At 54.0% G+C, this 55,295-nt stretch carries 55 protein-coding genes, 2 pseudogenes and 1 riboswitch (1 of these 58 cut by a window edge); of the genes and pseudogenes, 13 read left to right on the forward strand and 44 right to left on the reverse strand.

Annotated features, from left to right (window positions below; all coding sequences use genetic code 11):
- From AC27IT_RS05060 to AC27IT_RS05090, 7 genes are all read right to left on the reverse strand, one after another.
- Positions 1-603 carry the 5' end (the start) of a hypothetical protein gene (locus tag AC27IT_RS05060; RefSeq protein WP_431809300.1) on the reverse strand. It extends 624 nt beyond the left edge of the window, so only the first 603 of its 1,227 coding nucleotides appear in the window; its start codon is at positions 601-603; its stop codon lies off the left edge, out of view.
- Positions 604-875: 272 nt separating this feature from the next.
- A complete protein-coding gene (locus tag AC27IT_RS05065) occupies positions 876-1,823 on the reverse strand; it encodes a metal ABC transporter substrate-binding protein (protein ID WP_431809301.1) in 948 nt (315 codons plus the stop codon).
- Between the two features lie 12 nt (positions 1,824-1,835).
- Positions 1,836-2,696, reverse strand: a complete 861-nt coding sequence (locus AC27IT_RS05070) for a metal ABC transporter permease (RefSeq protein ID WP_005829610.1) — start codon at positions 2,694-2,696, stop codon at positions 1,836-1,838.
- Positions 2,696-3,439, reverse strand: a complete 744-nt coding sequence (locus AC27IT_RS05075; protein ID WP_005829612.1) for a metal ABC transporter ATP-binding protein — start codon at positions 3,437-3,439, stop codon at positions 2,696-2,698. The genes AC27IT_RS05070 and AC27IT_RS05075 overlap by 1 nt, the downstream gene beginning before the upstream one ends.
- 361 nt (positions 3,440-3,800) lie before the next feature.
- Complete coding sequence (locus AC27IT_RS05080; RefSeq protein WP_005829614.1) at positions 3,801-5,240, reverse strand: NAD-dependent succinate-semialdehyde dehydrogenase; 1,440 nt, start codon at positions 5,238-5,240, stop codon at positions 3,801-3,803.
- Positions 5,237-6,619, reverse strand: a complete 1,383-nt coding sequence (locus AC27IT_RS05085) for a hypothetical protein (protein WP_007778771.1) — start codon at positions 6,617-6,619, stop codon at positions 5,237-5,239. Before AC27IT_RS05085 ends, AC27IT_RS05080 begins: the two co-directional genes overlap by 4 nt.
- A gap of 14 nt (positions 6,620-6,633) precedes the next feature.
- The gene (locus AC27IT_RS05090) at positions 6,634-7,779 is read right to left on the reverse strand and encodes an iron-containing alcohol dehydrogenase (protein ID WP_005829618.1); all 1,146 of its coding nucleotides are present in this window, start codon (positions 7,777-7,779) and stop codon (positions 6,634-6,636) included.
- Between the two features lie 458 nt (positions 7,780-8,237).
- A riboswitch (glycine riboswitch) is annotated at positions 8,238-8,338 on the forward strand.
- 308 nt (positions 8,339-8,646) lie between these two features.
- Here AC27IT_RS05090 and AC27IT_RS05095 point away from each other — a divergent pair.
- On the forward strand, positions 8,647-10,017 hold the full coding sequence (locus tag AC27IT_RS05095) for an amino acid permease (protein ID WP_005829620.1): 1,371 nt from the start codon (positions 8,647-8,649) through the stop codon (positions 10,015-10,017).
- A gap of 95 nt (positions 10,018-10,112) precedes the next feature.
- Here the strand turns inward: AC27IT_RS05095 and AC27IT_RS05100 are convergent, their stop codons facing one another.
- Together AC27IT_RS05100 and AC27IT_RS05105 are read right to left on the reverse strand one after the other, a co-directional pair.
- Complete coding sequence (locus AC27IT_RS05100) at positions 10,113-11,714, reverse strand: sigma-54 interaction domain-containing protein (protein ID WP_005829622.1); 1,602 nt, start codon at positions 11,712-11,714, stop codon at positions 10,113-10,115.
- 55 nt (positions 11,715-11,769) lie between these two features.
- Positions 11,770-12,096, reverse strand: a complete 327-nt coding sequence (locus AC27IT_RS05105) for a hypothetical protein (protein ID WP_283858879.1) — start codon at positions 12,094-12,096, stop codon at positions 11,770-11,772.
- A 105-nt stretch (positions 12,097-12,201) separates the two neighbouring features.
- On the opposite strand from AC27IT_RS05105, the gene AC27IT_RS05110 reads away from it, so the two are divergent.
- The 3 genes from AC27IT_RS05110 (at position 12,202) to AC27IT_RS05120 (ending at position 16,975) form a co-directional block, all read left to right on the forward strand.
- Positions 12,202-15,144, forward strand: coding sequence for a response regulator (locus AC27IT_RS05110; RefSeq protein WP_487091644.1), 2,943 nt, complete (start codon positions 12,202-12,204; stop codon positions 15,142-15,144).
- A 146-nt stretch (positions 15,145-15,290) separates the two neighbouring features.
- Entirely contained in the window at positions 15,291-16,010 is a 720-nt protein-coding gene (locus AC27IT_RS05115; RefSeq protein WP_005829628.1) for a response regulator transcription factor, read from the forward strand.
- Between the two features lie 134 nt (positions 16,011-16,144).
- Positions 16,145-16,975, forward strand: coding sequence for a putative bifunctional diguanylate cyclase/phosphodiesterase (locus AC27IT_RS05120; protein ID WP_007778755.1), 831 nt, complete (start codon positions 16,145-16,147; stop codon positions 16,973-16,975).
- An 18-nt stretch (positions 16,976-16,993) separates the two neighbouring features.
- Here AC27IT_RS05120 and AC27IT_RS05125 read toward each other — a convergent pair whose 3' ends face one another.
- The 10 genes and pseudogenes from AC27IT_RS05125 to AC27IT_RS05170 form a co-directional block, all read right to left on the reverse strand.
- A complete protein-coding gene (locus AC27IT_RS05125; protein ID WP_327944482.1) occupies positions 16,994-17,362 on the reverse strand; it encodes a MerR family DNA-binding transcriptional regulator in 369 nt (122 codons plus the stop codon).
- A gap of 55 nt (positions 17,363-17,417) precedes the next feature.
- Positions 17,418-18,617: a WG repeat-containing protein gene (locus tag AC27IT_RS05130; protein WP_005829634.1), complete on the reverse strand. Its 1,200-nt coding sequence runs from the start codon at positions 18,615-18,617 to the stop codon at positions 17,418-17,420.
- Between the two features lie 505 nt (positions 18,618-19,122).
- Positions 19,123-19,725, reverse strand: a complete 603-nt coding sequence (locus AC27IT_RS05135; RefSeq protein ID WP_005829636.1) for an MSMEG_1061 family FMN-dependent PPOX-type flavoprotein — start codon at positions 19,723-19,725, stop codon at positions 19,123-19,125.
- Between the two features lie 282 nt (positions 19,726-20,007).
- Positions 20,008-21,888: a molecular chaperone HtpG gene (htpG, locus tag AC27IT_RS05140; protein ID WP_005829638.1), complete on the reverse strand. Its 1,881-nt coding sequence runs from the start codon at positions 21,886-21,888 to the stop codon at positions 20,008-20,010.
- A 237-nt stretch (positions 21,889-22,125) separates the two neighbouring features.
- Positions 22,126-22,431, reverse strand: a pseudogene (locus AC27IT_RS05145) (MerR family transcriptional regulator); the annotation flags it as partial.
- A gap of 254 nt (positions 22,432-22,685) precedes the next feature.
- A pseudogene (locus AC27IT_RS05150) lies at positions 22,686-22,847 on the reverse strand (alpha-isopropylmalate synthase regulatory domain-containing protein); the annotation flags it as partial.
- 10 nt (positions 22,848-22,857) lie between these two features.
- Positions 22,858-23,628: an alpha/beta hydrolase gene (locus AC27IT_RS05155; RefSeq protein ID WP_007778740.1), complete on the reverse strand. Its 771-nt coding sequence runs from the start codon at positions 23,626-23,628 to the stop codon at positions 22,858-22,860.
- A 165-nt stretch (positions 23,629-23,793) separates the two neighbouring features.
- Positions 23,794-24,213 (reverse strand): VOC family protein, encoded by a 420-nt coding sequence (locus tag AC27IT_RS05160; RefSeq protein ID WP_007778737.1) that lies wholly within the window; start codon positions 24,211-24,213, stop codon positions 23,794-23,796.
- A gap of 195 nt (positions 24,214-24,408) precedes the next feature.
- On the reverse strand, positions 24,409-25,548 hold the full coding sequence (locus AC27IT_RS05165) for an MFS transporter (RefSeq protein ID WP_487091645.1): 1,140 nt from the start codon (positions 25,546-25,548) through the stop codon (positions 24,409-24,411).
- Between the two features lie 155 nt (positions 25,549-25,703).
- Positions 25,704-26,258 (reverse strand): MarR family winged helix-turn-helix transcriptional regulator, encoded by a 555-nt coding sequence (locus tag AC27IT_RS05170; RefSeq protein WP_005829646.1) that lies wholly within the window; start codon positions 26,256-26,258, stop codon positions 25,704-25,706.
- A gap of 324 nt (positions 26,259-26,582) precedes the next feature.
- On the opposite strand from AC27IT_RS05170, the gene AC27IT_RS05175 reads away from it, so the two are divergent.
- Positions 26,583-27,320 (forward strand): cyclase family protein, encoded by a 738-nt coding sequence (locus AC27IT_RS05175; protein ID WP_007778731.1) that lies wholly within the window; start codon positions 26,583-26,585, stop codon positions 27,318-27,320.
- A 186-nt stretch (positions 27,321-27,506) separates the two neighbouring features.
- Here the strand turns inward: AC27IT_RS05175 and AC27IT_RS05180 are convergent, their stop codons facing one another.
- Positions 27,507-28,229 (reverse strand): SDR family oxidoreductase, encoded by a 723-nt coding sequence (locus AC27IT_RS05180; RefSeq protein ID WP_197187305.1) that lies wholly within the window; start codon positions 28,227-28,229, stop codon positions 27,507-27,509.
- A 120-nt stretch (positions 28,230-28,349) separates the two neighbouring features.
- On the opposite strand from AC27IT_RS05180, the gene AC27IT_RS05185 reads away from it, so the two are divergent.
- A complete protein-coding gene (locus AC27IT_RS05185; RefSeq protein ID WP_025843959.1) occupies positions 28,350-28,721 on the forward strand; it encodes a winged helix-turn-helix transcriptional regulator in 372 nt (123 codons plus the stop codon).
- A 13-nt stretch (positions 28,722-28,734) separates the two neighbouring features.
- On the opposite strand, the gene mle is transcribed toward AC27IT_RS05185, so the two are convergent.
- Positions 28,735-29,583: an alpha/beta fold macrolide esterase gene (gene mle / locus AC27IT_RS05190; protein ID WP_487091646.1), complete on the reverse strand. Its 849-nt coding sequence runs from the start codon at positions 29,581-29,583 to the stop codon at positions 28,735-28,737.
- 96 nt (positions 29,584-29,679) lie between these two features.
- On the opposite strand from mle, the gene AC27IT_RS05195 reads away from it, so the two are divergent.
- Entirely contained in the window at positions 29,680-30,039 is a 360-nt protein-coding gene (locus AC27IT_RS05195) for a hypothetical protein (protein WP_157179498.1), read from the forward strand.
- Between the two features lie 180 nt (positions 30,040-30,219).
- On the opposite strand, the gene AC27IT_RS05200 is transcribed toward AC27IT_RS05195, so the two are convergent.
- Genes AC27IT_RS05200 through AC27IT_RS05220 form a run of 5 tightly spaced genes read right to left on the reverse strand, consistent with a single transcriptional unit; the run spans position 30,220 to position 36,511 of the window.
- Positions 30,220-31,962, reverse strand: coding sequence for an ABC transporter ATP-binding protein (locus AC27IT_RS05200; RefSeq protein ID WP_025843957.1), 1,743 nt, complete (start codon positions 31,960-31,962; stop codon positions 30,220-30,222).
- Complete coding sequence (locus AC27IT_RS05205; RefSeq protein ID WP_005829659.1) at positions 31,962-33,773, reverse strand: ABC transporter ATP-binding protein; 1,812 nt, start codon at positions 33,771-33,773, stop codon at positions 31,962-31,964. The genes AC27IT_RS05200 and AC27IT_RS05205 overlap by 1 nt, the downstream gene beginning before the upstream one ends.
- Positions 33,763-35,235, reverse strand: a complete 1,473-nt coding sequence (locus AC27IT_RS05210; protein ID WP_005829661.1) for an ABC transporter ATP-binding protein — start codon at positions 35,233-35,235, stop codon at positions 33,763-33,765. Before AC27IT_RS05210 ends, AC27IT_RS05205 begins: the two co-directional genes overlap by 11 nt.
- The gene (locus AC27IT_RS05215) at positions 35,232-35,912 is read right to left on the reverse strand and encodes an energy-coupling factor transporter transmembrane component T (RefSeq protein ID WP_487091647.1); all 681 of its coding nucleotides are present in this window, start codon (positions 35,910-35,912) and stop codon (positions 35,232-35,234) included. Before AC27IT_RS05215 ends, AC27IT_RS05210 begins: the two co-directional genes overlap by 4 nt.
- On the reverse strand, positions 35,909-36,511 hold the full coding sequence (locus AC27IT_RS05220; protein WP_007778710.1) for an MptD family putative ECF transporter S component: 603 nt from the start codon (positions 36,509-36,511) through the stop codon (positions 35,909-35,911). Before AC27IT_RS05220 ends, AC27IT_RS05215 begins: the two co-directional genes overlap by 4 nt.
- A gap of 181 nt (positions 36,512-36,692) precedes the next feature.
- On the opposite strand from AC27IT_RS05220, the gene AC27IT_RS05225 reads away from it, so the two are divergent.
- Entirely contained in the window at positions 36,693-37,667 is a 975-nt protein-coding gene (locus AC27IT_RS05225) for a helix-turn-helix domain-containing protein (RefSeq protein ID WP_487091648.1), read from the forward strand.
- Position 37,668: 1 nt separating this feature from the next.
- On the opposite strand, the gene AC27IT_RS05230 is transcribed toward AC27IT_RS05225, so the two are convergent.
- The 7 genes from AC27IT_RS05230 to AC27IT_RS05260 form a co-directional block, all read right to left on the reverse strand.
- Positions 37,669-37,839 (reverse strand): hypothetical protein, encoded by a 171-nt coding sequence (locus tag AC27IT_RS05230; protein ID WP_487091649.1) that lies wholly within the window; start codon positions 37,837-37,839, stop codon positions 37,669-37,671.
- 44 nt (positions 37,840-37,883) lie between these two features.
- The gene (locus AC27IT_RS05235) at positions 37,884-38,264 is read right to left on the reverse strand and encodes a VOC family protein (RefSeq protein ID WP_431809307.1); all 381 of its coding nucleotides are present in this window, start codon (positions 38,262-38,264) and stop codon (positions 37,884-37,886) included.
- Positions 38,261-38,731 carry an SRPBCC family protein gene (locus AC27IT_RS05240; protein ID WP_431809308.1) on the reverse strand — a complete coding sequence of 157 codons (471 nt, stop codon included), beginning with the start codon at positions 38,729-38,731 and terminating at the stop codon, positions 38,261-38,263. The genes AC27IT_RS05235 and AC27IT_RS05240 overlap by 4 nt, the downstream gene beginning before the upstream one ends.
- Before the next feature lie 62 nt (positions 38,732-38,793).
- Positions 38,794-39,381 carry a TetR/AcrR family transcriptional regulator gene (locus tag AC27IT_RS05245; RefSeq protein ID WP_035986050.1) on the reverse strand — a complete coding sequence of 196 codons (588 nt, stop codon included), beginning with the start codon at positions 39,379-39,381 and terminating at the stop codon, positions 38,794-38,796.
- Positions 39,382-39,552: 171 nt separating this feature from the next.
- The gene (locus AC27IT_RS05250; protein ID WP_005829675.1) at positions 39,553-39,711 is read right to left on the reverse strand and encodes a hypothetical protein; all 159 of its coding nucleotides are present in this window, start codon (positions 39,709-39,711) and stop codon (positions 39,553-39,555) included.
- Between the two features lie 12 nt (positions 39,712-39,723).
- Positions 39,724-39,948 (reverse strand): DoxX family protein, encoded by a 225-nt coding sequence (locus AC27IT_RS05255; protein WP_025843953.1) that lies wholly within the window; start codon positions 39,946-39,948, stop codon positions 39,724-39,726.
- 239 nt (positions 39,949-40,187) lie between these two features.
- Complete coding sequence (locus AC27IT_RS05260; RefSeq protein ID WP_005829679.1) at positions 40,188-41,576, reverse strand: TraB/GumN family protein; 1,389 nt, start codon at positions 41,574-41,576, stop codon at positions 40,188-40,190.
- 215 nt (positions 41,577-41,791) lie between these two features.
- Here AC27IT_RS05260 and AC27IT_RS05265 point away from each other — a divergent pair, with 215 nt between their 5' ends.
- The 3 genes from AC27IT_RS05265 (at position 41,792) to AC27IT_RS05275 (ending at position 44,153) form a co-directional block, all read left to right on the forward strand.
- Positions 41,792-42,322 (forward strand): hypothetical protein, encoded by a 531-nt coding sequence (locus AC27IT_RS05265; protein ID WP_005829681.1) that lies wholly within the window; start codon positions 41,792-41,794, stop codon positions 42,320-42,322.
- 219 nt (positions 42,323-42,541) lie between these two features.
- Positions 42,542-43,390: a LysR family transcriptional regulator gene (locus AC27IT_RS05270; protein ID WP_283858876.1), complete on the forward strand. Its 849-nt coding sequence runs from the start codon at positions 42,542-42,544 to the stop codon at positions 43,388-43,390.
- Between the two features lie 145 nt (positions 43,391-43,535).
- Positions 43,536-44,153, forward strand: a complete 618-nt coding sequence (locus AC27IT_RS05275; protein ID WP_487091650.1) for a cysteine hydrolase family protein — start codon at positions 43,536-43,538, stop codon at positions 44,151-44,153.
- Here AC27IT_RS05275 and AC27IT_RS05280 read toward each other — a convergent pair.
- The 10 genes from AC27IT_RS05280 to AC27IT_RS05325 all read right to left on the reverse strand — a co-directional run bounded on the left by AC27IT_RS05280 (position 44,092) and on the right by AC27IT_RS05325 (position 53,554).
- Positions 44,092-45,132 (reverse strand): FecCD family ABC transporter permease, encoded by a 1,041-nt coding sequence (locus AC27IT_RS05280; protein ID WP_283858874.1) that lies wholly within the window; start codon positions 45,130-45,132, stop codon positions 44,092-44,094. The two genes, AC27IT_RS05275 and AC27IT_RS05280, sit on opposite strands and share 62 nt — an antisense overlap.
- Positions 45,129-46,154: a FecCD family ABC transporter permease gene (locus tag AC27IT_RS05285; RefSeq protein ID WP_007778692.1), complete on the reverse strand. Its 1,026-nt coding sequence runs from the start codon at positions 46,152-46,154 to the stop codon at positions 45,129-45,131. Before AC27IT_RS05285 ends, AC27IT_RS05280 begins: the two co-directional genes overlap by 4 nt.
- 86 nt (positions 46,155-46,240) lie before the next feature.
- On the reverse strand, positions 46,241-47,257 hold the full coding sequence (locus AC27IT_RS05290; RefSeq protein WP_007778690.1) for an ABC transporter substrate-binding protein: 1,017 nt from the start codon (positions 47,255-47,257) through the stop codon (positions 46,241-46,243).
- 50 nt (positions 47,258-47,307) lie between these two features.
- Positions 47,308-48,558, reverse strand: a complete 1,251-nt coding sequence (locus AC27IT_RS05295; protein WP_429778263.1) for an MFS transporter — start codon at positions 48,556-48,558, stop codon at positions 47,308-47,310.
- The gene (locus AC27IT_RS05300) at positions 48,555-49,334 is read right to left on the reverse strand and encodes an IucA/IucC family C-terminal-domain containing protein (protein ID WP_487091651.1); all 780 of its coding nucleotides are present in this window, start codon (positions 49,332-49,334) and stop codon (positions 48,555-48,557) included. The genes AC27IT_RS05295 and AC27IT_RS05300 overlap by 4 nt, the downstream gene beginning before the upstream one ends.
- Before the next feature lie 35 nt (positions 49,335-49,369).
- Positions 49,370-51,232, reverse strand: coding sequence for a helix-turn-helix domain-containing protein (locus tag AC27IT_RS05305; protein ID WP_487091652.1), 1,863 nt, complete (start codon positions 51,230-51,232; stop codon positions 49,370-49,372).
- A 257-nt stretch (positions 51,233-51,489) separates the two neighbouring features.
- Positions 51,490-51,726, reverse strand: a complete 237-nt coding sequence (locus AC27IT_RS05310) for a DUF2798 domain-containing protein (protein ID WP_005829700.1) — start codon at positions 51,724-51,726, stop codon at positions 51,490-51,492.
- A gap of 183 nt (positions 51,727-51,909) precedes the next feature.
- Positions 51,910-52,347, reverse strand: coding sequence for an SRPBCC family protein (locus tag AC27IT_RS05315; protein ID WP_005829702.1), 438 nt, complete (start codon positions 52,345-52,347; stop codon positions 51,910-51,912).
- Between the two features lie 327 nt (positions 52,348-52,674).
- Positions 52,675-52,983: a DUF3139 domain-containing protein gene (locus AC27IT_RS05320; protein WP_005829704.1), complete on the reverse strand. Its 309-nt coding sequence runs from the start codon at positions 52,981-52,983 to the stop codon at positions 52,675-52,677.
- Between the two features lie 262 nt (positions 52,984-53,245).
- On the reverse strand, positions 53,246-53,554 hold the full coding sequence (locus tag AC27IT_RS05325; RefSeq protein ID WP_026557697.1) for a DUF3139 domain-containing protein: 309 nt from the start codon (positions 53,552-53,554) through the stop codon (positions 53,246-53,248).
- A 113-nt stretch (positions 53,555-53,667) separates the two neighbouring features.
- Between AC27IT_RS05325 and AC27IT_RS05330 the strand changes: the two genes are divergently transcribed.
- A complete protein-coding gene (locus AC27IT_RS05330; RefSeq protein ID WP_007778682.1) occupies positions 53,668-54,150 on the forward strand; it encodes a C40 family peptidase in 483 nt (160 codons plus the stop codon).
- Positions 54,151-54,339: 189 nt separating this feature from the next.
- Entirely contained in the window at positions 54,340-54,678 is a 339-nt protein-coding gene (locus AC27IT_RS05335) for a hypothetical protein (protein WP_005837207.1), read from the forward strand.
- A gap of 216 nt (positions 54,679-54,894) precedes the next feature.
- On the opposite strand, the gene AC27IT_RS05340 is transcribed toward AC27IT_RS05335, so the two are convergent.
- On the reverse strand, positions 54,895-55,295 hold a 401-nt coding region (locus AC27IT_RS05340; RefSeq protein WP_487091653.1), incomplete at its 5' end, for a transposase.

Here is a 55,295-nt window from a genome sequence, read left to right on the forward strand (position 1 = left end):
ATCTTCATCTTCAGCATATGCAGTAAGTTTTTGACGGCCATTGTTTTCTTTAACTTTTTTCATCTTGATAGTTTTTCGATCTGCTTTCTCTTTGTTTTTCTTCGTTTTTTTACCTTCTCCATCAAAGATGTACGTTTTGCTTGAACTAGGCTCATCATCATTTTTCTTTTTATATTCAAAAATATTTATTTTTGCTTCGTAGTCTTTACTCGCCTTTTTTTCGACAATCGCCTCAAATTTAACTAGATTGTTATTTTCTGCTATTCCTTTGTAGTAATATGCTTTACCATCTTCGAGGACTTTATCGATTTTTCCTTTCAATTCATAGTTTTCTTTTGTGTCTATATTTTTAAGGCTAGCCTCGAAGGATTCTGTATCCACTTTAAACTTTCCAATAAGGTCTTCTCCGTGCGTTTCAAGAACAGTTTCCTCCTGAGTGCTAGTGTCATAATTAATTGTTTCAACGAATACTGTTTTAGAATGGCCCTTTGGTTCAATTTTCAATCTTTCGGCCTTTTCTTTTGCGTTTATCGGTGTGATAGGTGAAGAAAGTGTTGTTAATGCTAGCATGAGTACTGCAACCATTGATATTGTTTTTTTCATAACCTACATCCCTTCCCATTTTTTGTAACAAACAAATTTATATTAACTTCTTTTCATAAAATTGCAAATCAATAATTTGTTTCTAATTGCACATAGGAATCTTATCAGTAAAGAGAGCATTTAGACCAAACCAATTCACTATTCCACAAAGGTATTGCGTGAACAAATACATGTACCGGTAAAGGATAGCCTCCATTAGCATAGGGAAATCAGTTTTTTTCCTCCAACAAAAACACAGTTCCCCACCAGGAGAACTGTGCATGCTTTGCTGTCTATTTTTTTGTCAACCCTTCGTAAATCGTCTTGATGTTCCACTCCATCATCTTGATGTACGTATCGCCGTCCTCGCCTGGCTTGCCGAGCGAGTCGGTGAACACTTTGCCGACGATTGGCACGCCGGTTTCGCGCGAGACCATTTCCATGCTGCGCGGGTCGATGCTCGTTTCGACGAACAGCGCCGGGATTTTTTTCTCGCGGATCAGGTCGACTACCTGGCTGACCTGCTCAGGCGTTCCCTGGTTTTCCGAGTTGATTTCCCAAATGTAGGCGGCGTCGAAATCGTACGCCTCGCAGAAATATTTAAACGCTCCTTCGCTCGTGACGAGGACGCGCTGCTCGCGCGGGATTTGGCCGTATTGCTTGACGGCTTCGTCATGCAGGGCGCGCAGCTTCTCGATGTACGCCGTTGCGTTTTTCTCGTACGTTTCCTTGTGCGCCGGGTCGATTTTGATGAGGGCGTCGCGTGCGTTTTCCGCGTACTTGATGCCGTTGCGAACGTCCAGCCATGCGTGCGGGTCTTCTTCGCTTTCTTTGCCTTTGGTGGTCAAATGCTTGGCGGCTACGCCTTCGCTCAGGCGGAACACGGGTGCATCCGGGCCGGACTTGCCTGCCGTTTGCATCAGCTTTTCAAACCACGAGTTTCCTGCTTCCAGGTTCAGGCCGTTGTAGAACACGGCATCGGCATCCGTTGTTTTTTGCACGTCTGCTGGCAGCGGATCGTATTCGTGCGGGTTGGAGCCGACGGGAGCCAGGCTGTGGATCTCGACGCGATCTCCCCCTACGTTTTTCACGATGTCGTACAAAATCGAGTACGTCGTCACGACTTGCAGTTTGTCGTCGCCGGATTTTCCGGGCTCGGCCGAGTTGTTTTGCGGAGCGCCGCACGCAGCGAGCAGGACGGTTGAGATGAGAAAGACGAGAAACATGTTCCATTTTTTCATGCGAATTCTCCTTTACTTTGAAAGCTCGACTCTTTTTTGCCGGGCTCGAATTGATTTCCAGACAACCCCGTGCTTGCGGGAGAACAGAAAGGCTAGCAGGAACAGCGCGGTTGCCACCATCACAATCGTCGCGCCCGAAGCCAGATTGTAGGTAAAGCTGAAGTACAAACCGACGATGGCGGAGATGACACCGAAGCCGGCAGCCAGGAAAATCATCACCGACAGGCGATCCGTCAACAAGTACGCGGTAGCGGCCGGAGTAATCAGCATGGCGACTACGAGCACGATGCCCACCGTTTGCAGAGACGCTACCGTCACCATCGTCAGCAAGGTCATCAGCAAGTAGTGGATGAGATTGTTGCGCAGACCGTAGGCGGCCGCAATCGTCGGGTCAAACGACGTCAGCAGCAGCTCCTTGAAGAACGCGTAGACGGTCACGATGACGATCAGACCGATGCCGACGGTCACCCACATGTCGGACGGCCGGACGGCGAGCACGTTCCCGAACAGGATGTGGTACAGGTCCGTACTGCTTTTCAGCATCGTAATCATGATGATCCCCAGGGCAAAAGCCGAGGTGAACAAAATGCCGATGGCCGTGTCGTTCTTGATCCGGCTGTTCTGGCTGACGTAGCCGATTCCGACCGCCGTCAGGACGCCAGTGGCGACTGCTCCCAGGAAAAAATTGATCCCGAAAGCATAAGAGAGAGCAACCCCCGGCAAAACCGCGTGGGAGATCGCGTCCCCCATCAGCGACATGCCGCGCAAAATAATGAAGCTGCCGATGACGCCGCAGATGATGCCCACTACTACAGAAGTAAACAAAGCTTTTTGCAAAAATTCATACTGTCCAATTGCTTGTAAAAAATCCATCACGCCGTTACCTCTACCTTCTCGAGAAATTGAAGTTGATGCGCGTATGCTTTCGCCATGACCTCTCGATTCAGGACTTCATCGACTGTTCCGAACTTGATAAGCTCTTTGTTCAAAAGCAGCAGTTGATCGAAGTAAGCATTCGCCTTGCTCAAGTCGTGGTGGACGACCACGATTGTTTTGTCTTGAAGCTGCAACTCCTTCAAAATCCGGATGATCGTCTCCTCGCTGGCGACGTCGATCCCGACAAACGGCTCGTCCAGAAGGAGCAACTCCGGCTTTTGCGCCAGTGCCCGAGCCAAAAAAACGCGCTGCTGCTGCCCGCCGGACAACTCGCCAATCTGCCGCTTCGCGAAGTCCTCCAGGCCGACTTTTCGCAGGCATTCCATCGCCCACGCCTTTTCCTTCTTCTTCGGAAATTTGAACAAGCCGACGCTCGGGTACGTTCCGATGAGGACGGTATCCATCACCGTGATCGGAAACGTCCAGTCGATCTGGCTCCGCTGCGGGACGTAGGCGACCTGCTTCCGGACCTCATTCACTTCCTTGCCGTAAAACCGGACGTCTCCCTTGTCTTTGCCGATCAACCCGAGCATGGCCTTAATCATGGTCGATTTCCCCGCGCCATTCGGCCCGATAATGCCCACCATGCTTCCTTGCTCGACAGCAAAGGTTACGTCCCGCACCACCTCGACTCCAAAGTAGGAGACGTGAAGCTCTCTGACTGACACCGCACTATTCATGAGATTCCCTCCAATTAACCAATCGTTCGTGTACGTTCTCGGTTGTTGTTGACCGTTGCTTCCGCTGGACAATTCTTTATGACTGGCTCATATATGCTTATACACAAAATTGTGGTTGTTAACCAATAATATTCACCCTAGCAAAATAATATGCTTGTGTATAAAAATGTTTCCCTAATGCAAAATTTAAAGGATATTTATCCTGCTGTCAATCCTCATTTTCATTTTCCGCCCAGGAAAACGGGTTTCGCGCCGCCGTTTTCCTGCCCAGAGCCGCCACAGAACCGCGCCAGAATATAGAAAAAGCACAGCCCGCATCTATCGAGCTGTGCTTCTTTTTATTCACTTCGTTCCGCTTTTGTTACACCAGTTGCAGCGAAATATACTTCACTTCCAAATACTCCTCGATGCCGTGGTGGCTGCCTTCGCGGCCAAGCCCGCTTTCCTTCATGCCGCCAAACGGCGCTTGCGCGACAGATGGCGCCCCATCGTTCACCCCGACAATACCGTATTCCAGGCTTTCCGAAAACGTGAACGCCCGCGCCAGCGACTGCGTGAAGACGTATGCCGCCAACCCGTACGGCGTCGCATTCGCCCGCCGGATGACTTCCTCATCGTCGGAAAACGTGCTGACAGGCGCGATCGGCCCGAACGTTTCCTCCTGCATGCACACCATCTCATCGGTTACATCCGAGAGCACGACCGGCTTCATGAAGTAGCCAGTGGCTCCCGCGAGAACCGGGCTGCCGTGGAGCGTCGCCCCTTTGCCCACGGCGTCGTCAATTTGCTGCTGGACTTTTTGTACGGCTCGCTCGTCAATCAACGGCCCGATCTCGACGTCGTCTTCTGTTCCCTGGCCTACGCGCAGCGCGGACACCGCCTCTGTCAGCTTTTGCAGGAACGGCTCTTTCACAGCTTCATGCACATAGATGCGGTTTGCGCAAATGCACGTTTGCCCGGCGTTGCGGAATTTGGACTGGACCAGCCCTTTGACCGCCGCGTCGAGATTCGCGTCCTCTGCCACGATAAACGGCGCCAGGCCGCCAAGCTCCAGGGAAATCTTTTTCACGGTATCGGCCGCTTTGCGCATCAGCAGCTTGCCCACCGGAGTCGACCCGGTGAACGTCAGTTTTTTCACGCGCGCATCGTCCATCCAGACATCGACGACTTCCGCTGCCTGCGAAGTCGTCACGATGTTGATGACGCCTGGCGGAATCCCCGCCTCGTGGGCGCACTCCGCCAAAAGCAGCGCGGTCAACGGCGTCTGTTCGGCTGGCTTCGTCACCGTCGTGCAGCCTGCCGCGAGCGCTGGCGCGATTTTTCGCGCAATCATCGCCGCAGGGAAATTCCACGGCGTGACGGCCGCCACGACACCGACTGGCTGCTTCTGCACGAGAATCCGCTTGGAGGCGGCGGAGGCAGGAATCGTCTCGCCGTAAATCCGCTTTGCTTCCTCGGCGTACCATTTGATGTAGCTGTTCGCGTACTGCACCTCGCCTCGTGCTTCTGCGAGCGGCTTGCCCTGTTCCAGCGTCATGACGTACGCGATCTCGTCCAGGCGGGCTGCGATCGTCTGGTGCCAGCGCTCCAGCAACGCCGCGCGCTCATAGGCGGTCGTTTTCGACCAACTGGGAAAAGCGGCTTGCGCAGCGTCGACCGCCTGCCGCGCTTCTTTCGCGGAAGCGTCCGGCACGCTGCCGATGATTTCCAATGTCGCGGGATTTTGCACCGCGACGCGTGCCGCAAGCGTCACCCACTCTCCGTTCACGTACATGCCTTTGTTCCATTCTTGTTGTCTCACGCTGCCTTTTCCTCCTTTTCATTTGCCGTGAACAATTTCTCTTTTTCACCGCGCAACCAATCTTTTCCATATAATAAGACGCACAGCAAAATTCCAGCGCCAAAAGCCATCGCCGCTCCTTTGATGACGAGAATCGCCCCTACGACACCCGCGATGCCCAGGTCGCGCTGGCTGCGCGCCTGCATCACGCCAATCCGCACGCTGACGTAGCCTTGGACGAGCAGCGTCAGGGCGACGGCGACGCCGAGAATCGGCTGGACCAGACTGACGATCGGCAAAAGCAATAAACCTGTATTCGTACCCCAGCGAAACGATCCCGCACCGCCGAAAAACGAGTCCATCGCTTTTTTGCCTTTTTTGAACCGCTCCACCACTACGACCTGCATCGCGGCCCACATCGGCCCGCACATCGTAATGTCCGGCCCGATCAGGCTCATCAGCATGTTGCGTCCGCCAAAAATCATGTGCGCCCGGTCCGGGTTGTAGTCGACTTTTTCATCGAGCCGCACTTGGTCGGACTCGGACAAAAGCGCTTTCGTCTTCAACACGTCGCCAAAGACGACGAGATACGTTGCGAACACAGCCGGAATCGCCGTAATGAAAAAGGAGAGCGACGGCAAGCCCAGCCCGAAGACGGTGTACTGCGACCAGAGCGTGGCGAAGTCCGGCTGGCTGAAGCCCCATTGAATGTCCGGCCACTTCGCTTCCCCGAACAACGGGGCGACGAACACCGCGAGCAAGATCGCAGGCAAAATCCCGAGGTTGCCGAGCAATGCCCACCCTTTCCCTTTTTGTTTCAACCCTTCAAAATGTTTGGAAAAAACGAGATAAAAGCAAAAGCCGATACAAATGGCAATCGTGTACGGGAACAGGTCGAACTTCCCGCCCTTTTCAAAAATCGAGGTAATCGCGCCAATCCCCGCGCCGAGAATAATCCCCGACTTGATCGCATTCGGCACGAAGTTGACTACCCGCTTCGCTAGTCCGGTGACCCCGAGCAAAATGGATAACAGCCCAAGCGTCAACTGAAAGGCGATCAGCGCGTACACCCGCTCCTGCCCTTCCGGAAACTGCTCGACAAACAGCACAATCAGCGGAATCGCCGGCGTAATCCAGCCGGGAATGACCGGATCGCCCAAGAGGTGGTGGAGCAAATACAAAAAGCCATTCAAAATGACAACGGCCAGTCCCACCTCAAACGGCATGCCCAGATGGTCGGCGAGCAGCGTGATCGCGCCGAGGTCGACGGCGCACATCAACAGTCCTTGCAAATAATCGGGCCATTCAAAGCGATAGTGTACAAACGGCAGCCGGATCTTGAACGGTCCGGCCGGAATGTACGGGGTTTCTTCACCCGCTCTGCGTTGTTTCCACTTCATACGATGTCCCCCTTTTAGTAAGCTGCTCGATAGATGTCTTCGATATCTTTTTTCCGCAAAGCGCGGGGATTGTTTTTCAAAAGGCGGGTTTGCTTCATCGCCTCTTCGGCCATCTCGGCGATCGCGGATTCCGGAATGTTGAACTCGCGCAGCGACTGCGGAATTTCCACGTAACGGCACAGGCGCGTCATCGCTTCAATCGCTTTTTCCGCCGCTTCGTCCAGGTTCAGTCCGGCGACGTTTTCCCCGAGCGCCTGCGCGATCTCCCCGAGCTTTTCCAGGCAGGCGATCTTGTTCGCCCGCATGACGTAAGGCAGCAAGAGCGAATTGCTCACGCCGTGCGCCATGTGGAATCGTCCGCCGAGCGGGTAGGCCAGCGCATGGACAGCGCCTACGCCCGCGTTGCCGAAAGCAAGTCCGGCCATCAGCGACGCGGTAATCATCGCTTCGCGCGACTCGATGTTATCCGGGCACGCGTACGCTTTCGGCAAGTGAACGGCAATCAGTTTCATCGCGCCAATCGCCAGCGCGTCCGTCACCGGGGAGGCGAACTTGGAAATGTAGGCTTCCACCGCATGCACCAACGCGTCCACGCCGCTCGCAGCGGTCACGCTCGGCGGGCACGTAAGCGTCATCACCGGCGAGACGATGGCGACGTCCGGCAGCAGGTAAGGGCTTACAATTCCTTTTTTCACTTGCTCTTTCGTATCCGACAAAATCGAGATATTCGTCACCTCTGAGCCTGTCCCCGCCGTAGTCGGAATCGCGATCAGCGGCAAGCCCGGCTTTTTCACCAGATTCGTGCCAAAATATTGCTCGATGCTGCCCTCGTTCGTCGCCATGACGGAAGCTGCCTTGGCGATGTCGATTGCGCTGCCGCCGCCGACTGCGATCAGGCCGTCGTAGCCCCCTTCGCGGATCATCTGCACACACAAGTCGACGATCTCGATTTCCGGCTCGGGGTTCACGTCCGAGAAGACGCCCGCCTCCATCGGCAAAAGCGCTTCCACCTGCGCGACTACCCCGGCCTGAATGAGAATTTTGTCCGTCACAATCATTGGACGCGCCACTTTCAGACGGGCAACCTCCTCGGGCAGCAGCGCCAGCGAATCCCGCCCTGTGACCAGTTTGTTTGCAGCGGCAAAAGTAGAAATGTTCATGATGTCACTCTCTCCTTTCTGTATGCCGCTACGTGAAAAGCAACTCCCGTGCCAAGCGGAAAAAAGCGGGTGCCAATTTCGCTCCGCCACCTGCGGGAAAAACGACCTTCCCCCCAACAGCGGCAAGCCTTTTCTCACTTTTTTGTCACATTTTCCGCAGCACAGTTTGTTTCGGCCAAAAGCAACCGTTTACATTCGCTGTTTGATTATAATTCAAATCAAACTTGCGCATTTGATTCATTATCAAATCAAAACTCATACCCTTCCCCTTTCGACACATCCGCTCACCTGGCTAGCGGAAAAAACGACGAATGATTGTCGTTTCCTGCTTGTCATCTGGCCTTCCGTCAATCAAAAATGTTTTATGTTTAAAATAATCTGTTAATTAGGAATTTTCATTTGACAACCTTTTTGGAATATTTTACTATCATAAGAACGCACGCGAATATCTGACGCGGATGAATATTGCGGGAGAGACTAAACTCGCCGTTTAGCACCGAAGGAGCAAATCCTGACCGCTCAGGACAAATCTCTCAGGTAAAAGGACAGAGAAAAGTAGGAACCGGTCTATTTTTCCCGTTCCTTTTTTTGTTGCAGAAAATAGGAGTGTTGTGCGTTCACCATGAAACAGCCGTTCCATTTGCCTCGAAAAAAGGAGGGAAAACTGCCGACAAAACCGCAAATTTTCTGCCTCGCTCAAAAATGTAAGCGTTTTTTTCGATGGAAGTAACTTAATGATGTATTTATGCTGGGTCGCTATGTTAAGATATGAATTATAAAGTTTCATAAACTTTTTGAAAGGTCGGCGGTTGGTTTTTTACCAACAGCCGCAAACGAATCAAACGCATGAGAAATGAGGGGGATCACATGCAACAGCAAAATTTGGCGAGGGGCCTGAAAAACAGGCACGTTCAACTCATCGCGATCGGCGGGGCCATCGGAACGGGATTGTTCCTCGGTGCGGGCAAATCCATTCACCTGGCCGGCCCATCCATCCTGTTTGCTTACTTGATTACTGGGATTATTTGCTTTCTGATTATGCGCTCGCTCGGTGAACTTCTCCTTAGCAACCTGAACTATCATTCCTTCGTTGACTTCGTAAAAGACTACCTCGGCAACATGGCCGCGTTCGTCACAGGCTGGACGTACTGGTTTTGTTGGATTTCGATTGCCATGGCCGACTTGACGGCTGTCGGAATGTACACGCAATACTGGTTCCCTGAGGTTCCGCAATGGATGCCGGGATTGATTGCGCTCGTCATCCTGCTCATCATGAACCTGGCAACGGTCAAGCTTTTCGGCGAAATGGAGTTCTGGTTCGCGCTCATCAAAGTCATCGCGATTCTCGCTTTGATCGCCGTCGGAATCTTCATGATTGTCAAAGGCTTCTCGACAAACTCCGGCGCGTCCAGCTTCAGCAACCTGTGGAGCCACGGCGGCATGTTCCCGAACGGCATCAACGGCTTTTTACTCTCCTTCCAGATGGTCGTGTTCGCCTTTGTCGGCATTGAGCTTGTCGGGCTGACTGCCGGGGAGACAGAAGACCCCGAGCGCGTGATTCCAAAAGCGATCAACAACATCCCGATTCGCGTGCTGCTCTTTTACGTCGGCGCTCTGATCGTCATCATGAGCATCTATCCATGGAACGCCATCATCCCGACCGAAAGCCCGTTCGTTCAAGTGTTTGCGGCTATCGGTATCGCGGCTGCCGCAGGTATCGTCAACTTCGTCGTGCTGACCTCCGCCGCTTCGGCATGCAACAGCGCCATCTTCAGTACAAGCCGTATGCTCTACTCGCTCGGCAAGGAAAATAATGCGCCTGCGTCCATGACCAAGCTGACAACGCGCCAGGTGCCTGCCAATGCCTTGTTCTTCTCGACTGTCGTCGTTCTCATTGCGGTTGTGTTGAACTACATCATGCCAGAAGGCGTCTTCACTCTGATTACGAGCGTTTCGACGGTCTGCTTCCTGTTCATCTGGGGCATTACCGTGATCTGCCACCTGAAGTACCGCAAGACAAGACCGGATCTGGCAAAAACAAACAAGTTCAAAATGCCGCTCTTTCCGTTTGCCAACTACCTGATTCTCGCTTTCCTCGCGTTCATTCTCGTCGTGCTCGCGCTTGCCGAGGATACGCGCGTGGCCTTGTTCATCACTCCGGTCTGGTTCATCATGCTCGTCGTGATTTACAAGCTGCGCAAGGCTAAAGTCGATCAGGTGAAAGTATTGGAAAACTGATCGCCAGCCAAACAAAAAACACATCCGGCTTCCGATGTGTTTGCATGGCAAGGACAAGCATCCTGCGACTGCACCAGGCATTCGCAGGATGCTTTTTATTTGCTCGCTTCCGGCTCGTTCTCTACGCGCAGTTGCAGCTTTTTCATCTTTTGGACGAGTGCGCTCTGGCTGATGCCGAGCGCTTCTGCCGCCAACCGGGTCGTCTTGTGCGTCTGGATCGCCTTGCCGATCATGCTCCGCTCCAGACGGGCGACCGCTTCGCGCAAAGACGTCGGTTCTGCCTGCGGGAACACTTGCTGGAGAAAGTTCGGCAAATCGCCGACGTCAATCGTGTCGTGAAACGTCGTGACCACCAGCCGCTCGACCAGATTCGCCAGCTCCCTGATATTTCCCGGCCAGCTATAGTTCGTGAGCCACTCGTAGCATTCCAGTGTCATCGTCTTTTCTTCCTTGTATTTCTCATTGAATTTTTCCAGATACGACACCAAGAGCGGGACAATCTCTTCCCGGCGTTCGCGCAGCGGCGGCACCTCGAAGGTGACGATGTTCAGCCGATAGTACAAATCCTCGCGAAACAGCCCCTCGCGCACGAGTGTAGCCAGGTCGCGGTGGGTAGCCGTAATGATCCGCACGTCCACATGGCGGACTTCGGTGGAGCCGACGCGCATGAATTTGCTTTCCTCCACTACTTTCAACAGCTTCACTTGCAGCTCCAGCGGCAAGTCGCCGATCTCGTCCAAAAACAGCGTGCCGCGATGGGCGCTCTCCAAAATGCCGATTTTCCCCTGCTTGAGCGCGCCTGTAAACGCCCCCGGCTCGTAGCCGAACAACTCGGCCTCGACCAGATGGCCCGGGATCGCCGCGCAGTTCAGCTCCATGAAAATTTCGTTCGCGCGGCTGCTGCGGGCATGGATGTATTTGGCGATCATGCTCTTCCCCACACCCGTCTCGCCTTGCAGCAAAATTTTCGCATCTGTCTTGGCGACCTTGTCGGCCAGCCGGAACAGCGAGCGCGTCGCAGGTCCGAGCACGACGTCCTCCAGCCCCGTCTGGTCCGGGTGCGGCAAATCGCTGTGCAAAAGCTTCTGGCTGTCCAGCTCGTGCTTGAGGCGAATCAGCTCGGTAATGTCCCGGACGCTGCTGATGACGTACAAAATTTCGCCTGCGGGAGACAGCACAGGGGTGGCAGAGACGATGATCTTGCGGCTGTTGCGGATCGTCTGGATCAGCGTCACCGGCCTTCGCGTGCGAATCGTTTCCAGCGAAGCGGACACCGAAATCATGCCTTGCTTGATGAGATAGCCCATGTGCTGGCCGATGACCTCTTCCTCGCGAATGCCCGTAATGCGCTGGTACGCCTGGTTGACAAACAGCGTGACGCCTGCCCCGTCCGTAATATAGACGCCGTCGTACAGCGCATTGAAAACAATCTGGCAGACCGGGCTTTCAAAAAAAGCGCGAAGCTGCGCCTGCGAGCTGGCCTGCCTCTGGCGGTCCGGCAGGTTCACCTCGGGCACGACGTACTCGACAATCGGGCGCGTCAGTTCCCCGCGATGAATGGCGTGGGCGATCGCTTCCACCGTCAAATAGCCGAGAAACTCACCCTCTTCGCTGTACACTTCCTGCACTTCATTTTGATCTGGCGAAAAATGCGCGACTGCTTCCTCAACCGTCATCGTAGGACGCAATGAATACATGGGCTACTCTCTCCTGGATGTCATGACCTGATAAATGAACGAAAAGCTTTCTCTATCATTTTACACGCTCCGCCCTCGAATCAAATATCCCTTCGATCGCGATTCCATTTTTACGTTTGAGCAGAAACATAAAAGGAAAATAAGAAATAAGGCTGAAATTCAACGCCCCAAACGTGTACGCCAAGATCGTGCCTGCCAGCGCGAGCAGACTGTCCGGGATATTCGTCGCGGCCGCAGTGCTCGTGTGGTCCACCGCGCGCATCAAAAGCAGGACAACCAGTTGGAAAAGCCCGACCAGCAGGCCGAGAGAAAAGCCGGCCCCTACACACAGCTTGAGATAAGAAGAAATTTTCAAATATTTCACAGTCAACGACGTGTACATGCAAGCCCCCCTTTGCCTTCATCCAATATTTTATACGTCAACCTGAATGGAGTCCTGTCTTTTCTCGAAAGTTTTTGCGATTACATACAAATAGCGAGGTCGCTCATGAAAACTTTTCACGTCAGCCATGCCCGAAAACTGACCATCCTCATCCTGTTAATCATCGTCGTCGCCTTCTCTCTGTCCGGCTACATCATGCGCTCCCAGACCAATCGGATCATGAAAGTCGAGATCGAGAGCAAACTGACTCTGCAAAGCCAGGCGCTGGCGGAGCGAATGAACGCATTTTTCGCCCAGAAAAGCTTTCTCATCAAGCAGATGAGCACCAACCAGTCGATCGTTCGCTACTTGCAAACCGTCAAAACGCGGGACGATGCGTTTTCCAACCCGTATTACCCGGATGTGGCCGCCGCACTGGACGGCATCCAAAAGCTGGACCGCAACTTGGGACTCGTCTGGATTTCCAGCCAGGCGGGCAACTTCACATTCGGCAACACAGACGAGCTTACAGGGCCAGACTGGTCGCTCCAGCAACGCCCGTGGTACCAGGACGCCGTTCGCACAGACGAAGTCGTTTTTTCTGGGCCGTACGAAGATTACTTGACCAAAAAAATGGTCACCAGCGGCACCATGAAGCTGAAAGAGGACGGGAAGCTCTTGGGCTTCGTCGCCATTGATATTTTGCTCGACGACATTCCGGAAATGCTCGGCAGCTATCCCATCGGCGAATCCGGCTATGCCATCCTGCTCTCCAGGGACGGGACGATCATGTATCACCCGAACCCCGCGCTTGTCAGTCGGCAAAAGCTGACGGAGCAGCCCGGGGACATGGGAAAAATCGCCCACAGCATGATCGCGGGCCAAAAAGGGCTGCAACGCATCACCATCGACAACAACAGCTACTACATCGGCTATGCGCCCGTCGCTTCTACAGGCTGGTCCGTCGCAGCGGTTTTGCCTTCGAGCGAAGCTCTCGGCCAGTTGAACTCCGTACAGGAGCTGTCCAGCCTGATTACCGGGCTGTCGATTTTTATTCTGGTCGGCATGCTTTCGCTTTTGCTGCACATTATGCTTCGGGAGCAGCGGCGCATCCAGGCGGAGCTGTTGGCCGCGAAGGAAGAGGCGGAAGAAGCGAGCAAAGCCAAAACCGATTTTCTGGCGCGAATGAGCCACGAAATCCGCACTCCGCTAAACGGGATCATCGGACTGTCGCAACTGATGCAAAAAACGGTCATGACGCTGGTGCAAAAAGATTACCTGGACAAAATTCTCTCTTCCTCGCAGGTGTTGCTGCGGCTCATCAACGAGATTCTCGACTTTTCCAAGATCGAAGCCGGAAAGCTGGAGCTGGAAAAAGCCAGCTTTGACCTCGACGACTTTGTCCGCCGGCTCTCGCACATGCTGAGCATTTACCTTGGGACGAAGCAAATCGAGATCATCGTCGAGCTGCCGCCGAAAATGCTGCCCAAGCTGATCGGGGACCAGCATCGGCTGGAGCAGGTTTTGCTCAACCTGTGCCACAACGCGATCAAATTTACCGAGCAGGGCTACGTCGCCATGCGCGTCACGCTGGTGCAGGAAGACGAAAAGAGCCTGCTTTTGCACTTTGCCGTGGAGGATACGGGCATCGGCATGTCTGCGGAGCAGATGGACAAGCTGTTCGAGCCGTTCACCCAGGCGGACGGCACGACGAGCAGAAAATACGGCGGCACCGGACTGGGCCTCGTCATTTCGCGCAGCCTCGTGGAAATGATGGGCGCCACTCTCGAAGTCACGAGCACGATTGGCAAAGGAAGCTGCTTCTCCTTTACCCTCGCGTTCGAGCACGCGCCCTGGCAAGAGAACGAAAGCCCCGGCTCGCTGCTTCCTCCCGGCTACGCCAACCAGCGCGTCCTGGTCGTGGAGGACCATGACAAAATGCGGAGCAGCCTGGCGGACATGTTGGTGAGCCTGCGCTTTGCTCCGACCTGCGCCGCCTCGTGGCGAGAGGCGTTTGCGCTGCTGGAAGAGGCGGACGAATCCAACCCGTTTTGCTTTGTCTTCGTCGACATGGAGGCGGAAGACATGTACGGCGTCGAGTCGCTCTGGCGCCTGCACACGCTCGCCGAAGCATGCGAGGCGGCGACCATCGCCATGACGACCGAGTACGGACGCGACGAGCTGGCCTCGCTGGAGGAAGCTGTCCAGCCTGACGCCGTTCTCATCAAGCCGATTAATCGCATGGACGTGACGCGCGCCCTGCTGGGAGCGCAGGAGCATAAAGAACTGCACACCGCCCACGTCGCGGCTCCCGCGCAGAGCGCTTCTTTCGAAAACGTCATGTTTCCCGGACATCGCGGCACCATCATGCTGGCGGAAGACAACGAGATCAACCAGCTCGTGGCTGTCGAATTTTTGCGCCGGGAAGGCTATGCCGTCACGATTGCCAAAAACGGCCTGGAAGTGCTGGAGCTTTTGGACATGAAAAAATGGGATCTGATCCTGATGGACGTCCACATGCCGGAAATGGACGGCTGCGAAGCGACGCTGCGCATTCGCCAGCACAAGCAGTACGCGAGCCTGCCGATCATCGCGATGACGGCGAGCGTCATCAAAGCCGAGCACGACAACTGCTACCGCTCAGGCATGAATGGCGTCATCACGAAGCCGATTCATCTGGGAGAGATGAAAGAAACGTTGAAGCGGGCCATTCCTGTGCCTTGTCTGGATGTGTCGCTCGCGCTGGAGCGGCTGGATGGAAAACTCCCGATCTACACGCAAATTCTCCGGACGTTCACCCGCGAGTACGCGAATTTTGCCGAGCGGCTGCAAAAGACGCTTCGCGCAGGCGATACCGAGGAAGCCCGACGCATGGTGCACACGCTGAGCGGCGTAGCCGGGAATCTCTCTGCCCAGCGATTGCTGCTCGTAGCAAGAAAGGTTGAGAGTCTGCTCTCCCCATCGGCAAACCGGAGCGATTATGAAGAATGTATGAGCGAGCTTGCGTGGCAACTGGACGAAGTATTAGCTCTCGCAACCGAGTGGCTGGAAACTCTGGCGAACTCCTAACAAATTTTTAGCATTTTTCGTGAAATTAGGTCCATTCTCCTCATTTTTTTGCTAAAATATGAGAAAAGTATTAGGAAATCATGAACCATTGCTAGCTCTTTCCCATCTTTATGAATAACTTTCTCCCAGAAAGAGTGAGGAATCTGATGTACAAACTATTGATTATCGAAGACGATCAGATTATGGGTGAAATGCTGGCCATGTATTTAACCGAGGAAGGTTATTCTGTGAAAATAGCAGATCATGGACAAAAAGGTCTGGAGCTGGCCCGATCGTTTGCACCGGATGTCATCCTTCTCGACATGATTCTGCCGGATATGAGCGGTACCCGGTTGTGCGGCGAGCTGCGCAGCTTTTCGCTCGCTCCCATTCTCGTCGTCTCGATGAAGACAGACGTATCCGATCGGGTGGAAGCCTTGCAAGCAGGAGCGGACGATTACATTTGCAAGCCGTTTTCACTGCGAGAGATTTCAGCAAAAATCGGAGCCATAATCAGACGAACTCACCAATACCAACAGCAGGCCGCCTCCGTGGAGAACGCCGAGCAGGCGGATACGACGATCGCTTGCCCGGAAAATACGTTTCTGCTCGACCTGGAGCGCAGGGCGATCTACGTCAACCAGTTCCACGTCGAGACGACTTTTTCCGAATTTGAAATCATGCGCCTGTTCATTACAAACGAAGGCAAGGTGTTCAGCCGAGAGGAGCTGCTCTACGAGCTTCGCGGTTTTGATTCTTTTGTCACAGACCGGGCGATTGACGTCCACATCGCCAACTTGCGCAAAAAAATCGAAGACAATCCGAAAGAACCGAAATACATTCGAACCGTCTGGGGTGTGGGGTATAAATTCGTCTCTAGGAACTAGCAGACAAACGCATGGGATGGTGCTCTTTTTTTGAGATTATTTCACACTCTCCTAATACATAGACAGAAACTTATCTAATACATCAGGTGCATAATCAATCCCAGAAGACTTGGACTGCATATGGAGGGTAAAAAATGGAGTTTACACCGCATGCGACATGCGAGGACCTGGAGCACAAGTTGAGATTGGCCAATGATCTGCAAGAGGCATTGCCTCTTCAACAACTATCCTTGCACTACCAACCCCAATTCGAGACCGGATCTGGCAATGTGCGCGGCTTTGAGGCTTTGCTCAGATGGAATCATCCGCACTTTGGACCGATCTCCCCCACAGAATTTATCCCGCTCGCCGAGGAGACAGGACTGATTTATTCCATCGGAGACTGGGTGATCCAGACCGCTTGTCAAAAGAACAAGCAAATTCAGGAAAAATACATGCCCAACTCCGTCATGTCCGTCAATTTGTCGGGCTTGCAATTGCAAGATTCCTTATTCTTTGACCGGGTGTGCGGCATTTTGCAGCAAACCGCTCTCTCCCCGCAATCGCTGGAGCTGGAACTGACCGAACGGGACCGCATCTCTCTCAAAGACAGACGGATCGACTCACTGAAAAGATTTGCCCATCACGGTATCAAAATCGTATTGGACGATTTCGGGACGGAATACTCCTCGCTTGAATACATCACGACTCTCCCCCTTTCTACGATCAAAATCGACCGCTCGTTTGTCACACATATCAACAATCATTACGAAGGGACCGTTCTCGTCGAATGGATCATCTCGCTGGCGCGAAAGCTGGGATTCACCGTCGTCGCGGAAGGCATCGAAACGTACGAGCAGCTTCATACCTTGCAAAAGTGGAAGTGCGATTTTGTGCAAGGCTATTTGCTGAGCAAGCCGCTGCATGAACAGGAGCTGCCGCTGTTTTTTCGCAAGGTGGAATGGAAGCAGGAAAACAAATTCTAGCATCCAGGTGTCCTGGAATCATCCCCCTTGCCCGACCAGCTTCAGCACACGGCACAGGTCGTACAGAGCGTGGACGCCGCGCATTTGCCAGCCATTGACCTGATGCAAATAACGCAAGGTGTCCACGGCGATTTTTCGCGCCTCCTGCACATCTTCTTCCTTCATCTCGGCGACGGCGTTTTTCAGCTCTACGACGGAGGGCGAGTACACCTGCGCACGCAACGCTCGCAACAGCATGATTTTGTGAATGTGCGAACGGTTGAACAGCCGATAGCCGTTTTTCGGATCGCGCGCGGTCGTAATCAGCCCGGTTTTTTCCCAGTGGCGAATCGTAGAGCTGGGAAGTCCTGTCTCGCTGGCGGCTTGCTTGATTCGCGATTGCCACACCCTCCGATTGGCGCTGCCTGGTAACCTTCCGCTGTGAGGCTGCTGCCTCCAAATTTTATCGATAGGGCGGGATGACCAACTTCCCGGTATAATCTAAATAGCCATCGAGACCCCAATTGATGGCGTACAGACCGTTACGATCCATAAGAGAGCCATATGGACTTTGATAGGTACCAAAATAACGTGGACTTACAAGATACTCTCCTTTGCGATTGATAAAGCCCTCCCTGCCGTCGTGCAGGCGAACCATGGCTATACCGTTATAAAATCTGCCTATAGCTGAGTATTTGGGTTCGAGAATGACCTCTCCTGTCAGGGTAACAGCACCCGCGTAAGATTGACCGTCTTCTTTGTTAGTGTAGTACCTGTAAATGCCTTCCTCTACATCCGATGATCCTGCAAAAGGAGTAAATTCGCCTGGCGGGATGATCCATTCGCCTTTTTTATTGATCAATCCTCCTCCAAGCGATTTTCCGTCCGCTTTCCAGCTCGAAGCATAGGCTATTCCGTTCCGGAAGGGAACGGTAAAATAATAGATCGGTGCGATGATGTACTCGCCTTTGCTGTTAATAAACCCAATCTGCTTATCCTTTTCTTGGACAGCGGCTAATCCGTCAGAAAATTCTTTTGCCAAGACGTACTTAGGGGGGACCAAAACGGTTCCTTTCGCATCCATATATCCGTAGTAAGGACCTTGCTTAATGAGGATCGGATCATTGGAATACTGCTGCCGTTCGGGAATGTAGCCTACGTAATCAAAGGTAGGCTGCACGATCCAATTCCCCTTCGTGTCGATGAGTCCCCATTTTTTATTCACAGAAGCAGCTGATCGTCCAAAACGGAAACCTACTATTCGCTCATACTTTGGAGGGATGACTTCCTTTCCTGTACGGTCGATCACCCCGCTTCTTTCCCCTATCTGAAAGCTTGCAAGCCCTTCGGAGAAACTGGAAATATAGTTGTATTTATAGGGAACAATGAGCTTGCCAGTATGATCTATCACTCCCCACTTTTCTATGCTCGTGTTTCGTACAAGGCCGAGGCCATCTTTGAATTCCTGTATCGTACCGTATTTGGGCAAAGTAAATCTCGCATGAATCTTGCCATTACGATCACTCAAAGCCCATTGATTCCCGGTAGGTTTTCTTAGTGGGTACAGTTGCTGGTTTGGTTCGCCTGCACCTTGTGCGGATACACCAGCAAGGCTGAGACACGCCAGAATCATAGCTAGGATCGTTACCAAAAATTTCTGCATAGTAGTACATCCTCCGAGAGTCTAATGAGTTAGTTGCCCTAATTATAGGGTAATTTGGAATTAAAACCAATAAGGGGTTTTGGCTACACGGGGACAAGGAACTGTTCTTTTGCGTGCGTGTCGGTATTTCGAAAAATTTACCATCTCAGTAAATACTGATATCAATAGATTCTAAACATTTATTCGGAATCTTTATTAACGATAACGATTTAATGGAGGTGTATCCATTCATGCAATCTCTGACAGCCGTTTGTTAATGAATGACATTCTCTCCGTTCCATATCGATTTGATTTCAATCTACTAGACATCCATGCTTCTTTACAAAAACATCCCAATTCTTATTATCATCAAAAAAGATCCGTCTAAGTATGTTCGTATCCATATTCTAATCCTACCCTAAAGAAAGAAAACAGGACAGCCTTTCGACTATCCCAAAACTTATAAATTCCTATCTGTTGAAAAAAACCTTGAAGCTTTCTTCAAGGTTTTTTTCGCCGCGAGCCACTAACCGTTTTCCTTCAACGCAACCCCGTTGATTCGCAAATGGGCGCGGAACATTTCCATGATCGACGGCATGTCCGCTTTGTCCGCCCACGAGTCCGTATTCCACACGCCAGCCTGCTTGAATGCGCGCGGGCAGTGAATGAAACACTCCTCCACCTCGACGACGACACCGAGCCCGAGTGTTTTGCCCTTCCAGTTCTGCGCGGCGAGCAGCTCGGCGTTTTTCGTAATCGTCGCTTTTCCGTTGATGCGCAGCACTTCTTCCAGCCCGGGAATGAGAAAAATCATGCCGACCTGCGGATTCGCCAAAATGTTCAGCAAAGAATCGACCCGCCGGTTTCCCATTCTTTCCGGAAAAATAACGTGCCGCTCGTCCAGCACTTTGACAAAGCCCGGCTCATCGCCGCGCGGAGAAACATCGCAGCGTCCATCGGCATCTGCTGTCGCCAGGAAAAACAGCGGCGACATGGACAAGTAATGAATGACATGCGACTCTACCTGCGCAATGCTTTTGTTCGCAACCGTCTCGTGCGGAACCCCTACCAGACTTCTCAGTTCATCCGCGCTGGCAACACGGTCCTTTTGCCACTTTTCTTCCCACATCTTTGTCTCTCCTCCAGGCCCTGTATTTTGGATGACAAACGCCAAGAGCGATCGGGAACGGTTCTCATCCATTTTTCCCATCTTATCGGCTGCGCAGGCGGATTGCAAGACTGCTGAGCGAACGACGTACCGTCTGCTCGCCTTTTTTCCCCGCGCACAATAGAGGATAGCTCACGCGCTATCGCGCAAAGATGCGACTGCCCGTCGCACGCCAAAAGGGATGCCTCCTGTGCATCCCTCTTCGTGTGTGTTTCCCGCTCTTTGTCCGTTGCCTTTGCGCGGTTACACCATAATTTTGCAAATGTCGTTCGTAAACTCGACCGGGTCTTCGATCGGCAATCCTTCGATCAGCAATGCCTGATTGTAGAGCAGGGCGGTGTACAAGTTCACCTTTTCCTTGTCCTCGGCAAAAGCTGTCTTGAGCGACTGGAACACGTTGTGGTTGACGTTGATTTCCAGCACCTTTTGCGCTTTGACGCCCTGGCTGTTCGGCATAGCGTTCAACACTTTTTCCATCTCAATGGTGACATCGCCCTCGGTGGACAGGCAAACCGGATGGGATTTCAGCCGCTTGGACGCTTTTACGCTGGTGACTTTTCCTTCGAGCAGGCTCTTCATGTACGAGAACAGCTCCTGGTTGTCTGCGTTTTCTGCGTCTGCCGCCTTGTCCTGGTCGTCCGCTTCGATGCCCAAATCTGCGCTGGATACGGAGCGGAACTCTTTCTCCTTGTAGGTGCGCATCATTTTGATCGCAAACTCGTCGATGTCTTCCGTGAAGTACAAGATTTCATAGCCTTTGTCGGCAACCAGCTCGGTCTGCGGCAGCTTTTCGATGCGCTCGTTGGATTCTCCGGTTGCGTAGTAAATGTATTTTTGGTCTTCCGGCATTCTCTCCACGTACTCGGCGAGCGTCACCAGCTTTTTCTCCTTCGAGGAGTAGAACATCAGGAGGTCTTGCAGCGTGTCCTTATGCGTGCCGAAGTCGCTGTACACGCCGTATTTGAGCTGGCGGCCAAACGCCTGATAAAACTTCTCGTACTTCTCCCGCTCGTTTTTTTGCATGCTTTGCAGTTGGCCCTTGATTTTGCTGGCGATGTTTTTCGCGATCAGCTTCAACTGGCGATCGTGCTGCAGCATCTCGCGGGAAATGTTGAGGGACAGGCTTTCCGAATCAACCATCCCTTTGACGAAGCTGAAGTAGTCTGGCAGCAGGTCTGCGCACTTGTTCATGATGAGTACGCCATTGGCATACAGCTCCAGACCTTTTTCGTACTCTTTGGAGTAATAGTCGAACGGAATGCTTTCCGGGATGTACAAAATCGCCTGATAGACGACGGCTCCGTCCGCGCTGACGTGGATGTGCGCCAGCGGCTTGTCAAAGCCGTAGTGCTTGCTTGCGTAAAACTGCTCGTAATCTTCATCCTTCAGCTCGCTTTTGTTTTTGCGCCAGATCGGCACCATGCTGTTGATGACCTGTTCTTCGCGCGCTTCCTCAAACTCGTTGTCGCTGCCCTCTTTTGGCTTGTGGGTAGTGACGTCCATTTTGATCGGGTAGCGGATGAAGTCGGAGTATTTTTTGATGATCGCTCTTAAGCGATACTCTTCCAGAAACTCGTCGTAGCGCTCTTCTTCGGTGTTCTCCTTGATTTTGAGGATGATCGTGGTACCGACCGTCTCTTTTTCATACGGCTCGATCGTATAGCCATCTGCGCCGCTGGATTGCCATTTGTAGCCTGTCTCTGCCCCGAGCGCCTTGCTGATAACGGTCACGACATCGGCGACCATGAAAGCGGAGTAGAAGCCCACCCCGAATTGCCCGATGATGTTGTAGCCATCCTTCGCTTCGATTTCTTTTTTGAAGGCGAGCGAGCCGCTTTTCGCGATCACGCCCAGGTTGGTTTCCAGCTCTTCGGCGGTCATGCCGATCCCCGTATCGGTAATCGTCAGCTCGCGGGCGTCTTTGTCGATGGTGATTTTAATGAAGTAATTGTCTTTATCAAAAACTAGCTGAGGATCGGTCAGCGATTTGTAATAAATTTTATCAATCGCATCGCTCGCATTGGAAATCAGCTCACGCAGAAAAATCTCTTTTTGCGTGTAAATGGAATGGATCATCATTTCCAACAGTCGCGTCGATTCCGCCTGAAACTGCTTCTTTTCCATCGGACATTCTCCCTTCTTCTTTTGCACGACACACTTGTTAGCACTCTAGCATGGTGAGTGCTATCCACTATTTTTTATAGCAGTCCTAGATTTTTCTGTCAATATATCGGCCTTGTTTTTTCCAAATTCTGCCGACCGTTGGAAGCTTATTTTCCATAAAAAAGGACCATGCGAAAATGGTCCTCTTCCTCGTCGCTATGCTCCTTTTTCACTGGCCGCATACGCTTCTGCGGCGATCGCCAAAAGCGTGCCCATGATTTTTTCCACTCGTTTTTGCCGGGCCAGCAAAAGCCGTTCCTGCTCTTGCAAAAGAAGTTCCCGCTCCGGCTCGCCGTCGAGCAACTCGCGAATTTTTTGCAGCGGAAAATCCAGCTCGCGATAAAACAAAATTTGCTGCAGGCGCTCCAGCTCTTTTGTGCCGTACAGCCGATAGCCCGCTTCGCTGATCTCGCTCGGCACGAGCAAGCCGATCTTGTGGTAATGGTGCAACGTTTTGATCGTCACCCCGGAAAGCTCCGATACTTCCTTGACCGTGTACAGCACGTGTCCGCCCTCCTTTCCCCTTTAGTGTAAAGACTCCCCCAAGCGGAGAGTCCAGCGTTTTTGCCAAAAAAAATCCCTCGCTGGCTAGGGCGAGGGTTGAAAAAGGTGGTTAACAGTGTATAGGACTCAGTGTGTCCCGATTTTGCCATTATATACGTCCGTTTTCCCGGCGAAGCCAAAGGGGCAGGCGGCGCGGGCAGCGTCTGCATGCTATGCTGTTCGAGTCGCTTCCGCACCGCTCCATGGCAGCCTTTTTACCCGACCGCGACCAGATCGAGCACCGCTGCGTTGATCCCGTTCAAAAAAGCAAGTGCACTCGCTTTGATAATGTCCGTATCCATGGCGCGGCCCGAGTACGTTTTTCCCATGTACTCGATGCGGATATTGACGCGGCCGACAGCGTCCTTGCCGCGGGTTTCGTCCCATTCAGTTTGCGCGTTCACGCGGGAACGCGTCCGTGCCGTCGCCAAACAGCCATTTCAACGCATTCATGAAGCGAAACGCGAAGAAAAAAGAATCGTGCGTCCCGAGCGGGTCCGTCTCGAACTTCAGATGTTCCGGCGGAAAGCCTTTTTCGAGCAGGAGACGGTGCGCCGCTTTGGTCTGCGCGACCATTCCCGACTGGATCGTCTTTTTGTAGACGCCTTCCAGCTCGCCGACGTACATATAGACGCGATGCTTCTCAGCAGGCAAAGCCCTCTCCTGCATGTACGAGATGAAGCCTTCGTACCAGAACGAAGCGGATATCCAGGCGCTTTTGCCAAACGTCTCCGGGCGATTGAAGTACGCGTACGCACTGACCAGTCCGCCGAGCGAGCAGCCTGCAATCGCGGTGTGCTCCGGTTCCGGCATGGTCAAATAATTCGCGTCGATGTGCGGCTTGATCTCGTCTGCGACCGCTTGCACGTAGCGGCTCGCTCCGCCGCCAAACGACGGCCTGTCCGCCACAAGCGCCCCTTCTGGCCACGGCGTGTAGTCGTGATTCCGGTCGTGCGGCTTGATGCCGACGAGAATCAGCTCCGGAAGCTGCTTGCTGTTAAACAAATGATCGAGGTAATTGTACCCATCCATCGCGACTTTGCCTGCGTCCTGCAAGTAGACGACAGGATAGCGTTTGTTTTCTTCTGTATAGCTGCTCGGCAAATGGATGGACAGTTCAAAGCCCGCCACTTTCTCCGTAATGAATCGCTTCCGCATGCTCGGACCTCTTTTCCTCGGTTTTGATGGAGTCTCCCCAAAATTATAAGGACAGTCCGCGCAAGTAGCCATGCACAAAATCCAGATTCGCCGATGAAGCTTTTCCTGTGCGGCAAAGCCGACAGCCCTGCCTGCCTGACCAGCCCGCCTGAAGTTGCTTTTTGGTCAAAAACCTTGCGGCGCCTTCGCCATGTCCATGTACAGCACATTCCAGCGGTGTCCGTCCAGATCGGCAAATCCGGCCCCGTACATCCAGCCGCCCTGCTCCTGCGGCTCGGCAAACACCGTCCCGCCTGCCTCCCTGACCTTTTTCACCAGATCATCCACTTCTTCGCGGCTGGCCGCCTCGACGGAAAACAACACTTCTGTGCCGCGCCTCGTGTCTGCCAGTTCATTTTGCGCAAACGTCTGGAAGGTCGCCTCCGGGAAAAGCAGCACCAGCGTTTTCTGCTCGCCGATTACAAGACCTGCCATATCGTCGCTGTGCTCATGGCGCGGGTGGAACGAAAAGCCGATGGCGGCGAAAAACGCCTTCGACTTTTTCACGTCCTTCACAGGCAAATTGATCCAAAGCTCTCTCGTCATAGTCGTTTCTCCTTTGCTCGTTTTTTCGGGGGAAACAAGCTGCTTTTTATCAGGATACCAAAAACAAGCGTGCGGGCTTCTTCTCGCTTGCTGTTTTCGTAAAAAAGAAGCGGCGGCTTGCTTTTACCCCGCTTGCCTTTCTGCGCGCTTGTTCTCAGAAGCCTCGTCGCGAATCAAGCACGCTGCCAACAGTCCTTAGCCAAGCACCAGCGCCAGCAGGCAAAACGTCATGGCGTAGCTGGCCGTTTTCATCCAGTGAATGGAGAGGATCGGCCCGACGCTCGTTCCGGCAAACAGGATAAACGTATAGACGGATACCGCAAGCCCGCGCAGCTTCCCGGCCAACTGACCGATCAGCGAGATGAGAGAAGGAACGGCGAGAGCGATACCGCTGACGTACACAAGCGTCATCCCGATGAGCACCGGCAAGGAGGCGCCCACGCCCAGCAGCGCAAGCCCGGCAACGGCGAGCAGCAAGGAGAAGCGCAGAACGCCGCGGACGCCAAAGCGTTTGGACAGGTGCCCGGCGAGCGGCGACAAAACCATCCCGCCAATGCTTGCCGCACGGACCCACACAATTTGTTGCGCATCAAGACCATAGGCTGGCCCGCTCAAGTATGCGCCGAGAACCGTGTACATGCTCACAAAAGACAGCAACAGCACAAAGGCAATCACATAGCCGAGCAGCAAGTTTTTGACCCGAAAAACGTGCCTGATCTGCCGGAACGGTTCCCAGACGCTGGCGTCCGGATACAGGCGCTCGCCTTTTGGCAGGAACAACCAAATCAACAAAAACGTGATGACGTATGCGACAGCCAGTACGTCAAACAAAAATCGCCAGTCGTACAGTTGGCTGAGCCAGCCGCCAACCACCTGCCCGACAATCCCGGCCACGAGAAATCCGGTACTGATGAAGCCAATGGCAGTCACTCGTTTTTCGAGCGGAAACATTTCGACGGCGTAAGCCAGCGCGACCGGGGAAAAACTGGCGGCCGCCGCTCCCTGCAAGCCTCGCAGCACGATCAGCCAGCCAAAGCTGTCCACTGTGCCCAGCAGGAAGGAAAGCACAATCAACACAAATAGCCCGCTCAAAATCACCTGTTTTCGCCCGTATTTGTCTGACAGCACCCCGTACACCAGGCAGCCCAGCGCAAAGCCGAGCGAAAACACACTTCCTGTCGCCGCCGCTTCCGCCAGGGACACTCCGTAGTTTTCCGCAAACAGAGGCAAGAGGGGAATCGTGACATACAGGCTGGTCATGACAGCCATTCCCGCCCAGCTTAATACGGCTGTCATGAGCGCGTAGCTTTTTTGGTGGATCAATTCGGTTTTCATGAGCAAATGCCACCTCTTTTTGATTATTGTTTTCGTCAAGCGTGAATCATGGAGAGATTTTTTCATCCCAGATGGCTAGCGGAACGAATTTCCATCCAGGATGAACCTACGGAAAGAGATATAGTTAGATAATCTAATTATTTGTCGAAAAAAATTTACCTCCCCACTCCCAGCCTGTTCTCCATCGTCCGGTTCAGCTTGACCAGCACGTTTTCCAACACATGCAGTTCCTCCGGCTCCAGCTCATGGAACAGCGAGGAGCAAACTGACCAATAGGCAGGCAACACTTTTTCTACGAGCGCGCGCCCCTCTGCCGTAATTTTCACATGCACCCGCCGACGATCTGCGGAGTTTTGCTCGCGGACGATCCAGTTTCTTTTTTCGAGCCAATCGAGCAGCGCCGTCGCTGAAGCCCGCCGAATCCCCAATCGTTCCGCAATCGCAGACGGGGTAATCAGTTCTTTTCCGTCGTGCAGCGTGAGCAAAAGCAGCAGATCAAGCTTGCTCTCTGTAATGTCGTACGGAGCCAGCTCCTGGTCCATGACATCCAGTACGTGGTCGGACAGCCACAGCATCAACAGCCCCATGTACGCAGTATGCTGGTTGGTTTCGCTGGCAGCCGTCTTCGCCAGCAAATCGGCATACGGCTTTACGCCCAGCTTTGGCAATGAGTGATCCGGCGTGTGATCTTGCTGATTTTTTTTGCGCATCAGGCACCTCAACAAAACAAATTAGATTATCTAACAATATGCTCACTATATGGGATTTCTCCGTTTTGCGCAAGTGGCTTGTGCGTCAATTTTTCCTAGCGTTTAATTCCCTTGTTGACACTCGGAATTATAACGCCTAAAGTAGTTTGTATAACAAATCCTTCCAACTGCCTGATTGCGAGAAACCGCCAGCCTGCGAATAATCTTGGCCTCATCCGTTCCGCACGCGTTGCTCGCTTCATGAAAGGGGTACGTCTTGTGATCCGGCGGCTTGCTGAGGAAGGATTGGAGCGAACATTCCAAAAACGTTGACGAGGTGGGCACATGGCAAACGATTTGATTCAGGCAATCACGCTGCTGAAAGAAAAGGAATGGGTCGATCTGACGCACACGTTCGGCCCGGAGTCGCCGCATTTTGCCGCTTTCGACTCAGCCGAATTCAAGACGCTGTTCACGCATGACGACGGCTTTTTTTCGCAGAGCTTTACTTTTGCCGGACAATACGGCACACACCTGGATGCGCCAATCCACTTTGTGCGCAACAAACGCTACCTGGACGAGCTGGAGCTGAAAGAGCTCGTCTTGCCGCTCGTCGTCATCGACAAATCAAAAGAAGCAGAAGCAAACAACGACTACGTGCTGACCGTGGAGGACATTTTGCAGTTCGAAGCCGAGCACGGCCGAATCGAGAGCGGCAGCTTCGTCGCCCTGCGCACCGATTGGAGCAAGCGCTGGCCCGATGCGGAGGCGTTCAACAACAAGGACGCCGACGGCAACAACCACGCTCCCGGCTGGGGACTGGACGCCTTGAAGTTTTTGTTTGAGGAAAGGCAGATCAAAGCGATCGGGCATGAGACGTTTGACACCGACGCCAGCGTCGACTTCCAGAAAAACGGCGCGCTATTGGGCGAGTATTACGTGCTGGCCCAGGACACCTATCAGGTCGAGCTGCTGAAAAACTTGGACAAGCTGCCTGCCAAGGGTGCCGTAATCGTCAACATTACGCCGAAGCCGGAAAAAGCCTCCGGGTTCCCTGTGCGTTCGTTTGCGATTTTGCCGTAGCCATCGTTACAAAATCCGTCTTGCACTGAAAAAGAAAGTTCCCAAGCCAACTGAGCTGGGAACTTTCTTTTTTTAAGAGAAACGATCGTTGTCCACTTTCTTTATCTCTAAATAACTGCCCAGAAACCATGCCATAAAGCCGAATAAGCACCAAACCCCCGGTCATCCGCCCGGGGGTCATGCTCGTTACCCTTGCTGTCTCGTCGGCGCCAGCACAATCTCGCGAATATTGACACTCTGCGGCTGGCTGAACGCAAAGTAGATCGTCTCCGCTATCGTTCTCGGATCGAGGCCGCCTGCGATCGAGTGCTTCCAATCCGTGTAGCTCGCTTTGATCGCCTCGTCGGTCGTATGGCTCAACAACTCTGTCTCGACGACGCCAGGGGCAATCGTCATGACGCGGACGTTGTGCTTCGCCACTTCTTCGCGCACGTTTTCGCTGATCGAGTGAACGGCGAATTTCGTGCCTACGTAAGCCGCATGGTCGGCAAACGTCTTTTTGCCCGCAATCGAGCTGATGTTGATAATCGTGCCCGTCTTACGCTCGATCATCGACGGCAGCACGGCCTGCATGCCGTTTAGCACGCCGATGACATTGACCGCGTACATGTCTTTCCATTCGCTGCTGTCCTGCTTGCTGATATCGCCGAGGAGCATCCGCCCCGCATTGTTGACGATCGCCTCCACCGGGCCGAACTGCGCCTCCGCTTCCGCGATCGCTTTTTTCAGCGCCTGCTCGTCCGTCACGTCGACCTGCGCCTTGCGGACCGTAGCGCCCTGAAATTCCTCCAGCCGCTCCACGCGCCGCGCGAGCAAAAGCACGTTGTGTCCTTTTTCGATAAACAGAGCGGCTGTCGCTTTGCCGATGCCAGACGAAGCCCCTGTAATGACGACGAATCCCTTCTTCATCCTCGGTCCCCTCTTTCCTGATTGATTCATGGTAAAGTGAGTATATATGGAGCGCCCGCGACTCCGCCAGTAAGCACTTTGAAGTGAGCTACTAACCTGCACGTAAGAAAGGACAGCGCCATGACGAAGAAAAAGTACTTGAACGAATTTGACGCCACTTTGCAAATCATCCAGGGCAAGTGGAAAGTGATGATATTGTACGAGCTGTACGAACACGCGCCCAGGCGCTTCGGCGAGCTGCATCGCTACATCCGCGACATCTCCCACAAAACGTTGACCAACCAGTTGCGCGAGTTGGAAGAAGACGGCCTCGTGTCGAGAACCGTCTATCCCGAGGTGCCGCCCCGCGTCGAGTACGCGCTGACGGAAAAAGGACTCTCGCTCATCCCGCTGCTGGAAATGATCTGCGACTGGGGACTCGCACACGTGGACCGCGAGCAGATGGAGCGTTTGCTCTGCGAGGAAGACGAGATCGAAGAAGCAGGGTGGTAGCACGGGCCGCCTGCTACGCTGCGCCGTCCCCCTGCGTATGCTGCAAGATTGCGCCGATAATAACGTCCCAGTCGCCTTGCGGAAGCTCATGCCCGGTTCCTTCCAGCGTCACCAGCGCGGCGCCGGGAATCGTCCGCGCCAGCGCGACACCGTGCGGATACGGAATGATCGGGTCTTCTGTGCCGTGAATGACCAGGGCAGGGACCGCGATTTCTGCCGTCCGGGCCAAATACGGTTCGCTGCCGGGAATCAGCGCGTGATTGTTGATGTTTGCCATCTTGCGGCTGCGTTTTACTTCCGCTGTCGCCAGCTCATACGTCCGCTGCTCGTCAAGCGGGTGCCGGGAGCCGACGAGCACTTTCCACTTCGCGACGGAAAAGTCGATCACGTCCTGCTCCTTTTCCCAGTCTAGCTCTTCTACATTGCTGAAAAATTGCACGATCTTCTCCTCCATCGGCGGCAAATCCGGGGCGAAATTGGACGTTGCCAGCAAGCCGATCGTCCGCACTCTTTCCGGATGCCGCAAAGCGATGATCTGCGTGATGATCCCGCCCATCGACATGCCGACGATGTGCGCCCGCTCGATTTTGTAGGCATCGAGTATGTGAATCGCGTCGTCTGCCATGTCCTCGAACGTATAGCCCGGATTGCCCAGCTCAAAAGTGGTAGAGCGGCCGACATCGCGATTGTCGTAGCGAATGACAAAGCGGCCCGCGTCCGCCAGCCGCTGGCAAAATGGTTCCTCCCACCAGACGAGCGACGCCTGCGCCCCCATAATCAGCAAAATAGCCGGATCGGCCGGATTGCCGAAGCTTTCCGTGCAAAGCTCCACGCCATTTCGATTCACCATTTGTTCGGTCATTCGTTTCTCCTCCTTCAAAATGCAATCTTTTCATGAACGGCCGGACTTTTGCCAGGCCGTTTGCGCGCGGACAGTCAAGGCTGCCCGAGTGAAAACTTGGCTGCGCCAAGCCGTTGGCGCAGCCTTAGTTGCACTTATAAATCTTACAGTACAAAAAAACACAGGCTGGCTGCCTGTGCTGGTGTAATCGAAAAAGCAGAGAAAAAGAACCGCGCCAAACGCCGCAGACTTGCCGCGTTGAAGCACGCCGCGCAAAAAGCAGAGCCGCTTTTGCAGCGCGCAATGGCAAACGGCAGCGGGCGAAACCGTGAAAATGACCGTTCCATTCGCTTCCTTCTCTTCTTTTGTTTTTCAGGGCAAGCGGGGCCGTCGCTTGAAAAACTTCCCCTACCTGTCCTGCAAACCGGTTACCATGCAGGCAAACCATTTTTCGATTACCGTACGCACACGACTTAGCCTTTTTCGTGCTATTTCCAATCATTGTGCCAGGAATGAAACCGAAAAATTAGTTTGTCACACGTAACCCTCCGTTCCTCTCAATTGCGTCCATCCTACCATGAGCCGCTGTGAACTGTCAATGACTGGATAATCGTCCAACACGCGCGCCCGTTGTCCCTCATGGCCTTCATGCAGACGCTACGCCGTAATTTTCCACCCGCTCGTTCTTCGCTGCAGCTCCCACAGCCGGGCGTACAGCCCGCCTTTTTCCAACAGCTCCTGGTGCCGCCCCTGTTCCACGACCTTGCCTTTTTCCAGCACGATGATGTTGTCGGCGTTCACGACCGTTTTCAGCCGATGGGCGATCATGATGACCGTCCGGCCTTTGACCAGCCGCCCGATCGCCTGCTGCATGTCGGCTTCGTTTTCCGGGTCGAGCGAGGAAGTCGCTTCGTCCAGGAGCAGCACCGGAGCGTTTTTCAAAATCGCCCGGGCGATGGAAATGCGCTGCTTTTCGCCGCCGGACAAAGTGGAGCCGCCCTCGCCGACCATCGTGTCGTAGCCGTTCGGCAACTTCATGATGAAGTCGTGGCAGCACGCTTCCTTGGCTGCGGCCTCAATCTCTTCCTGCGTCGCATCTTCCCGCCCGTAGCGAATATTGTTGCGGATCGTGTCCTGGAACAAGTACACATCCTGGAATACCATCGAAATTTTTTGCATGAGCTTCTCCGGGTCTATCTCGCGTTCATCTTTTCCGCCGAACAGCACCCGTCCCCCGACCGGATCGTAAAAGCGCGCGATCAGCCGCAGCAGCGTGCTTTTTCCGCTGCCGGACGGCCCGACGATAGCCGTCAGCGTGCCTTTTTTCATCTCGACAGACACGCCGTCCAGTACGAGCGTGCCGTCGTCATAGCCAAAGCTCACCTCTTCCAAGCGGATGTCGTGCTCCTCAGGCGCTGCCTGCTCGCCTTGCATGATCGGCTCGGCCAGCAGATTGACGATGCGCTCTCCCGCCATCGCATCGTACTTGAACGCAGGCAGGCGCATGATCGCGACAGACAGCGGGTCGAAAATGCGCGCCCCGACCAACAGGAACATTGCGAACAGCGGAACCGTCAACTCGCCGCCGAGCACGAGATAGACGCCGACAATCGTCAACAGCGATACGCCCATCTGCATGAATGCCATGGCAACGAGGAAAAACGGGCCGAGCACTCCCTCCAGCCTGATGCTCTCTTGCATGTAGCGGTAAAACGACTGCTTCAGCCTTTGGAAGTTGTCGATGCGCAAATTGTACGCCTTGATGACCTTCATGCCGTACAAATATTCTTGCAGGCAGTTCGCGAGGGCGACTTTGGCCCGGGAATGGCTCGTGCCGAGCCTTCGTTCCAGTCGGGAGACGCCCCACAAAATGAGGATCGTGACCGGGAATCCGGCCAGCATCGCCACGGCCATGCGCCAGTCCCAGAACAGCAGGCCGAAAAACGCGAGAAACGGGATCAGCACACCGCTAATCAACTGCGGCAAAATCGACGTTCCGGCATTTTCAATCTGGGTAAAATCGTTCATGATCGCATGACCCAGCTCGCCTGCGTCCTTGCGCATGAGAAAGCCAAGCGGCAGCTTGCGCAAGTGCTCGGCCAGATTCGTCCGGCCCTCGACAGACGCTTCGTACGCGCCGCGATAGATCGCGCGATACGCTTTTCGCTCACAGTAGAACACGACGATCAGAAATACGGCCATGCCTCCCCACGCCAGCCATAAGCTTTGCGTATCGAGCGCAGCCTGCTCTTTGGCATAGTAGGCGTAAACGAGGCTCACGGCCCAGGCCAGACAGCCAAACGGCAGCATGTTGGCGAGATTCGCCAGCACGGCCCAAAGGATCGGCTTCCACATTTTCCCGGGGTTGCCGGCCGTAATGTCGTACAGCAGCTTGCGCATCAGCCGTACACCTCCTTCTCCTGCCTGAGATCAATCGTCCAGTCAGCCGAGCTCGTATAGGCAGCCCACATGTTTTTGTACAATCCGCCGCGGGCGAGCAGCTCGCGATGCGTGCCGCTGTCCTCGATTTTGCCGTTTTTCAGCACGATGATCTGATCGGCTTCGCAAATCGTCGTCAGCCGATGGGCGATAATCAACACCGTCTTGCCGCGGATCAGCTCTCCCAAGGCAAGCTGCATCTCGTATTCGTTTTCCGGGTCGGCGTACGCTGTCGCCTCGTCGAGAATCAAAATCGGCGCGTTTTTCAAAATCGCGCGAGCAACCGACACCCGCTGCTGCTCCCCGCCCGACAGGTGCACGCCGCCCTCGCCGATCAGCGTATCGTAGCCATGCGGCAACCGCTCAATGAACCCGTGACATTGCGCCGCCTTCGCCGCAGCGTACACTTCCTCTCTCGTCGCACTCGGCCGACCGGACAAAATGTTGTTGTAAAGCGTGTCCGTAAACAGGAAGCTGTCCTGAAAAACAAAGGACATGGCGTCCATCAGCTCCGCCGTCTTCATCTCGCGGATGTCTACGCCGCCGATGAAAATCGTCCCTTTTTGCACGTCCCAGAAGCGTGGAATCAACTGCGCAACGGTCGATTTGCCCGAGCCTGACGGACCGACGAGCGCCGTAATTTTTCCCTGTGCCGCGACAAAGCTGATTCCCTGCAGCACCTCGTTGCCGCCCTCGCCCTCGTACGAAAAGGAGACGTCGCGAAACTCGATGTCATAGCCCGTCGGCTTCGCACCGTGCTCCGGCTCCGGGATCGCTTTTTCTTGCAGCATCTCGTCAATGCGTTTTACGCCCTCGGCAATCGTCGTCATCGCCGAGGCGAAGTTGTTCAGCTTGAAAATCGGCGTGGATATCCCCGGAGCGAGCACGAGAAACAGCATCAGCGTAGCAGCAAAAGCGACGTGATCCGGGTCCTGGCTGATGAAAAACAGGCCGACCGGAAAGAAAAACGTCGCCAGCGAGAGCATGACTACCTTGAAGGACACGTAGCCCAGCTCGAAATTGTCCGTGTAGCGCAGGCTGAAATCGCGGTAATGCAGCATGTCCTGGTAAAACTTGCGGAACGAATGCACCGTCTGGCCGAAAATTTTGATCGCCGGCATCCCGCGCACGTATTGCACCGAGGACGTGCTGATCGCCTCCAGCGCGTCAAAGTATTCCTTCAGCCCCGCCTTCGCCTTTTTCCCAGCCATCATCGAATATTGGGCAGCGAAGCCGAGCACCATCGGGATGATGCAGGCCAGCGCCAGCCATACATCGAGCGAAAACATCGCGACCACGATGACGACGAGCATCACCGCCGTATTAATCAGGTCAGGCAACTGGTGGGCGATGAACAGCTCGATTCGCTCCACGTCCAGCTCCACGACTTTTTTGATTTTGCCTGTGGCATTTTTGTTGAAGTAGCCGAGCGGTAGCGCACCGATATGGTCGGCCAACCGCACCCGGATGCCGTACAAAATGCGAAAGGCGGCAATGTGCGAGCACATCCCGCCGACGTACATAAACAAATAGCCGAGCAAAAGCCCTGCCACGCCCCGGACGGCCCAGGCAATGACATAGCTCGCATCGACGGCCGAAATGTCTGCGGCATGCCGCAAAAGCTCAGCCAGAACGTAGTAAATCGACAAGTACGGGACGAGCAGCAAAAAGACGCTTACGGTAGACAAAACTGCCGAGCAGACCATCAGCGTCTTTTTTTCACCTGCCAGCTCCAGCAGTCGAGCCATTCCTGTTTTTGGCTTACGTTTCAACGGTTCTCACTCCTTGCTCTGTGAAAATCGTCTCCACATCGTGCGTTGCTTTCAATTCCACAATCTGATCGCTGGCCAGCCCGGACAAAATCTGGTCGTGCGTGATGATGACTACCGTTTTGCCAGCCTGGGCGAGCTTTTTCACCCACGCTGCCACCTTGAGGACGCCATCCCCATCGAGTCCGCTCGTCGGTTCGTCGAGAATGATCCACTCTGCGTCCGAGCAGTAGGCGGCCGCCATCGTGACCCGCTGCTTTTCTCCGCCCGACAAGGACGCCGGATGCCTGTCGCGCAAATTTTCGATGCCAAACGCCTCCATCGCCGCATAGGCGCGCTGGCGCAGCTCCTCGTCCAGCCGTCTGCCCATCACGATCTCATTGCCCACGCTGTCGGCGTAGAGCTGATAGTCTGCGTCCTGCATGACCAGGTAGCTCGCTGCGCGCCTTTTGCTCGCAAAATAGCGGGCGGAGCCGTAGTGGACCGTGCCCTTTTGCTCGCGCAGCAGCCCGCACAAAATTTTGCTCAACGTCGTCTTTCCGGCCCCGTTTTCTCCCGTTAGCGCCGTGACAGTTCCTTTTGGCAGCGTAATGTCGACCTCCGAGACTCCGTCGCCTTTTCTGCGGTAAAAATACGAAAGCCCTCGCCCTTCCAGCGCGATTTCGGACGGTGTGGCCTTCTTCGCCTGATCCTCCGCCTTGCTGGCACAAGCCATGTCCGGGTGGCGCAGCCCGTACGGCCGCACCGCTTCCATCGGCAGTTCGGCAAACTCATCCCTCGTCCACGTCTGCGCGATTTTGCCGTTTTCCATGCACACATACCGATCCGCTACAGGCAAAAACGGCGTCAGCCGATGCTCGCAAATGAGCAGAGTCGTGCCGTTTTGCTTGAGCCTTCCCAAAATTTCGATCAGATTTCGCGTCGAGGACTGGTCCAGATTGGCCGTAGGCTCGTCTAGCAACAGCAGCGGCGGGGCCAGGACCGATGCAGCCGCAATCGCTACGCGCTGCTTTTGGCCGCTGGACAGCCTGTGCAGCGAACGGTCGAGCAGATGGTACACACCGAGCTGCTTCGCTACTTTGTCGATCCGCTCCCTGATTTCTTGCGGGTCCATCCCGATGTTTTCCGCGGAAAACGCCAACTCGTCGCGGACGTTTTCCATAAAAAACTGGCTTCGAGGGTCCTGGAACACGACGCCCATCAGCCGCGTTCTCTCCTGCGGCAAAAGCTCCGCGGGACTTTTCCCGCCCACGCGGACCGTGCCGCTGAGCTTGCCTGCGTAAAAGCCGGGGGCGAGGCCGTTGACCAGCCGCATCATCGTGCTTTTGCCGCTGCCCGAACGCCCGCACAGCACGACACACTGTCCGGCTTTTACCGACAGGTTGATCTGGTTGACCCCCGTCTCACTGCCGGGCGTCCCGTCTTCGCTCTCATAATGGAAGGTGACATCTGTCAGCTCGATCATGCCATCATCCCTCCCGCTCCGTAAATAGCTGTCGCCGCTATAATGTAGATGACCAGCGCCAGTGCGTCGGCTGTCCGGAAATGAAACGCATGGATCGACGTCCTCGCGCAGTCGCTCTCGATCCCGCGCAGCTCGGCCGACGAAGCCAGCTCGGCGGAGAGCTTCAGGCAGCGCACGACCAGCGGCATGAAATAGCATTCGTAAGCCATGGCCGGATGGAGCAGCGCGCTGTACCAGTGCGGAAAAATCCCCCTCGCGCGAATGCCGTCGCGAATCGCCTTCATCTCCAACAGCACCACCGGGAAAAAGCGGATCAGAATGCAAATCATCACGGTAATCGGCCGCGGCACTGACATCCGCTCCAGGACGCACATGATGCTGCCGGGGGGCGAGTACATCAGCGTCGCCCCGATCATGACCAGCGGCATCATTCTGGCAAACGAATAAAAAACAAGCTTCATCGTCCCGAGCGTCTCCGGCATGGCAAAAGAAACAGCCAGAGACAGGACATAAACGAGAATAAAGGGAAGTACCTTTCTGGACAGCCGATTTAAGACCAAGTACACTACACTTAAAGCCACCATCATATGTACCTGCAGGTCGTCCTTGATGAGGATCGTCAGGATGCTCGCCAGAAGAAGCACCAGCAGGTGTGTCTTTGGACCTGGCTGCCTCATGCCAGCTTGGCCTTTTTCACATGTTTTCTGAACAGCATGTTCCCGATCATGACACCGACAAGGCCGCCCGCTGCCGAAATCAGGCACATGGTGATCGCCATGCTCGGAGTCCCGTAGTAGTAGAGCATTTCATCCAGCGCCACTTTGGAGTAGCTTTTGGACAGAGTCGCAATGTACTCGTCGCGGAAGAAAATGAGCGGAACCATCCCGCACAGCGAGTAGCCTACATAGAACAAGGCGTAGGCGATGGCGTTGCGCACAGGGTTTTTATAGCCTTCCTGGCCCCACAGAACCAGTTCGCAAATGATCCCCATGACGCCGAGCACCAGCAGGAAATACGCATAGCCATAAGCGACAAAATACAGGCCCGTAATGATAGCGGATAAGAACAGTACGCCTCTTTTGTTGATTTTATTCGCCATGACCACATAGAGCGGTCCGTTGAGCAGAGCGGTGATCCCGCCGACAATCAGGTAAGAGGCGAAGGTAAAAATCGGGCAGAACGTAATGATGATGAGCATGACGACATTGAAGATGGCGAGTGTGATGAAATCCCGCAACGTCCATCTGTTTTGCAGGGGTGAGACTTGAGCTTCCATGATCGTTCCTCCTTATGTCCTATTGCAAAAATGTAGAGAACTGTAAATGAGATCAATTTTCATTTCCAGTGACTTGGTTCCATTTTATTTTTATCCAACTTGGAGGGTCAATGAGCTGGGCGCAGGTGCGTCTTTTCGTGGTATGTTTTCGTCCGATCACGGTATTTGGAGGTGAAAGCAAATGAAGGACATCGTGACCGAAATGCATGTGCCTTGCTTGATGCAATGCGGTTTTTACCAGGATGACAGCCAGGTGCCCTACAGTCAGGCAGGGACGTGCTTTTCCGTCTCGCCCGAAAAAGGCTCCGGTCACTACTGGACGTACTCCCGGGAGAACCTGTTTGCCATCTCGATTCTCGACTTCGTTTTTTATGAGGATTTGTTCCTGGAATTTCAGCAGCCGAAGTATTTGAGCCTGAACTACTACGACTCTGTCTCGGGCGAAGAGCTGCACCCGTACAAGCGCCTGTCCTCCGGCTGCATCCGCGTGCATTTTGGCTGCAACAACGTGTATCGGGCGCGCTACCATAAAAATATCCCGATCCGTTCGACGGGGATCGAGATTACGCCGGAGTATTACGAAGATTATTTGAAAACAAAATACCCGGATGAGTACACGGACCCGCGCTCGTCTTTTCTCAGCGTGGACGGACTGATGAATTTTCCCGAGCTCGTCTTTCTGTTCCGACAGATCAGACAGTTTCGCGGCACCGGCATCGCGGCCAAGCTGTACTACGAGGGCAAGGTGGCGGAGGCAGTCTCGCTGATCGTCGAAAAAGCCCAGCAGCAAAAAAAGACGTATCCGAGCAAATACGTGTCCAAGGCGGATTTGGACAGTCTGCAGGCTGTGACCGCCTATATCGACGACCACTTTGCCGAGGACATCCACCTGGAGTCGCTCGCCCGGATCGCCTGCATGGGGACGACCAAGCTCAAGAGCACGTTCAAGCTCGTTTACAAATGCACGATTACGGAATATATCCAGAACAAGCGGATGAGCCGGGCGGAGCAGTTGCTCAGCAGCACGGACATGCCGATCAACCAGATTGCGCAGCTCGTGGGCTACCACAACTCCAGCCGTTTCTCCGAGCTGTTTCGCAAAATTACCGGGATGCTGCCGAACGAGTACCGGAGATACTGCGCTACGCTCTTGTAGGTCAGACGGTCGGGGGAAGCTGGTCAAGCGTGTTGACGGCGTTTGCGGTCCCGCCTGAACGCTGTGCCTGGTCTTTTTTGCGCGGTGCTGCTGCATGGCGCAAGTCGAAGCGCTTGCGCTCCGCTGACGTCCATAAAGCCGGGCTTTCCCTGCCGCATGCCGAGTGGCGCACAAAAAAAGCTGTAGCCGCTCACACGTCGGCTACAGCTTCTTCGTTTAATTCAGGCGATGCACGATCTCGTACCGGTTGCCGCACGGGTCCTGGAAATAGACTGCGTAGTAGGTGGGGCTGATGGGAAAAAACTGCGGCCCGCTGTGAATGGTCCCCCCGGACTGCTCCACGAGCGCGGCCATCCGGTCTACCTCGTCCCGGTCGCTCGCCCAGAAGCCGATCAGATTGCCGTTCGGGACGTGCTCCGGGTCTTCGGTGATCGCAAAGTACGGCACACTCGGCAGCTCGCCTTCCGCTGCAAACACGCGCCAGTTCGCACTGTGAAACATGCGCGTAAACCCGAGCGCAGGCAGCAGCTTTTCGTAAAAGGGCAACGATTTTTCCAGACTTTTCACTCGCAAATCCATATGGCTGAACTTGTTCATCGGACACTGCTCCCCTCGTTTTCCTCCGCGCTCAGGCAAGCTTTTTCCTTCAGCTTTTCCAGCGCTTCCTCCCACTGCTGCTTCATCTGTTCGCGCGCCGCTGCGTCCGGGAGGTTTTCCTGGTGAAAGCTGATCGTCGTTTTCCCGTTTTTGGCGGCTAACAAGCGGATTTGCAAAGTCGACGGCTTTTCCCACTCCGGCTTGTTCCACCTCAGGCGAAGCTGCTGAAACGGCTTGACGACCTTGAACTCCCCGGAAATCCCTTCTGCACAAGCAAAAGCTTCTCCCACCTGAAAGGCAGGCGGCGGCAATTCGCCCAGCCACAGCTTCAAGCCCTCTTGTGACGTCAAAAAAGTCCAGGCCCCTTCGCTCGATATCGGAAGCGTTCTGCGCACGCCGATCTGGAACCCGGTCGCGGCGGTTTGTCCAACCATTTTCGGTAATGCCAAAGACGGTTTGCTGTTCACTTTCCCACCTCACCATTTGCGTACATTTGTTAGCGCTAACTGCCAGCATGCTTGCAAAAAAATTACGGAGTCAACGCCTTGACGAACAAGTCGATGCTCGATTCCATGAACCGCTGCCTCGTGACGTTTGTGATCGTCTCTGCCCCGTACAAATGCGTCATGAACGCCCCGTAGTTCATCCACATGAAGGTGATCGCCTGCGCTTCGACATCTGTGGCGACCAGCTTGTTTTTCTCCTGCATGATCTGAAAATATTGCGTCAAAAGCTCCAGCAGCTTGCGCGGATGCTTTTGCGCCTTTTCGCGGATGGCCAAGAGGTCGTCATCTTTGAGCACGATGAGAAACAGCTTGCGATTGCGCTCCATGATCTCGTGGTACATCCGGCTCATCATCAAGAGGTCAGCCCGCAGCTCCCAGACGATCTGTTCCGCGAAAATCCGCTCCATCTCCACGGAGTAATGGTAGCGCTCCACTGCCTGGTCGAGCAGATTTTGCTTGCTGCCAAAATGGCGAAACAGCGTCATTTCGCTAACCTGGGCAGCGGCGGCGATTTCTTTTGTCGATACGCCTTTGTAGCCTTTTGCCGCCATTAACTCGATGGCTGCTGTCATCAGCTTTTCTTTGGTGTCCGTAGCCATTTGTCCCTTCACTTCGTCCTCCCGTCATCGTGGAATTTCGCTTTTGTTTAGTTAGTACTCACTAACATACGTAACCATAGCTTATTTCTTTTTTTGGAAATGTCAATAGCGATACGGCAAAAACCCTGGCTGACCAATCCTGGGCTTTTGTCTAACAATGCAAAGATGCTTCTCCACTACTGCCTACTGCCGCAGCGAAAACAGCTTCCGCACCCGTTCGTCCCGCAGCCAAAGCCCGCCCCAGGCGAGAATCGCCAGGTAGAGGGCAAACAGCGTGTGCGTGAACAGGGGCGCATCCATGCGAATCTGTGTCGCGATCACGCCGCCAAAATACCCTGTCAACAGCACAGCGCCTCAAAAAGCCGTTCGCGGCAGCGCATACAGCACCGTAGAGACGAGCGCGAGAATGCCCAGCAGGGCGATATGGTGCTCGGCATAGCCAAGCTCCAGCGTGCCTGTTATAACCGGCTCGGGCTGGATGAGTTTGAAGATACCGTCAAACAGCATGATGAGAATGACAAGCCCGCTCATGATCCGGGCTACCCAGAGGCGGGTTTTGGAAATGTTTTGCGCCACCATCCGTTCCACCTTTCTTCCTGAAAAAATTACGATTGCGCTTTGCTGCCTTTTTACGAAGCCTATGTCCCCTGTTGCTATCATCAACTAAGAAAAGGGTAACACAAACCGATTCGCGACATTTCTCATGAATTGCTCTGTTGGCAGCCGGGTTTCTCCAGGCAAAAAGAAACAGCCCGCGCAAATAGACAGATGTCCATTGCGCGGACTGCGGACTGCAGAAGCGGCTTGCTTTTCTACCATTATTTCATGCGCTGAATGTCGTAGCCTTTTTGTTTCAACTGGTCGAGAACCATTCCTTTCATCGCGTAATGGGCAGAGCCGATCACGACAAAAGAGGTGTGTTCTCCTTCCTGCTCCAGGAGCTGTACCAGCTTGCTCGCCATGTTGCGGTCCCGTTCCCCGAGCAGGCGCTGGTTCACTTCGCCAGCCCCGAACTGCCCGTAGGTTGTCAAGGTGTTGGTCAGCCCTTCCAGATCGCCTTCCACCCAGTCGCGCTGCATGTCTTGCAAAATTTTTCCCTGGTCGGCCAGTTGCTCGCCAGAGAGGATGCTGTCCAGCATAGTGTTCAATTCTTTTTCCTGCTGCTCGGCAGGCACGCCAGAGAGCAAGTCCGCCTGCAGCTTGATGCCTTCCAACTCGTGGATCGGCTTGTCGGCAAGCAGCGCTTTCGTCAGGAAGTAGCGGTCAATGCCCGTAATCAGGCCAACCTCGCCTTCCGCCGGATCGGAGAAGTAGCCGAATGTCGGCAGCGACAGCGTAACGGCAAACGGCTTCAGCGTATCAAAGGAGTTTTCCGGCAGCCCCAGGCTTGCCAGCACCTTTTGCAGCTTGCTGTACGTCTCGGCGGATACGTGGTCCTTTAATGTCGTACCGTCGCTGTACATCATTTTTTCGGTCATGTAGTCCATGTCGCCGCCGACGATGTCTGCCTCGACCCACAGGTCGTCAGAAGCTTCGAAGGCGTCGCGGATGCTTTTTTTCATCGGGTACATGTCCGTAATCCCGAGGTGGACGGAGCCGAGCAAGTACAGCGTGTTTTTGCCGTTCGTCACCTTCCACATCAGACCTGCGGCACCGCTGCCCGCTGTATCGTAGGCGAACTCGACGACCCGGCTTGCGAGCACCACTGCCTGTTCAACCGTCGCAGGCTGCTGCAGGGCCAGACCCGCATTACCCGTTCCTTTCACCAGCCCTTTTTTCTGCAAGTACGCCAAAGAGTCTTGCCCCGTCATTTCGAATGCGGCCGGCAGCTCGTAATTCGCCAAAAGCTTGTACAGAGAGGTCATGACCGTTTCGCGCGTGATGACTTTCTCTTGAGGAACCGACACAGCCGCTGCTTTTTTCTGCAAGCCAAGCGCATCGAGCTTTTTCTCCGTAGCCTTCATCAGTTCGGCAAACCGATCAGCAGAGATCGGCTGCAGAAATGCTTCGTCCTGGTACCACTGCAACGGGAAAATCCCGTATTTCTCGCCTTCGTTCAAGGTCGTCACAGCCCATGGGCTGACGCTGGGAACTGACGCTGGCGTCTTAGCATGAACCGGGTAGACTTGCCCCAATAAAATGGACAGGCTGAATACCCCTGCTCCCGCCCACCGGAAAAACTTGCTCCATCGCTTGTTTTTGTTCATAAAAAGAACTCCTCTCATGCTGTCAAGCAGACTCGCTCGTTATTTTCTATCAATGGTAGATTATACCACAGCAAAAAATGCAAGTAACCCAAATGCTAGATTTGATTGGCTCATTTTGCGTTCATCCGCTCGACTCGTCCGGCTTTTTGCCGCTTTCCTCCCGGCGCTTATCTGTTATAGTAAAAAAATAACAACATCATTTAAGGAGGGATACGATGGAGTGCGTCCGTGACTACGCCATGTACGCCGCAGTCTTTGGGCTGTTCAGCTTCTCCTGGTTCGGCTGGGCGCAGGAAAAGCCCCGACCGGGCTGGCGCAACTATCTCGGCATGGCTGCAGGCGCCGCGCTGCTCGTCTGCCTCGTGGGCGTCTACCTGAGTGTAACCAATTGGCATGCCCCTTCCGCGCTGTCTGACCGGACTGCTTTTCAACGTTACTTGCTCCTCGTGTCTGTCGAATTTGCCCTTGCTCTGGCGGGAGCGCTTGTGCTCTTGAAAAAGCGGCGCAAGGACGAGATTGCCCCGTGGATTGCCTTGATCGTCGGCCTCCATTTTTTCGGGCTGAAAAATGTGTTTGCGGATGCGGGTTTATCCGTTTTGGCCGTGCTGCTGATTGTCGTCGCCCTTGTTTCCCGTCCGATCGCGCGCAAGCTGCAAGTGGCGAGCAGCGCGATTACCGGCATTGGCGTGGGGACGGCATTGTTTGCCTTTGCCATTTTGGGGCTGATCCGGTTTATGTCGGTGTAGCCGGTAGCTGGCCTTGAACAGCCCTATTTTTCCGAATCGTCTGACCACACTTTAAAAAGAAAGCCAGCGCGCTCTGGTTTGTCCGTTTTCATGCCCATTCCCCCTCGTTATGACTCGGCAAAATCGTTTTGCCACGAGTATGCTAAGCAAAAGGCATCTCGAATCATGTCAGCTTTCGATAGAGCCATCACTTTTTTTCGATAAAAGGAGCCAAAACACATGGATATAGATACCATCCGGGCTTTTGTCACGGTCGCCGAGCTGAAGAGTCTGTCTGCCGCCGCCTTTCGCATGAACCATCTGCAATCCAACATGACAGCGAAAATCAAAAAGATCGAAACGCATTACGAAAAGCAGTTGTTCATCCGCAGCTCCAAAGGAATGGAGCTGACCCATGAGGGAGAGAGGCTGTATGCGCACTATAAAAAGTTGCTGACCCTCTGGGAAGAAGCCGAACAGGAGATGCAGCAGCAAGACCCCAAGCTGCGGCTGGGCACGATGCAATCGGTCATCGGCTCGGAGCTGACGGCGGCGTTCACGGACCTGTACGATAAATATCCGCGGCTGTCCGTCACCTTGAAGACCGGCACCACCGAGGAAATGGAAAAAGCGCTGATGTCTGGCAGCATCGACCTCGCCTATACGATCGGCACATCCAGCAAGACGGAGCAGCTCCACTTCAAAAAAATCGGGACAGAAGAGCTTGTATTGATCGGCAAAAAAGCAAAGTCGGGCGTTTCGCTCCAGCATTTTCTGCAAGGCGAAACAATGCTCGTTTCCTCCAAGGAATGTCTGTGTACGGCGATTTTGCTGCAGCTTTACTCCGACCTTGGTTTGCCAGCAGCCCCCTTGACGGAAGTAGCCGTGCTGGAGACACTGTTTCAGTTTGCCGCTTTGGGCATGGGGATCGCCCTTTTATCCAAACGGATCGTCAGGCAGTTTGGGCTGACAGACTTTGTGGAGCTGCCCGCAGAGCATCGGTATGTGGATAAATATTTGGTCACGCGGCAAGGCTATCAGCTCTCGCCGCTGGAAAGGCAATTTATCGAAGCGAGTCATTTCCTGTAGCCGTGCGCTTTCCGGGCACGGCTCTTTTTTTATCTGTTTCTGGCCTGGACAAGCGGTACAATAGAGGGAAACTACTTCACTTGCTGGAGGGGAAAAGCCTTGAGCTACACAAGTCCGAATTGGCACACGTCCGCACTGGTTACGATTGACACGCAAAACGATTTTACTCTGCCAAAACGCCCCGGCGGAAATTCCGGGCACTGCACAGGTGCTGCCGCATATACACAAGGCGCTGGAGGCTTACCGCGCGAGTCGTTTTCCGATTATTCACGTAATTCACCCATGCAAAGAAGACGGCTCCAACGCCGACCTGTGTCGCCGGGAAGCGATTGAAAACGGCGCGAAAATAGCCGCGTCAAATAGCGAAGGCGCAGAGCTGGTCCGCGGGCTTCGTCCTTCTGCCTACACCGCCCTCGACTCCGCTGCGCTGCTTGCCGGACGATTCCAGGCGGTGGGCGAGCAGGAATGGGTCATGTACAAGCCGCGCTGGGGCGCTTTTTATCAGACGGGGCTGGAGCTGTTTCTGCGGGAGCGCGGTATCGACACGCTCGTGTTTGCTGGCTGCAATTTTCCCAACTGTCCGCGAACTTCCATTTTGCGCCAGGTAGCCCGCTTTTCCGTCATTTACTCAACAAAAAACCAGGCGGCCCCGAATGGAGCGCCTGGTTTTTGCCTTTTTCCGCCTGCAATCCCGCTTTTGCCTAGCGATTGCGGCTTCGGTAAAGCAAATAGAGGAAAAAAGGGGCGCCTACGCCCGCTGTAAAGACGCCTGCCGGAACGTCGAGCGGTTGAAAGGCGAGCCGGGCAACCGTATCCGCAGTCAGCAAGAGCAGGCTGCCGATCAAGGCCGCCACGGGAATGGCGCGGCCGTGGGACGGGCCGACAAGCTTTCGGGCGATATGCGGGCCGATCAGCCCGATAAAGCCGACGGCGCCCGCGACGGCAACTGCCGCCCCTGCCAAGGCGACGCTGATAAACAGCAGAATGCAGCGGTGAAGCTGCACGCGCGCGCCAAGCCCTGTCGCCAGCTCGTCCCCCAGCTCCTGGACGTCGAGGATGCGGGCGTACAAAAGCGCCAAAGGAATGAACACGATCGCCCAGGGCAGCATGGCGTACACGTTTTCCCACGACGCGCCGTATATGCTGCCCGTCATCCAGATGTACGCCTTGCTGGCCGCCGTAATCGGACTGAGGACGATCATCAGCATGGTCAACGCGCTGGTGACGGCAGCTACCCCGATTCCGACCAAAATCAGCCGCGTGGACGTCACCCCTTTTTTCCAGGCCAAAAAGTAAATCAACAGCGAAACGAGCGCTGCCCCGCAAAAAGCCGCCAGCGGAAGCCACCGCACACTGACCGCTCCCGCCGTATAGGTGATGAACGCGACAGCGGCAAAAGCAGCTCCCCCTGTCACCCCGATCACATCGGGCGAAGCGAGCGGATTGCGGGCCACGCCTTGCAAAATCGCCCCCGAGACGCTCAGCGCCGCACCGACGAGCACGGCGAGCAGAACGCGCGGAAGCCGGAGCGTGCCGACGACCAGCATCTGCTCCGGTGTGCCGTAGCCGAACAGCGTGCGCACGACGTCTGACAGCGGGATCAGTTTGCTGCCCAACTGCACGCTGACGACCATCCCGACGACGGCGCACAGCAGCAATCCCGCAAGAAGCAGCATCGTCTTCTGCGGCAGTAGCCGCGCAAAGCGTCCGGTCCAGCTTCGGATCGAAAATAGCCGATTCATTGCGATGCTCCTTTCGCGCGGTACTCTTTACGGGCCGTATAGACAAAGAAAGGCGCACCGACCAGCGCCGTCATGACCCCGAGCGGCATCTCGGCGGGCATAATCAAAAAGCGGGCTGCAATATCTGCACTCACCAGCAGGATGGCGCCCAAAACCGCGCTGTACGGAATGACCCAGCGATAGTCGATGCCGACCAGAAAGCGGGCGATGTGCGGAATCACCAGCCCGACAAAGCCGATCGAGCCTGCGACCGCGACCGAGCTGCCCGCAAGCAGGATCACGGTGAGCGCAATCAGCAGCTTGACGAGGCCCGTTTTTTGTCCCAAGCCTTTGGCAACCTCTTCGCCTGTCGCCAAAATGTTGACAGACCGGGCCAGCCATAGCGCCGCTACTCCGGCGAACAGCATGTAGGGCAACACCGGAAGCAAGCTGTCCAGCTCTTTGCCGGACACAGAGCCTGCCAGCCAAAACAGCACATTTTGCAGCCCGGACTCGTCCAGGACGAGCATTCCTTGTGTAAACGAAGCAAACAGCGCGGACATGGCCGAGCCTGCCAGCACGATTTTCAGCGGCGTCATGCCCCCTCGGCCCATCGAGCCGAGGAAGTACACGGTGAAAGCAGCTACGCCCGCTCCCGCAAAAGCGATCCAGACCAGTTGGTTCAGCGAGGAAATCGGCAGGACAGCCAATGCCGCCACCACAAAAAAGACTGCCCCGGAATTGATGCCGAAAATGCTGGGCGACGCCATCGGGTTTCGGGTCAACGCCTGCATGAGAGCGCCTGCCACAGCCAGGTTTGCTCCGATCACCGCAGCAAAAACGGCGCGCGGAAGCCTGGTCGTCATCACGATGACATGCTCCTTGAGCGAGGCGTCATAATCGCGAAACGATTCGATGACGGTCAGAAAGCGAATCGGCGTGCTGCCAAGGGCGATGCTTGCCACAAACAATCCCCCGAGGACAATGGCGCAGCCGATCAAGCCAAGCGCCTTGTAAACAGGCTGATGCAAGTATGAGCGCACAACAATCCTCCCTCGCTTTTTTCGCGAAAGCGATCGACAAGAAAACTGCTGACGCTGCTTGCGGTCAACAGTTTCCTCTCGCGTCCTTATTTCAACTCGTAAAATTCGTACAAGTCTTCCAGCATGCCCAATGCCGCCAACGGGCCGGAGCCGTTGTTCCAGATCGCCGAATCCACCTCGAATACGCGATTGTTTTTCACCGCCCGCAGATTTTTCCAGAGCGGGTGCTCCGTCCACTCTTTGCGCAAATCCAGTCGTCCGTCATCCCGGGTCGTGCTCGTCTGGTCGAAAATGATATCCGCGTCCATTTGCGCAATGTTTTCCTTGGAGGTCAGCTTCACTCCCCACTCTTCGCCTTTCTGGTTCGTCGGCCGCGCTACGCCCAGCTCGTCCAGAACGAGAGCGGAAAAGCCTGTGTACACGATGCGGGCGTGGTCCGGGCGGAAGTCGACAATCCCGACCTGCAGATTGAGCTTGTCGCCCATTTTTTCCTTGAACGCCGCTACCTTTTGCGCCCATTCCTCTAAAAACTTGGCCTCTTCCGCTTTTTTGTTCAGCGCTTCTGCACTCAGGCTCAAGGTGTCTTTCCAAATATGCACCTCTTCGGTCATCACCGTCGGCGCAATCGCGGACAGTTGCTCGTAAATTTTTTCGTGACGGGTCTTGGAGGCAATGATGAGATCCGGGTGGAGAGCTACAATCTCTTCCAGGTTCGGCTGGTTTTCCGAGCCCAGGTTGGTCACGCCGTCCATCTTGTCTCGAATGTAGTTGTACCACGGCTGCTCAATCCACGACTCTACTGCGCCTACCGGCTTGACGCCAAGCAGCAGGGCGGCATCGGTGGCGCCCTGGAACAGCGTCACGACTTTGGTCGGCGTGCCTTTTACTTCTGTTTTTCCCATCGCGTGGGAAACGACCCGGACGTCCTGTTGTCCCGCGTCTTTAGCTGGTTCGGCCGCTGCTTGCGGCTGGCTTTGCGCCGGTTGTGTCTCCGTCGTCCCCGCTGTTGCCGTTCCTTGCCCGCTCGCTCCGCAGCCTGCGAGCACGAAGGCAACGAGAAGCACGGCGCTGAAAATGAACGACCATTTTTTATCGATCAACACTGCTGTTTCCCCCTTTTGTTTTTCCGACGATTTCCTTGTCAATAGAAAGCTCACTGGCGCTTTTCTGCGCTTTCGTGCAGCGGGCCGATATGCGGAAGCACCATGAATTTCATCCATAGCTGGTTTAGGAGCAGCAAAACGGCCGAGCCGACAAAAATCAGCGGCAAGCCGAAACCGCTCGCAATCGCTCCCATGGCAAACGTCCCCGCCATGCCGCCCAAAAAGACGGCACAATTGTGGTAGCTGTACGTCCTGCTCTCCATTCCTTTTGGCGCGTACTGCCGCAGGAGAACGTGCAGAGAGGGCATCATCCCGCCCAGGCATGCTCCCGTGCAAAAGCGCAGGGCGATGAATTGCCATAATTGCTGGACAAAGGCTTGCGGCACCAAAAAAACGATCGAACCGAACACGGCGAGGTTGAAAATCCGGTGGGAGCCGAACTTGTCGCCCCACTTTCCGAGTTGGGGAGCCGCGAGCATATTGGCAAGGCCCATGACCGCCGTCGTCACGCCCGCCATGATAACTACGTTGTCCTGATCGGGAAGCAACTGTTGGACGTACAGCGGGATGAGCGGCAACGTACCGACCATCGCTGCTCTGGCGATTGCGGCAGAGACGAACAGCGCGCCGAGCGGCTTTTTGCCCGCGATGTGCCGCAAATCGGCGAGAAAGTTCGTTTTCTCCATAAGCCGCTGCTCGTTTGCCACACGCTCCTGCACCCAAAAAACGATCATAATGGCGGCAAGCAAAATGCACAGACCTGTGTAGCAAAAGACGGCGCTAAAGCCGAAGCGGACAGCGAGCAGACTGCCCAAAAGCGGGCCGCAGATCGTTCCCCCGACCGCGCTGGCGTGCAGGATGCCGAGCGCATAGCCGCTGCGCTCCTGCGGCGTATTCGTTGCGGTAAAAGCGACAGCAGCCGGGCTGAAACCTGCCATCATCCCGTTTGCCAGTCGCAAAACGAGCAACTGCACAGGACTGGTGACAAATCCCATCAGCGTAATCGTGACCGCGAGACCGAAGCCGGAGCGAACGATCATCAGCTTCCGGCCGTGCCGATCCGCCAGCTTGCCCCACAGCGGCGAAAACAAAAACGCCGTCAGCAGATTGGCGACGTAAATCGCTCCTGTCCACCAGAGGACTTCGCCGTGATCAGACACGCCCATCTCCTGCAAATAGAGCGGCAAAAACGGAGTGACGCAACTGAGCGAGGCCATCGTCAAAAATTGCCCGGCGCACAAAATAAACAGATTCCGTCTCCACTTTTCCACCGTGCTGACACGATCCTCTCTCGCTGTCATCGGCTTTTCGCTCTCGGGCAAGCCGAGCAGAAGCCTTCGCGCGAAGAAACCTTGTAATGATAGCAGCACGTCTTGCGAATCCGGCCCGGTCGCGCTGTCGCTGCTCCAGGCTCGCTGTCGCCAAACTCGCAAAACTGCGCGAACGGATTTTGTGCTTCCCCGAACCATGGGGCAGGCGCGTGCTTGAGCAGGCAGGCAAAGTCAGCCTGGACGCGCTCCCGCAGTTCGCTTCCCGCCTCCGCTTTGATCCGCTTTTCGTACAGCGAAAACAAACGGACCGCCGTGTTTTCCCACAGCACCATGCGCGGAATGTTCGCCACGCGGGAAATCGTGTGCCACAGCGGCGCGATATGTCCGGCGAACAAGCTGCGGATGATCTGCTCCCGCCACTCGCTCCTGTCCCCGGCAGCGAACGCGCGAACGTCCGACGCGCGTACATGGAGCCGCGACAGCCATGGCTCGCCCGGCTCCTTTGCCAAAACGAGCTGGCATTGCCCGATGTCCAGCATGACTGCTTTGTTGTACATCGTCATGGCGTACAAGATGGGGGCAACGGTCAAAAACGCGTACCTTTTCGCAAACAGGGAGGCGGTCACCTTCAGCGAAGGGGCGTGCAAATAGCCGCTCATCCGCGCGAGACAGTCCGCGCACGTCTTTTCATCCAACAACTCTGTGACCGGAATCAACTCTCCCGAGCGCACGGGTACGCCATGGGTCAGGCGAAAATGCTCCGCCAAATACGCCGATTCGTCCGCTTCTAGCCAGTTTTTGTTCATCAAATGCTCTCCCTTTGCGGGCAGAGATGAGGCGGTCAGGACAACAGCGCGTCTGCAATTTCATCCACTACCCGGTTAATCGCGACAGGCCCGTAAAAGCCGATCCACATCGTCGTGTCGAACGTGCGCACATGGTTGGCTTTGACCACGCTCAGGCTTCTCCAGATGGCGGACTCCTGGTAGGCGCTGGTCAGCGCGGCGTTCGTATCGTCCTGCAACACAAAGAGGTGGTCGGCATTCAGTTCGGTCATGGCGTCCAACTGGATGTACGAGCTGGTCCGCTTGCTGTCCATCGCCATCGGCGGCGGCGCGATGCCGAGATCGCGGTACAAAATCCGTGCCGTCCGGTGCGCCGTCGTGTGCAGCCGGATCATGTTGTCGCGCGGCCGGATCAAGGAAACCGTCTTGCCCCCCAGCTTGGCCGCAATCGCATCTTTCAGATGGACGATCTTTTGGTTGTACGCGTCAATCACGTGTTGCGCCTCCTGCTCTTTGCCGAGCATTTTTCCCAGCACAGGAAGCGTCGTCCGCCAGTCGTCGTTTCTGCCGAGCATCACCGTCGGGGCAATCGCGACCAGCTCGTCGTACAAATGCGCATGTGTATCCGTGCAGACAATCAGCTCCGGCGACAGCTCGGCAATCGCGGTCATATCCGGATGATCCTTTGTCCCCAGCCTTTTGATCGCGCTCATTTTCTCGCCCAAATATTCCGGCAATCCGGACGGGCTGGTCGTGGCAAATACGCTGCCTGCTGGCAAGTGGCCGAGTGCGTACATTTGATCGATGTACTGGTAATCGAGCACCGCAATTTTTTCGGGCAGTCGGTCCAGCTCCAGTTCGCCTCGCAGATGCCTGATGTACTTGCTTGTCGTTTTTGCCACTCCCCCCTCAGGGTCTGCCTGTTTTGCACGCTTGCTCCTGTGCGCTGCCAGAGCAGCCGAAGCAGGTGCTGTTTTTCGTTGAGAATGACTCCCATTCTCGTCAATAATACTATACAAGGGCACGCTTTTGCCGCCAATGAACGATGGCGACAAGCCGGATGGATTTTGACGACAAAGTTCGGGTTGCCCGGCCATTTTTCTGAATTGGCTGGGGGAGATACCGACGTATTTTTTGAACAGGCGGCTGAAGTAATAGCTGTCTGTAAAGCCGACAGCCTCGGCAATGTCCATCAGCGGCACATTCAGTTTCAGCAGCAGGTCCTTGGCCTTTTCCAGCCGGACGCGGAGCAGGTATTCCATCGGCCCCACCGCAAGCGCTGCCTTGAACAGCCGTTGCAACTGCCGCTCCTGGCAGCCTACCTGGCTCGCCAGCGCATGCAGCGTCATTTTCTCGGAGAACTGCTCCTCGATCAAGCGGATTGCCTTGTCCACCAGACTCTGGGCAGTCGGCTCTTCTGCCTGCTCCTGGCGCTGCTGCAGCCATTCGTACACAAACTGATGCAAGAGCGCCTTCGCGTGGAGCCTGTCCAGCATGCTCGCCTTCTGCCATTTCTCGTGCATCTGGCGGACTGTGCCAAACAGCGGCAGCGGATAGCGCGGCGTAAAGCTGTGCGCGAGTTGAAAAGGGTCTCGCTTCTGCTGCAGCCGCAACAGCTCCTCGCGGCACGGCAGAGCCAGGGTCGCCTTGTATTGCAGCAAATAGTATTCGAGTGCTTCCTGCACGTAATCAATCGCGAGTACCGTGCCTTTTCCGGCGTGGCAAACATGATAAGGGCCCGCCTGATACTGCGCTTCGTCAAGCAGCACGCGAGCCTTTCCCTGTACGGTACACAAAAATGAGCCTGCCGTAAGCTGGTGCGCGCGCAGGCTGTCGCCTGGCTGGATCACCGCACGGCGGACGTCCACTACTTTGAGAGCTGCGTGATTCCATAACAACAAATCGTCCTGAAATGACAACTCCCTTTCCCTCCTGTTCTGTGCTGTGGCGTCGTGGAATTGGATGTGGGTCTATTATAAAGATAATGATTCTCATCATCAATAACGAATCGCCCCAAGCGACAGTCGGCGTATGCGCCTGGCGAGCGAATTAGAAAACTTGGCTGCGCCACTGGCTTGGCGCAGCCTTCGTTGCCCTTATACTGGATAAGAATCTTATAAACTCTTATCGGTATAAAAAAACACAGCCTTTGCGATAGCTGTGCGGTGACCAAGCGTTATTTGCTCTCGACAAACGTAATTTTTTTCATCAGCCGCCGGATTGCTTTTGGCCAAAAGTAAGCGGCGGGAAACGCCAGCGAAAAAGCCATCGGCCATGCTTTGAGCCAGCGCTCGAGCAGCATGGAGTTGAAGCCGAAATTCACCAGCATCATGAAAAACGACAAAATACAGGACATGCCCAGCGCCATTAAAAACGTAAAGACAATCGCTTCGTATTTTTTCGGGATTTTCACACACATCACCTCGCTGATTTTCCTGTTTCTTCCTAGTTAAAAGACAACCGTTCTGCGCGACGGTTACCCGATTAATTATGGTAGCTTAAAGCAAAATAGCGAAGCCGTCAACGCTGCAAGTGTCGACGGGACAAGAAAAAACCTTTGCTGTATCGCAAAGGTTTTTCAGCAACGCTGCTCTTGTTATTCCCTCATCCGGCTGGCGACGGCTTCCGCCAAATCTGTCGTCAATTGCGGGACGTGTGACTTCAGGATCGAGTTCACCATGGGGGCCTTCAAGCCTTTTGCCGTAATGTCGAGAAACCCGGTCATTTTCGTGCGCTCCTCCCCCAACGCCTCTGCCCGAAAGTAGCCTTCTCCCGTAAAATTCTCGTTGATTCCGGTCAGTGTAAACTTCACTTCCGTCGGCTCGTTCCACTCGGTAATGTCCACCTGCAGGCTGATTTGCTTTTTCATAATCCCGATGTCGCCGGTAAACGTCCAGGTCACGCGCCGCTCATGGATCACTTCGTGGCTGATGTAGCCTGGCACGAGCGGAACCCAGTTCTCCAGCACGCTGACAAATTCCCAGATCGTCCCGATCGGCAGCGGCAGCTCGATATCGTGGATGCCTTGAGGCATGGTTGCTCATTCCTTTCCCCTGGTTGTTTCGGATGTCTCGTAATATGTATGGCTTTAGGGGGCAGGATATTTCGGGAAAATGTGTCGTTGTCTTTACACAAGCTGCTTCCGGTCGGGCTTGCCCAGGCCGGTGTAGGCGATGCTGTCAACGAACACAATCTCTTTTGGCAACTGATACCTGGCGACTCGCGGGCGCAGCCAGCCAGCCCAGCAAAGCTTCCTCGGTCGGTCAGCCTGGCATGGCTCGCAGGCTGCACGAAATGCCCCGGGAAAGAACTTCCTTGATGGGTTTCGAGTATTCTGGGTTTCGGCGAAGCCTCTGGGAACTCATTTATGTTTGTATTCGTATCCTTCGGGTTTAAGCGTTGCACTAAGAGGTATTATCTCTCCGTTTTTTTCAGTATAAAAGTATCTTACATCGGGTTCATCAGCAAAAATAACTTCTACACTAAAAAGCGGAAGCTTCCCAAAAACGCCATCTACACTAGCTATTGTTTTCTCATCGAGATTTTTCTCCGTAATGAGATATTGGCGTACTTGATTTTCTAAGCTTAACAAAGTTCCTTGAACATATATAACTGGAGCAGCGATCAGGATTAAGATCAGGAAAACTATAATCATTGTTTTTTTGTGCATTTTCGTTATCCCCCAAAAAATCGGTTGTAAAAATGATGCTTTTTTTCCGTAAAGAGTGAAAGCGATAATGGGGAATTTTAATCTGATAGACCCCACTGTTCTAAGTTCATCTGGCACGCATTTTACTATGGTTCTAATCTCGACATTACTGGCAGAGGTCTTAGCGATCGCAGTAGAGCAACCCCACATTTATCCAAACACCGGAAAATAATTTCTTTGATGGGTTTCGAGTATTCTCAGTTTCGGTGAAGCCTCTGGGAACTCATTTATGTTTGTAGTTGTATCCTTTAGGTTTAAGCGTTACATGTACAGGTACTATTTTTCCGTCTATTTCAGTATAAAAGTATCTTACATCGGGTTCATCAGCAAAAATAACTTCTACACCAAAGAACGGAAGCTTCCCAAAACGGCCATCTAGACTAACTATTGTTTTCTCATCAATATTTTTCTCGGTAATGAGATATTGGCGTACCTGATTTTCTAAGCTTAACAAAGTTCCTTGAACATATATAACTGGAACAGCGATAAGGATTAAAACTAGGAAAGCTATTATCATCATTTTTTTATTCATTTTTGTTTCCCCCCAAAAAAGTGGTTGTAAAATGATGCTTTTTTTTCCTTGAATAGTGAAAGCGATAATGGGCGCCTTATTATCGTTAATCAACTATATAGGAGGAATTTTATATGGCAACTGACAGACCACAGTATCCTGGCACTAACACGGATATGAAGCCAGGAGACGTATTGTACTCGAAAAAAAGCTTTTCGACTTTTTTTGTTGGACACGTGGCAATTGTAGGACCGGACTACGATATCATTCACGTTCATCCGGACGGACCTGGATTAGTTGACGATATTGATGGCTATGTTTCTCTATTTAAGCCCGGCGATAAGATCCAGGTTCTCCGTCCCAGGAGTGGAGCTTCCAAAGCTGCTAAATGGGCAATCAACCATATTGATGACGTAAAGAAATACTATTTTAATATGGACTTGGATAATATCGAGCTTAGTTATTGTTCTAAGTTCATCTGGCACGCATTTTACTATGGTTCTAATCTCGACATTACTGGCAGAGGTCTTACTGATCGCAGTAGAGCAACCCATATTTATCCAAGCGATGTTCGAGATTCAGAGGACTTTGCATCAGTAGGAACTATCAAACGTTAAGAAGAAGGTCAAATAAAGCCTCGCATTAGCGGGGTTTTATTCCTTGCACAGATTTCCCAACTCTGTAATTTATACCCCAAACGAAGAGAAAAATCCTCTTTTTACCATCTAACAAAAAATGTATTGATTTGTTAAAATAAGTTGCTTTTTACTTTGTTCATTTACCTATAAGATGGGATGGTGAGAAGCATGAATGATGAACTACTAAAAGAAGAGTGTAGGAGAGTTATAAAAAGGATTGCTTGGCGGTTGCAGTATCAAGCAAAGAAGATTTCCGCCCGAGAGCTTCCGATCATAGAAAATATATGTGGGCAGAATCAAATATTTTCTGTAGATTCTAAGTTGTATGTAGAAGAAATGTTGAATTCCCTTCCATCTAAAGCAAGATTCATTATCGAGCAAGTAGTTATCAATGGGGTTCCAGAAGAAATAGTAGCAAAGCATTTAGGTATATCCCAACAAGGCGTAAATAAATACAAACGGAAATATTTAGGGTTGCTTCGGAAAAAAATAGAATCTGACTCTTGAGACTCCCACGTCTAAAGCCGCAAGCCTTCTACCTTGCGGTGTACGGGTGGGATGAGTCTGTCAAGATTTTTGTGTAAACGTGAAAACGATGCTTCATATGTCGGGCTTGACATGGAGCCACTGGCGGGCATGAGTTCTTGCGATTGGGCGATGGAGAAGTTCACACCATCGCAAGGCAAAGTAGCCTATCATGCCCGCCCCTCCATGTAAAGCCCTTCATCGAATCTGTACCCGTTCTGGGAAATGTACAGTCAACTGGAGAAGGATTTGCCCCCAATTTTGGACCCGCCCTGTCCACTTCCGAATGACATCCATCGTCGCCAAATATAGCATTTTGAGTAGCGATTCATCCGTCGGAAAGATACTTTTTCCCTTTGTCACCTTCCGGAGTTGTCGATGGTAGCTTTCGATCATATTCGTTGTATAGATGAGCTTGCGCAACTCAGGGGAGTACTTGAAAAAGGTCGCCAGTTCATCCCAGTTACTCCGCCACGACCGGACAATCAGGGGATACTGTTTTCCCCAGGTCTCCTCAAATTGATCCAATTCCAGGAGAGCCGCCTCTTCCGTTGGGGCCGTATAGATCGGACGCAAGGCCGTAGTAATCTTCTTCAAAT

The sequence above is a fragment of the Brevibacillus sp. YAE8 genome (assembly GCF_057543335.1).

What these genes read in the sequence shown, in the direction of transcription:
- AC27IT_RS05065 (WP_431809301.1), bottom strand. Translation starts at nt 1,823, where the DNA reads ATGAAAAAATGGAACATGTTTCTCGTCTTTCTCATCTCAACCGTCCTG.
- AC27IT_RS05070 (WP_005829610.1), bottom strand. Translation starts at nt 2,696, where the DNA reads ATGGATTTTTTACAAGCAATTGGACAGTATGAATTTTTGCAAAAAGCT.
- AC27IT_RS05075 (WP_005829612.1), bottom strand. Translation starts at nt 3,439, where the DNA reads ATGAATAGTGCGGTGTCAGTCAGAGAGCTTCACGTCTCCTACTTTGGA.
- AC27IT_RS05085 (WP_007778771.1), bottom strand. Translation starts at nt 6,619, where the DNA reads ATGAAGTGGAAACAACGCAGAGCGGGTGAAGAAACCCCGTACATTCCG.
- AC27IT_RS05090 (WP_005829618.1), bottom strand. Translation starts at nt 7,779, where the DNA reads ATGAACATTTCTACTTTTGCCGCTGCAAACAAACTGGTCACAGGGCGG.
- AC27IT_RS05095 (WP_005829620.1), top strand. Translation starts at nt 8,647, where the DNA reads ATGCAACAGCAAAATTTGGCGAGGGGCCTGAAAAACAGGCACGTTCAA.
- AC27IT_RS05100 (WP_005829622.1), bottom strand. Translation starts at nt 11,714, where the DNA reads ATGTATTCATTGCGTCCTACGATGACGGTTGAGGAAGCAGTCGCGCAT.
- AC27IT_RS05105 (WP_283858879.1), bottom strand. Translation starts at nt 12,096, where the DNA reads ATGTACACGTCGTTGACTGTGAAATATTTGAAAATTTCTTCTTATCTC.
- AC27IT_RS05110 (WP_487091644.1), top strand. Translation starts at nt 12,202, where the DNA reads ATGAAAACTTTTCACGTCAGCCATGCCCGAAAACTGACCATCCTCATC.
- AC27IT_RS05115 (WP_005829628.1), top strand. Translation starts at nt 15,291, where the DNA reads ATGTACAAACTATTGATTATCGAAGACGATCAGATTATGGGTGAAATG.
- AC27IT_RS05120 (WP_007778755.1), top strand. Translation starts at nt 16,145, where the DNA reads ATGGAGTTTACACCGCATGCGACATGCGAGGACCTGGAGCACAAGTTG.
- AC27IT_RS05130 (WP_005829634.1), bottom strand. Translation starts at nt 18,617, where the DNA reads ATGCAGAAATTTTTGGTAACGATCCTAGCTATGATTCTGGCGTGTCTC.
- AC27IT_RS05135 (WP_005829636.1), bottom strand. Translation starts at nt 19,725, where the DNA reads ATGTGGGAAGAAAAGTGGCAAAAGGACCGTGTTGCCAGCGCGGATGAA.
- htpG (WP_005829638.1), bottom strand. Translation starts at nt 21,888, where the DNA reads ATGGAAAAGAAGCAGTTTCAGGCGGAATCGACGCGACTGTTGGAAATG.
- AC27IT_RS05155 (WP_007778740.1), bottom strand. Translation starts at nt 23,628, where the DNA reads ATGCGGAAGCGATTCATTACGGAGAAAGTGGCGGGCTTTGAACTGTCC.
- AC27IT_RS05160 (WP_007778737.1), bottom strand. Translation starts at nt 24,213, where the DNA reads ATGACGAGAGAGCTTTGGATCAATTTGCCTGTGAAGGACGTGAAAAAG.
- AC27IT_RS05165 (WP_487091645.1), bottom strand. Translation starts at nt 25,548, where the DNA reads ATGAAAACCGAATTGATCCACCAAAAAAGCTACGCGCTCATGACAGCC.
- AC27IT_RS05170 (WP_005829646.1), bottom strand. Translation starts at nt 26,258, where the DNA reads ATGCGCAAAAAAAATCAGCAAGATCACACGCCGGATCACTCATTGCCA.
- AC27IT_RS05175 (WP_007778731.1), top strand. Translation starts at nt 26,583, where the DNA reads ATGGCAAACGATTTGATTCAGGCAATCACGCTGCTGAAAGAAAAGGAA.
- AC27IT_RS05180 (WP_197187305.1), bottom strand. Translation starts at nt 28,229, where the DNA reads ATGAAGAAGGGATTCGTCGTCATTACAGGGGCTTCGTCTGGCATCGGC.
- AC27IT_RS05185 (WP_025843959.1), top strand. Translation starts at nt 28,350, where the DNA reads ATGACGAAGAAAAAGTACTTGAACGAATTTGACGCCACTTTGCAAATC.
- mle (WP_487091646.1), bottom strand. Translation starts at nt 29,583, where the DNA reads ATGACCGAACAAATGGTGAATCGAAATGGCGTGGAGCTTTGCACGGAA.
- AC27IT_RS05200 (WP_025843957.1), bottom strand. Translation starts at nt 31,962, where the DNA reads ATGCGCAAGCTGCTGTACGACATTACGGCCGGCAACCCCGGGAAAATG.
- AC27IT_RS05210 (WP_005829661.1), bottom strand. Translation starts at nt 35,235, where the DNA reads ATGATCGAGCTGACAGATGTCACCTTCCATTATGAGAGCGAAGACGGG.
- AC27IT_RS05215 (WP_487091647.1), bottom strand. Translation starts at nt 35,912, where the DNA reads ATGAGGCAGCCAGGTCCAAAGACACACCTGCTGGTGCTTCTTCTGGCG.
- AC27IT_RS05220 (WP_007778710.1), bottom strand. Translation starts at nt 36,511, where the DNA reads ATGGAAGCTCAAGTCTCACCCCTGCAAAACAGATGGACGTTGCGGGAT.
- AC27IT_RS05225 (WP_487091648.1), top strand. Translation starts at nt 36,693, where the DNA reads ATGAAGGACATCGTGACCGAAATGCATGTGCCTTGCTTGATGCAATGC.
- AC27IT_RS05235 (WP_431809307.1), bottom strand. Translation starts at nt 38,264, where the DNA reads ATGAACAAGTTCAGCCATATGGATTTGCGAGTGAAAAGTCTGGAAAAA.
- AC27IT_RS05255 (WP_025843953.1), bottom strand. Translation starts at nt 39,948, where the DNA reads ATGGTGGCGCAAAACATTTCCAAAACCCGCCTCTGGGTAGCCCGGATC.
- AC27IT_RS05260 (WP_005829679.1), bottom strand. Translation starts at nt 41,576, where the DNA reads ATGAACAAAAACAAGCGATGGAGCAAGTTTTTCCGGTGGGCGGGAGCA.
- AC27IT_RS05265 (WP_005829681.1), top strand. Translation starts at nt 41,792, where the DNA reads ATGGAGTGCGTCCGTGACTACGCCATGTACGCCGCAGTCTTTGGGCTG.
- AC27IT_RS05270 (WP_283858876.1), top strand. Translation starts at nt 42,542, where the DNA reads ATGGATATAGATACCATCCGGGCTTTTGTCACGGTCGCCGAGCTGAAG.
- AC27IT_RS05280 (WP_283858874.1), bottom strand. Translation starts at nt 45,132, where the DNA reads ATGAATCGGCTATTTTCGATCCGAAGCTGGACCGGACGCTTTGCGCGG.
- AC27IT_RS05295 (WP_429778263.1), bottom strand. Translation starts at nt 48,558, where the DNA reads ATGACAGCGAGAGAGGATCGTGTCAGCACGGTGGAAAAGTGGAGACGG.
- AC27IT_RS05300 (WP_487091651.1), bottom strand. Translation starts at nt 49,334, where the DNA reads ATGAACAAAAACTGGCTAGAAGCGGACGAATCGGCGTATTTGGCGGAG.
- AC27IT_RS05315 (WP_005829702.1), bottom strand. Translation starts at nt 52,347, where the DNA reads ATGCCTCAAGGCATCCACGATATCGAGCTGCCGCTGCCGATCGGGACG.
- AC27IT_RS05320 (WP_005829704.1), bottom strand. Translation starts at nt 52,983, where the DNA reads ATGCACAAAAAAACAATGATTATAGTTTTCCTGATCTTAATCCTGATC.
- AC27IT_RS05325 (WP_026557697.1), bottom strand. Translation starts at nt 53,554, where the DNA reads ATGAATAAAAAAATGATGATAATAGCTTTCCTAGTTTTAATCCTTATC.
- AC27IT_RS05330 (WP_007778682.1), top strand. Translation starts at nt 53,668, where the DNA reads ATGGCAACTGACAGACCACAGTATCCTGGCACTAACACGGATATGAAG.
- AC27IT_RS05335 (WP_005837207.1), top strand. Translation starts at nt 54,340, where the DNA reads ATGAATGATGAACTACTAAAAGAAGAGTGTAGGAGAGTTATAAAAAGG.